The organism is Rhodococcus sp. Z6_132, from assembly GCF_058133635.1.
The window spans coordinates 282,457-339,405 of record NZ_JBYUNP010000003.1 but is presented as its reverse complement, the minus strand read 5'-3'; the positions used below and the strand labels follow the sequence as shown (position 1 = coordinate 339,405).

At 73.7% G+C, this 56,949-nt stretch carries 50 protein-coding genes, 1 tRNA gene and 1 pseudogene (2 of these 52 cut by a window edge); 20 read left to right on the top strand and 32 right to left on the bottom strand.

What is annotated here, in order from left to right; genetic code table 11:
- Window positions 1-519: the 5' end (the start) of a fatty acyl-AMP ligase gene (locus AC3YO9_RS14710; RefSeq protein WP_489983705.1), read on the bottom strand. It extends 1,113 nt beyond the left edge of the window; only the first 519 of its 1,632 coding nucleotides appear in the window; its start codon is at window positions 517-519; its stop codon lies off the left edge, out of view.
- A gap of 178 nt (window positions 520-697) precedes the next feature.
- Between AC3YO9_RS14710 and AC3YO9_RS14705 the strand changes: the two genes are divergently transcribed.
- On the top strand, window positions 698-2,272 hold the full coding sequence (locus AC3YO9_RS14705; protein ID WP_489984070.1) for a peptide chain release factor 3: 1,575 nt from the start codon (window positions 698-700) through the stop codon (window positions 2,270-2,272).
- A 5-nt stretch (window positions 2,273-2,277) separates the two neighbouring features.
- Window positions 2,278-3,306, top strand: a complete 1,029-nt coding sequence (locus tag AC3YO9_RS14700) for an AraC family transcriptional regulator (protein ID WP_489983704.1) — start codon at window positions 2,278-2,280, stop codon at window positions 3,304-3,306.
- A 76-nt stretch (window positions 3,307-3,382) separates the two neighbouring features.
- Here the strand turns inward: AC3YO9_RS14700 and AC3YO9_RS14695 are convergent, their stop codons facing one another.
- Window positions 3,383-5,557, bottom strand: a complete 2,175-nt coding sequence (locus tag AC3YO9_RS14695) for a 3-hydroxyacyl-CoA dehydrogenase NAD-binding domain-containing protein (protein WP_489983703.1) — start codon at window positions 5,555-5,557, stop codon at window positions 3,383-3,385.
- A gap of 6 nt (window positions 5,558-5,563) precedes the next feature.
- On the bottom strand, window positions 5,564-6,784 hold the full coding sequence (locus AC3YO9_RS14690; RefSeq protein ID WP_127782152.1) for an acetyl-CoA C-acetyltransferase: 1,221 nt from the start codon (window positions 6,782-6,784) through the stop codon (window positions 5,564-5,566).
- Between the two features lie 137 nt (window positions 6,785-6,921).
- On the opposite strand from AC3YO9_RS14690, the gene AC3YO9_RS14685 reads away from it, so the two are divergent.
- The 4 genes from AC3YO9_RS14685 (at window position 6,922) to AC3YO9_RS14670 (ending at window position 14,280) form a co-directional block, all read left to right on the top strand.
- The gene (locus tag AC3YO9_RS14685) at window positions 6,922-7,395 is read left to right on the top strand and encodes a DUF2599 domain-containing protein (RefSeq protein WP_489983702.1); all 474 of its coding nucleotides are present in this window, start codon (window positions 6,922-6,924) and stop codon (window positions 7,393-7,395) included.
- A 92-nt stretch (window positions 7,396-7,487) separates the two neighbouring features.
- The gene (locus AC3YO9_RS14680) at window positions 7,488-8,870 is read left to right on the top strand and encodes an FAD-binding oxidoreductase (protein WP_489983701.1); all 1,383 of its coding nucleotides are present in this window, start codon (window positions 7,488-7,490) and stop codon (window positions 8,868-8,870) included.
- A 32-nt stretch (window positions 8,871-8,902) separates the two neighbouring features.
- Window positions 8,903-11,023: an MMPL family transporter gene (locus AC3YO9_RS14675; RefSeq protein ID WP_489983700.1), complete on the top strand. Its 2,121-nt coding sequence runs from the start codon at window positions 8,903-8,905 to the stop codon at window positions 11,021-11,023.
- Window positions 11,024-11,025: 2 nt separating this feature from the next.
- Window positions 11,026-14,280, top strand: a complete 3,255-nt coding sequence (locus AC3YO9_RS14670; RefSeq protein WP_489983699.1) for an ATP-binding protein — start codon at window positions 11,026-11,028, stop codon at window positions 14,278-14,280.
- Between the two features lie 87 nt (window positions 14,281-14,367).
- Here AC3YO9_RS14670 and AC3YO9_RS14665 read toward each other — a convergent pair whose 3' ends face one another.
- The 10 genes from AC3YO9_RS14665 to metG form a co-directional block, all read right to left on the bottom strand.
- Window positions 14,368-16,671 (bottom strand): MMPL family transporter, encoded by a 2,304-nt coding sequence (locus tag AC3YO9_RS14665; protein ID WP_489983698.1) that lies wholly within the window; start codon window positions 16,669-16,671, stop codon window positions 14,368-14,370.
- Window positions 16,672-16,729: 58 nt separating this feature from the next.
- Window positions 16,730-17,314, bottom strand: coding sequence for a TetR family transcriptional regulator (locus AC3YO9_RS14660; RefSeq protein WP_489983697.1), 585 nt, complete (start codon window positions 17,312-17,314; stop codon window positions 16,730-16,732).
- Window positions 17,315-17,438: 124 nt separating this feature from the next.
- Entirely contained in the window at window positions 17,439-19,232 is a 1,794-nt protein-coding gene (locus tag AC3YO9_RS14655) for an ABC-F family ATP-binding cassette domain-containing protein (protein WP_489983696.1), read from the bottom strand.
- Complete coding sequence (locus AC3YO9_RS14650; RefSeq protein ID WP_489983695.1) at window positions 19,232-20,224, bottom strand: 4-(cytidine 5'-diphospho)-2-C-methyl-D-erythritol kinase; 993 nt, start codon at window positions 20,222-20,224, stop codon at window positions 19,232-19,234. The genes AC3YO9_RS14655 and AC3YO9_RS14650 overlap by 1 nt, the downstream gene beginning before the upstream one ends.
- A gap of 44 nt (window positions 20,225-20,268) precedes the next feature.
- Window positions 20,269-20,982, bottom strand: coding sequence for a nucleoside/nucleotide kinase family protein (locus tag AC3YO9_RS14645; protein ID WP_489984069.1), 714 nt, complete (start codon window positions 20,980-20,982; stop codon window positions 20,269-20,271).
- A gap of 5 nt (window positions 20,983-20,987) precedes the next feature.
- A complete protein-coding gene (pta, locus tag AC3YO9_RS14640; RefSeq protein WP_489983694.1) occupies window positions 20,988-23,090 on the bottom strand; it encodes a phosphate acetyltransferase in 2,103 nt (700 codons plus the stop codon).
- A gap of 117 nt (window positions 23,091-23,207) precedes the next feature.
- Window positions 23,208-24,071: a 16S rRNA (adenine(1518)-N(6)/adenine(1519)-N(6))-dimethyltransferase RsmA gene (gene rsmA / locus AC3YO9_RS14635; RefSeq protein WP_489984068.1), complete on the bottom strand. Its 864-nt coding sequence runs from the start codon at window positions 24,069-24,071 to the stop codon at window positions 23,208-23,210.
- Entirely contained in the window at window positions 24,068-25,270 is a 1,203-nt protein-coding gene (locus AC3YO9_RS14630; protein ID WP_489983693.1) for a resuscitation-promoting factor, read from the bottom strand. Before AC3YO9_RS14630 ends, rsmA begins: the two co-directional genes overlap by 4 nt.
- A 214-nt stretch (window positions 25,271-25,484) precedes the next feature.
- Complete coding sequence (locus tag AC3YO9_RS14625; RefSeq protein ID WP_489983692.1) at window positions 25,485-26,318, bottom strand: TatD family hydrolase; 834 nt, start codon at window positions 26,316-26,318, stop codon at window positions 25,485-25,487.
- The gene (gene metG, locus AC3YO9_RS14620) at window positions 26,315-28,165 is read right to left on the bottom strand and encodes a methionine--tRNA ligase (protein WP_489983691.1); all 1,851 of its coding nucleotides are present in this window, start codon (window positions 28,163-28,165) and stop codon (window positions 26,315-26,317) included. The genes AC3YO9_RS14625 and metG overlap by 4 nt, the downstream gene beginning before the upstream one ends.
- Before the next feature lie 144 nt (window positions 28,166-28,309).
- Here metG and pflB point away from each other — a divergent pair, with 144 nt between their 5' ends.
- From pflB to AC3YO9_RS14600, 4 genes are all read left to right on the top strand, one after another.
- The gene (gene pflB, locus AC3YO9_RS14615) at window positions 28,310-30,619 is read left to right on the top strand and encodes a formate C-acetyltransferase (protein WP_489983690.1); all 2,310 of its coding nucleotides are present in this window, start codon (window positions 28,310-28,312) and stop codon (window positions 30,617-30,619) included.
- Between the two features lie 8 nt (window positions 30,620-30,627).
- Window positions 30,628-31,410 carry a pyruvate formate-lyase-activating protein gene (gene pflA / locus AC3YO9_RS14610; RefSeq protein WP_489983689.1) on the top strand — a complete coding sequence of 261 codons (783 nt, stop codon included), beginning with the start codon at window positions 30,628-30,630 and terminating at the stop codon, window positions 31,408-31,410.
- Window positions 31,411-31,532: 122 nt separating this feature from the next.
- Complete coding sequence (locus AC3YO9_RS14605) at window positions 31,533-32,852, top strand: lipase family protein (protein ID WP_489983688.1); 1,320 nt, start codon at window positions 31,533-31,535, stop codon at window positions 32,850-32,852.
- A gap of 56 nt (window positions 32,853-32,908) precedes the next feature.
- Window positions 32,909-34,165 (top strand): aminodeoxychorismate synthase component I, encoded by a 1,257-nt coding sequence (locus tag AC3YO9_RS14600; protein WP_489983687.1) that lies wholly within the window; start codon window positions 32,909-32,911, stop codon window positions 34,163-34,165.
- Here AC3YO9_RS14600 and rsmI read toward each other — a convergent pair.
- A complete protein-coding gene (gene rsmI / locus AC3YO9_RS14595) occupies window positions 34,135-35,007 on the bottom strand; it encodes a 16S rRNA (cytidine(1402)-2'-O)-methyltransferase (protein WP_489983686.1) in 873 nt (290 codons plus the stop codon). The genes AC3YO9_RS14600 and rsmI overlap by 31 nt on opposite strands.
- A 56-nt stretch (window positions 35,008-35,063) precedes the next feature.
- On the opposite strand from rsmI, the pseudogene AC3YO9_RS14590 reads away from it, so the two are divergent.
- Window positions 35,064-36,571 (top strand): annotated as a pseudogene (locus AC3YO9_RS14590) (dolichyl-phosphate-mannose--protein mannosyltransferase); the annotation flags it as partial.
- A 7-nt stretch (window positions 36,572-36,578) separates the two neighbouring features.
- Here AC3YO9_RS14590 and AC3YO9_RS14585 read toward each other — a convergent pair.
- On the bottom strand, window positions 36,579-37,580 hold the full coding sequence (locus AC3YO9_RS14585; protein ID WP_489983685.1) for a P1 family peptidase: 1,002 nt from the start codon (window positions 37,578-37,580) through the stop codon (window positions 36,579-36,581).
- 119 nt (window positions 37,581-37,699) lie between these two features.
- Between AC3YO9_RS14585 and AC3YO9_RS14580 the strand changes: the two genes are divergently transcribed.
- Together AC3YO9_RS14580 and AC3YO9_RS14575 are read left to right on the top strand one after the other, a co-directional pair.
- Window positions 37,700-38,482: an alpha/beta fold hydrolase gene (locus AC3YO9_RS14580; RefSeq protein ID WP_127782136.1), complete on the top strand. Its 783-nt coding sequence runs from the start codon at window positions 37,700-37,702 to the stop codon at window positions 38,480-38,482.
- Between the two features lie 20 nt (window positions 38,483-38,502).
- On the top strand, window positions 38,503-39,204 hold the full coding sequence (locus AC3YO9_RS14575) for a PIG-L deacetylase family protein (protein ID WP_206518096.1): 702 nt from the start codon (window positions 38,503-38,505) through the stop codon (window positions 39,202-39,204).
- A gap of 24 nt (window positions 39,205-39,228) precedes the next feature.
- On the opposite strand, the gene AC3YO9_RS14570 is transcribed toward AC3YO9_RS14575, so the two are convergent.
- Window positions 39,229-39,456, bottom strand: a complete 228-nt coding sequence (locus tag AC3YO9_RS14570) for a DUF2277 domain-containing protein (RefSeq protein WP_489983684.1) — start codon at window positions 39,454-39,456, stop codon at window positions 39,229-39,231.
- Window positions 39,457-39,545: 89 nt separating this feature from the next.
- Between AC3YO9_RS14570 and AC3YO9_RS14565 the strand changes: the two genes are divergently transcribed.
- Together AC3YO9_RS14565 and AC3YO9_RS14560 are read left to right on the top strand one after the other, a co-directional pair.
- Window positions 39,546-40,184, top strand: a complete 639-nt coding sequence (locus tag AC3YO9_RS14565; RefSeq protein ID WP_489983683.1) for an HD domain-containing protein — start codon at window positions 39,546-39,548, stop codon at window positions 40,182-40,184.
- Window positions 40,185-40,216: 32 nt separating this feature from the next.
- Window positions 40,217-41,161, top strand: a complete 945-nt coding sequence (locus AC3YO9_RS14560; protein ID WP_489983682.1) for an NAD-dependent epimerase/dehydratase family protein — start codon at window positions 40,217-40,219, stop codon at window positions 41,159-41,161.
- 15 nt (window positions 41,162-41,176) lie between these two features.
- Here the strand turns inward: AC3YO9_RS14560 and AC3YO9_RS14555 are convergent, their stop codons facing one another.
- The 7 genes from AC3YO9_RS14555 to AC3YO9_RS14525 form a co-directional block, all read right to left on the bottom strand.
- Window positions 41,177-41,728 carry a TetR/AcrR family transcriptional regulator gene (locus AC3YO9_RS14555; protein WP_489983681.1) on the bottom strand — a complete coding sequence of 184 codons (552 nt, stop codon included), beginning with the start codon at window positions 41,726-41,728 and terminating at the stop codon, window positions 41,177-41,179.
- Entirely contained in the window at window positions 41,692-41,889 is a 198-nt protein-coding gene (locus AC3YO9_RS14550; RefSeq protein ID WP_164860568.1) for a DUF5708 family protein, read from the bottom strand. Before AC3YO9_RS14550 ends, AC3YO9_RS14555 begins: the two co-directional genes overlap by 37 nt.
- Window positions 41,890-42,051: 162 nt before the next feature.
- Window positions 42,052-42,124: transfer RNA gene (locus AC3YO9_RS14545), tRNA-Ala, on the bottom strand.
- A 30-nt stretch (window positions 42,125-42,154) separates the two neighbouring features.
- Window positions 42,155-42,955: a divisome protein SepX/GlpR gene (gene sepX, locus AC3YO9_RS14540; RefSeq protein WP_489983680.1), complete on the bottom strand. Its 801-nt coding sequence runs from the start codon at window positions 42,953-42,955 to the stop codon at window positions 42,155-42,157.
- A gap of 137 nt (window positions 42,956-43,092) precedes the next feature.
- Window positions 43,093-43,752 carry a GNAT family N-acetyltransferase gene (locus AC3YO9_RS14535; protein ID WP_489983679.1) on the bottom strand — a complete coding sequence of 220 codons (660 nt, stop codon included), beginning with the start codon at window positions 43,750-43,752 and terminating at the stop codon, window positions 43,093-43,095.
- A 10-nt stretch (window positions 43,753-43,762) separates the two neighbouring features.
- A complete protein-coding gene (gene glp / locus AC3YO9_RS14530; protein WP_127782130.1) occupies window positions 43,763-45,013 on the bottom strand; it encodes a molybdotransferase-like divisome protein Glp in 1,251 nt (416 codons plus the stop codon).
- Window positions 45,010-45,921 carry a UTP--glucose-1-phosphate uridylyltransferase gene (locus AC3YO9_RS14525; RefSeq protein WP_489983678.1) on the bottom strand — a complete coding sequence of 304 codons (912 nt, stop codon included), beginning with the start codon at window positions 45,919-45,921 and terminating at the stop codon, window positions 45,010-45,012. The genes glp and AC3YO9_RS14525 overlap by 4 nt, the downstream gene beginning before the upstream one ends.
- 50 nt (window positions 45,922-45,971) lie before the next feature.
- Here AC3YO9_RS14525 and AC3YO9_RS14520 point away from each other — a divergent pair, with 50 nt between their 5' ends.
- The 5 genes from AC3YO9_RS14520 (at window position 45,972) to mscL (ending at window position 48,847) form a co-directional block, all read left to right on the top strand.
- The gene (locus AC3YO9_RS14520) at window positions 45,972-46,589 is read left to right on the top strand and encodes a 5-formyltetrahydrofolate cyclo-ligase (RefSeq protein ID WP_489983677.1); all 618 of its coding nucleotides are present in this window, start codon (window positions 45,972-45,974) and stop codon (window positions 46,587-46,589) included.
- Between the two features lie 81 nt (window positions 46,590-46,670).
- The gene (locus AC3YO9_RS14515; RefSeq protein WP_489983676.1) at window positions 46,671-46,991 is read left to right on the top strand and encodes an FmdB family zinc ribbon protein; all 321 of its coding nucleotides are present in this window, start codon (window positions 46,671-46,673) and stop codon (window positions 46,989-46,991) included.
- Between the two features lie 35 nt (window positions 46,992-47,026).
- Entirely contained in the window at window positions 47,027-47,464 is a 438-nt protein-coding gene (locus AC3YO9_RS14510; protein WP_489983675.1) for a VOC family protein, read from the top strand.
- A 130-nt stretch (window positions 47,465-47,594) separates the two neighbouring features.
- Window positions 47,595-48,356: an SAF domain-containing protein gene (locus AC3YO9_RS14505; RefSeq protein ID WP_489983674.1), complete on the top strand. Its 762-nt coding sequence runs from the start codon at window positions 47,595-47,597 to the stop codon at window positions 48,354-48,356.
- A gap of 53 nt (window positions 48,357-48,409) precedes the next feature.
- Complete coding sequence (mscL, locus tag AC3YO9_RS14500) at window positions 48,410-48,847, top strand: large conductance mechanosensitive channel protein MscL (RefSeq protein WP_489983673.1); 438 nt, start codon at window positions 48,410-48,412, stop codon at window positions 48,845-48,847.
- An 18-nt stretch (window positions 48,848-48,865) separates the two neighbouring features.
- Here mscL and AC3YO9_RS14495 read toward each other — a convergent pair whose 3' ends face one another.
- From AC3YO9_RS14495 to AC3YO9_RS14455, 9 genes are all read right to left on the bottom strand, one after another.
- Window positions 48,866-49,066, bottom strand: coding sequence for a hypothetical protein (locus AC3YO9_RS14495; RefSeq protein ID WP_489983672.1), 201 nt, complete (start codon window positions 49,064-49,066; stop codon window positions 48,866-48,868).
- A gap of 2 nt (window positions 49,067-49,068) precedes the next feature.
- Window positions 49,069-49,566, bottom strand: a complete 498-nt coding sequence (locus tag AC3YO9_RS14490; protein WP_489984067.1) for a MogA/MoaB family molybdenum cofactor biosynthesis protein — start codon at window positions 49,564-49,566, stop codon at window positions 49,069-49,071.
- 74 nt (window positions 49,567-49,640) lie between these two features.
- Window positions 49,641-51,173 carry a S1C family serine protease gene (locus AC3YO9_RS14485; protein ID WP_489983671.1) on the bottom strand — a complete coding sequence of 511 codons (1,533 nt, stop codon included), beginning with the start codon at window positions 51,171-51,173 and terminating at the stop codon, window positions 49,641-49,643.
- A 144-nt stretch (window positions 51,174-51,317) separates the two neighbouring features.
- Window positions 51,318-52,316 (bottom strand): alpha/beta fold hydrolase, encoded by a 999-nt coding sequence (locus AC3YO9_RS14480; RefSeq protein WP_489983670.1) that lies wholly within the window; start codon window positions 52,314-52,316, stop codon window positions 51,318-51,320.
- A gap of 4 nt (window positions 52,317-52,320) precedes the next feature.
- On the bottom strand, window positions 52,321-53,862 hold the full coding sequence (locus tag AC3YO9_RS14475; RefSeq protein ID WP_127782120.1) for an FAD-binding protein: 1,542 nt from the start codon (window positions 53,860-53,862) through the stop codon (window positions 52,321-52,323).
- Between the two features lie 92 nt (window positions 53,863-53,954).
- On the bottom strand, window positions 53,955-55,337 hold the full coding sequence (locus tag AC3YO9_RS14470) for a HAMP domain-containing sensor histidine kinase (protein ID WP_489984066.1): 1,383 nt from the start codon (window positions 55,335-55,337) through the stop codon (window positions 53,955-53,957).
- 94 nt (window positions 55,338-55,431) lie between these two features.
- A complete protein-coding gene (locus AC3YO9_RS14465; RefSeq protein WP_489983669.1) occupies window positions 55,432-56,118 on the bottom strand; it encodes a response regulator transcription factor in 687 nt (228 codons plus the stop codon).
- 48 nt (window positions 56,119-56,166) lie between these two features.
- Window positions 56,167-56,766: a trimeric intracellular cation channel family protein gene (locus AC3YO9_RS14460; protein ID WP_127782118.1), complete on the bottom strand. Its 600-nt coding sequence runs from the start codon at window positions 56,764-56,766 to the stop codon at window positions 56,167-56,169.
- Between the two features lie 73 nt (window positions 56,767-56,839).
- Window positions 56,840-56,949: the 3' portion of a crotonase/enoyl-CoA hydratase family protein gene (locus AC3YO9_RS14455; protein ID WP_489983668.1), read on the bottom strand. 697 nt of this gene lie beyond the right edge of the window; only the last 110 of its 807 coding nucleotides appear in the window; its start codon lies off the right edge, out of view; it ends in the stop codon at window positions 56,840-56,842.

Genomic DNA, 56,949 nt, shown 5'->3' with positions numbered 1-56,949 from the left:
GGTGATCCGCACGCCCTTGGGGGTCCCGGTCGAGCCCGAGGTCAGCTGCAGCAGCGCCGTGGCGTCCTCGTCCACCTCGAGCGGGTCCGTGTCCGGGCCGGTGACCAGGTCAGCCATCTCCACCACGGCGACCTTGCGCTCCTCCAGCAGCGGCTTGATGGCGCCGAAGGGCTCGCCGAGCAGGACGACGCTGGCGCCGACCATGTCCAGCACCGTCATGGTCTCCTCGGCCCACACGCCCAGGTCGGTGCGCGGGGTGGGCTGGTGCAGCATGGTGACGCTGGCGCCACGCATCCACGCCGACTGGATCGCCGGGGCGATCTCCACCGACTCACCGGCCAGGATGGTGACTGCGTCACCGGGGCCCACCCCCGCGGCGGCCAGCGCACCGGCGCCCTTGCGGGCCAGCGCGTGGATCTCGCCCCAGCTGCGGCGCAGGGGTGCATCCGGCTCACCGGTGACCATCCCGTTCGGGGAGGTGGCAGCGGTGCGGTACAGGGTCTCGGTAAACGTACTCACGGGTAACACAATAGAGGGCGTTGCCCCAAACCTCTGCAGGGCTCGGCAGGAAACGCGGGCACCGGCCACATTTGCCGGAGCGATACCCTGGGGTGCTGACCACCCGAAAGGACCACTCGTGACCCAGACCCCCTCCGCACCGGCTTCCGAGGAGCGTCTCGCGAGCGACCGTGCCGGGATGGCAGTGGCCACCGAGGTCGCCCGCAGGCGCACGTTCGCCGTGATCAGCCACCCCGACGCCGGAAAGTCCACGCTCACCGAGGCTCTGGCGCTGCACGCCAAGGTGATCTCCGAGGCCGGTGCCATCCACGGCAAGGCCGGCCGCCGCTCCACCGTCTCCGACTGGATGGAGATGGAGAAGGCCCGCGGCATCTCGGTGACCTCCACCGCGCTGCAGTTCACCTACCGCGACACGGTGATCAACCTGGTCGACACCCCCGGCCACGCCGACTTCTCCGAGGACACCTACCGGGTGCTCACCGCCGTCGACGCCGCCGTCATGCTCATCGACGCCGCCAAGGGCCTGGAGCCGCAGACCCTCAAGCTGTTCCAGGTCTGTCGCCACCGCGGCATCCCGGTGATCACCGTCATCAACAAGTGGGACCGGCCGGGCCAGGCGCCGCTGGAGCTGATGGACGAGATCGAGGAGCGCATCGGCCTCAAGCCCACCCCGCTGCTGTGGCCGGTGGGCATCGCCGGCGACTTCCGCGGCCTGCTGGACCGCACCAACGGCTCCTACATCCGCTTCACCCGCACCGCCGGCGGCGCCAAGATCGCCCCCGAGGAGCTGATGGACGCCGAGGCGGCCGCGGCGCGCGAGGGCGTGGACTGGGACAACGCCGTGGAGGAGAGCGAGCTGCTGAGCATCAGCGGCGCCGACCACGACCAGGAGCAGTTCCTGGCCGGGCGCACCTCCCCGGTGATCTTCGGCTCGGCGATGCTCAACTTCGGCGTGCACCAGATCCTGGACGCGCTGGTCGACCTCGCTCCCCCGCCGGGTGACCGTCCCGACGTGGACGGTCACCCCCGCCCGGTGACGGCACCCTTCAGCGCGGTGGTGTTCAAGGTGCAGGCGGGCATGGACTCCGCGCACCGCGACCGGCTGGCCTACATCCGGGTGTGCTCGGGCACCTTCGAGCGGGGCATGGTGGTGACCAACGCCGCCACCGGCAAGCCGTTCACCACCAAGTACGCCCAGTCGGTGTTCGGCCGCGAGCGCTCCACGGTGGAGACCGCCTACCCCGGCGACGTGGTGGGCCTGGTCAACGCGCTCACCCTGCGCCCCGGCGACACCCTCTACACCGAGGAGCCGGTGCGCTACCCGCCGATGCCCAGCTTCGCGCCGGAGTTCTTCGCGGTGCTGCGGGCCGACAGCGCCGGCAAGTACAAGCAGTTCCGCCGCGCGGTGGACCAGCTGGACTCCGAGGGCGTGGTGCAGGTGCTGCGCAACGACCTCCGCGGCGACGCCTCCCCCGTGCTGGCGGCGGTGGGCCCCATGCAGTTCGAGGTGGTGGCCGCGCGGATGAAGGCCGAGTTCGACGTCGAGGCCAAGATGGAGAACCTGGGCTACTCGCTGGCCCGGCGCACCGACGCGGAGTCGGCCGACGAGCTCAACCGCCAGCGCGGCATCGAGGTGTTCACCCGCAGCGACGGGGTGCTGCTGGCACTGGTCAGCGACAAGTGGCGCCTGCAGTACATCCAGAAAGAGCACCCCGGGCTCACCCTGGAGCCGCTCGTGGCCGCCGCCGACTGACGGACGTGCCCAGCGCAGGGATCGGCAGCCACCACGTGCGGGCGGTGCTGCAGGGAGTGGTCGCGGACGAGCGGGCCGAGCTGCTCACCAGTGCCGGCATCGACGGCACCGGGCTCGACGGCACCGGGCTCGACGGCACCGGGCTCGACGGCGAAGGTGGCCCGCATGTGGTGTCCACCGAGCAGTTCGCCCGGCTGGTGCGCGGGGTGTGGGACCACCTGGACGACGAGCTGATGGGGCACTGGCCGGTGCCCAGCCGGCGCGGCACCTTCGCCACCATGGGGCTGCTGGCGGTGCACTGCCCCGACCTGCGCACCGCGCTGACCCGGGCCACCGCGTTCTACCACCTCTTTCCCGGTGGGCCGCGGTTTCGGCTGCAGGTGGGTGCAGAGCAGACCCGGCTGGAGCTGGCGCCCGGGCCCGGGGTGTTCCTCACCGAGTCGCTGCTGATGATCTGGCACCGCTTTGCCAGCTGGCTGGTGCGGGCGCCGATCGTGCCCCTGGCGGTGGAGCTGGCCTATCCCCCGCCGGCGCACCGCGGGGAGTACACCCAGCTGTTCGGGGCGCCGGTGGTCTTCGACCAGCCGTGCAGCGCGCTGGTGCTGGACACCGCAGACCTGCACACCTCGGTGCAGCGCGACGAGCGGGCGCTGGCCGGGTTCCTGCGCAGCTCTCCGGCCGACCTGCTGGCCCGCCGCGAGCACGGCACCAGCCGCGCCGCCGCGGTGCGCCGGGTGGTGGGTGAGGACCTGGCCGCCACCGGGCTGCTGCCCACGCTGCCGCACGTGGCCGCCCGGCTGGGCTACAGCCCGGCGTCGCTGCGCCGCCACCTCGCCGCCGAGCGCACCTCCTACTCGGCGGTGTGCGACGCGCTGCGCCGCGACCTGGCCACCGCCAGCATCACCGACGCCCACGAGCCGCTGGACGAGCTGGCCGTGCGGCTGGGCTTCTCCGAGGCCAGCGCCCTGCACCGGGCGTTCCGGCGGTGGACCGGGCACTCACCCGGCTCCTACCTGGCCGCGCAGCAGCGCTGAGCGGGCGGCCCCTGAACGAGCAGCACCGCCCCGCGACCAGGGGTCACGGGGCGGTGCTGGGTGCGCGGGGAGAGCTCTAGAACTGCTCGCCGGCCTCAGCCTTGGCGACCAGCAGCGCGGGCGGGGCGAACCGCTCGCCGAAGCGCTCGGCCAGCTCCTTGGCCCGCTCCACCGCCTGCGGCAGCCCGTAGCCGTTGAGGAACTGCAGCACGCCACCGGTCCAGGGGGCGTAGCCGATGCCGAAGATGCTGCCGATGTTGGCGTCGGCGACGGAGTCGATGACCCCCTCCTCCACGCAGCGCACCGACTCCAGGGCCTCCGCGAAGAGGAAGCGGTCCCGGATGTCCTGGCCGGTGAGCTCGGCGCCGCCGTCGGCCTTGCCGAAGTTCTCCGCCAGCCCGGGCCACAGGCGCTTGCCGCCGGACTCGGGGTAGTCGTAGAAGCCGGCGCCCTTGGCCTTGCCCGGGCGGTTGAACTCGTTGACCATCTTGTCGGTCACCGCGAAGCCCGGGTGGTCGGCGCTCATGCCGCTGCTGTCGCCGGTCTCGGCGATGTCGGCCAGGGTCTGCTTGCGGATGGCCAGCATCAGCGTCATGGACACCTCGTCGGACACCGCCAGCGGGCCCACCGGCATGCCGGCCTTGAGGGCCTCGGTCTCGATGCGCGCCGCGGGCACGCCCTCGCCCAGCAGGGCCTGGCCCTCGCTGGTGAAGGTGCCGAACACCCGGGAGGTGAAGAACCCGCGGGCGTCGTTGACCACGATGGGCGTCTTGCCCAGCGCGAGCACGGTGTCGAAGGCGAAGGCCAGCGTCTCGTCGCTGGTCTTCTCGCCGCGGATCAGCTCGACCAGCTGCATCTTGTGCACCGGGGAGAAGAAGTGCATGCCGACGAACTTGGCCGGGTCCGGCACCGCCGAGGCCAGCCCGGTGATGGGCAGGGTGGAGGTGTTGGAGGCGATGGTGGCCTCCGGCGCCGCAGCGGCGACCTTGTTGTGCACCTCGGCCTTGACCTTGCGGTCCTCGAACACAGCCTCGATCACCAGGTCACAGCCGGCCACCTGGGCGGCGTCGTCGACGGCGGTGACCAGGGCCAGGGTGGCGTCGCGCTTGTCCTGGGCCAGGCGGCCCTTGGCCACCTTGGCGTCCAGGATGTCGGCGCCGTGCTTCTTGCCGCGCTCGGCGGCCTCCAGGCTGGCGTCGACCAGGACGACCTCGATGCCCCGGGTGGAGGCGACGTGGGCGATGCCCGCACCCATCATGCCGGCGCCGATGACGCCGATCTTGGTGGGCGTGCGCTTGGCCGGGCCGTCGGGCCGCGAGCCGCCGCCGTTGATCTGGTTGAGCTGGAAGAAGAACGCGCTGATCATGTTCTTGGAGATCTGCCCGGCGGCGAGCTCGGCCAGGTAGGCCGTCTCCACCCGCAGGGCGGTGTCCACGTCGACGTTCATGCTCTCCACGGCGGCGGAGACGATCGCCTCGGGGGCGGGCTGGGTGCCGTGGGTCTTCTTGCGCAGCATGGCCGGGATGGCAGCCATCATCATGCCGGCGTCGCGCACGCTGCCGCCGGGGATCTGGTAGCCCTTGGCGTCGAAGGGCTGGGCGCTGGTGGGGTTGTCCTTGATCCAGGCCTTGGCCGCGGTGAGCAGCTCCTCCGGCGTCTCCACCAGCTCGTGCAGCAGGCCCGCCTGCTGGGCCTTCTCCGGGGTGAGCTGGCGGCCCTCGGTGAGCAGCGGCAGCGCCGCGGCCAGGCCGATGAGCCGGACGGTGCGGACCACGCCGCCGCCACCGGGCAGCAGGCCCAGGGTGACCTCGGGCAGGCCCAGCTTGATCTTGGGGTTGTTCACCGCGATGCGGCGGTGGCAGGACAGCGCGATCTCCCAGCCGCCACCGAGGGCGGCGCCGTTGATCGCGGCGACCACGGGCACGCCCATGGTCTCGATGGCCCGCAGGTGGCCCTTCATCTCGTTGCCGCCCGCGGCGAAGTCCTGGGCGGTCTCCGGCGTGACCTTGATGAGCTCGTTGAGGTCACCGCCGGCGAAGAAGGTCTTCTTGGCCGAGGTGATGACGATGCCGGTGACCTGCTCGCGCTCGGCGGTCAGCCGCTCGACGGTCTCCTTGAGCGAGCTGCGGAACACCGCGTCCATGGTGTTCGCGGAGCGGCCCGGGGCGTCCAGGGTGAGGGTGACGACACCGTCGGCGTCGCGGTCGTACTTGATGGCCGAGCTGTCAGTGTTCACAAATTCGCTGCTCATGGTCGGTCAGACCCTCTCGATGATGGTGGCGATGCCCATGCCGCCGCCGACGCAGAGCGTGGCGAGGCCGCGACGGAGCTGGCGGCGCTCCAGCTCGTCGGCGAGGGTCATCAGGATCATGGCGCCGGTGGCGCCCAGGGGGTGGCCCATCGCGATGGCGCCACCGAGCACGTTGACCTTGGCCGGGTCGAGGTCGAGGTCGCGCTGGAACTTCAGCACCACCGAGGCGAAGGCCTCGTTGATCTCGAACAGGTCGATGTCGTCGGCGGTGAGGCCGGCGCGCTGCAGTGCCTTGCGGGCGGCCGGGGCCGGTCCGGTGAGCATGATGGTGGGCTCGCTGCCGATGACGGCGGTGGCGACGATGCGCGCCCGCGGGGTCAGGCCCAGGTCGCGGCCGGCCTGCTCGTTGCCGATCAGCACCGCGGCGGCACCGTCGACGATGCCCGAGGAGTTGCCGCCGGTGTGCACGTGGTTGATGCGCTCCACCTGCGGGTAGCGGTCGATGGCCACGGTGTCGAAGCCGATGGCGCCCTGGTCGGCGAAGGCCGAGCGCAGCTTGCCCAGGATCTCCGGTGTGGTGCCGGGGCGGACGGTCTCGTCCCGGTCCAGCAGCAGGGTGCCGACGCGGTCGCGCACGGCCACCACGGAGCGGTCGAAGTGGCCCGCGGCCCAGCCGGCGGCGGCACGCTCGTGCGACTGCGCGGCGTAGGCGTCCACGTCGTGGCGGCTGAAGCCCTCGAGGGTGGCGATGAGGTCGGCGCCGATGCCCTGGGGCACGAAGTTCGCCTTGAGGTTGGTCTCCGGGTCGGCGAACCAGGCGCCACCGTCGGAGGCCATCGGGACGCGGGACATGGACTCCACGCCGCCGGCGACCACGAGGTCCTCGAAGCCGGAGGCGACCTTGGCGGCGGCCAGGTTCACGGCCTCCAGGCCGGAGGCGCAGAAGCGGTTGAGCTGCACGCCGGCGACGCTCTCGTCCCAGCCGGCGACCATGACGGCGGTGCGGGCGATGTCCGCGCCCTGCTCGTCCACCGGGGACACGACGCCGAGGACGACGTCGTCGACCCGGGAGGTGTCCAGGTCGTTGCGCTCGGCGAGCGCGGAGAGCACGCCCGCGGTGAGGGTGACGGGCTTGACGCCGTGCAGGGCGCCCTTCTTGCCCTTGCCGCGTGGGGTGCGCACGGCGTCGTAGATGAACGCCTGGGGAGCGCCGGACGAACCTGACATGGAGCCTCCAAAGAAGAGAACAAACGAGTCAGCAGTCGCGCTGACCGGCACGATGTTACTGCCCGGTAGCTAAGGATCCCCTGACCGCAGCGCTCGTCCTGGGTGGCCGCATCGCTCACTCCCCTACGCTCGCTGACGTGGCGCGCTGGCGGGTGGGACGGATGGGCCTCGCCGTGCTGGGGTGCGCGCTGGTGGGGTTCCCGCTGGTGGGGTGCGCCGCGCCTGACGTGTCCGCACCGGCCGTGCCGTCCTCGTCCGTGTCGTCCTCGTCCAGCGTCGCCCCCACCACCAGCCTCGTTGCCGCATCTCCGCCCTACGTCGAGCGCGTGCAGTGGGTGGACACCGCCAAGGGCCGCACGCTGCGCGTGTACCCCAGCGCCGCCGGTCGCAGCGCGGCCAGCACCGCCGCGCGCACCGCGGCCTGGGCCGAGGTGGTGGACGCGGCTCCGGCGGCCGACACCGCATCGATGCACGACCAGTTCCGCTGCCACTGGGAGCTCGCGCGGCTGTTCGAGCCGACCAAGCCCTCGTGGAACCTCGAGCAGTGGCGCCCCGACGTGGGCTACCGCGCCACCGTGGACGCCGAGTGCAACCCCGGCGGTCCGGAGTAGCGCCCGCTCCGTCTCCGGAGGAGCGACACTTGCGGACGGGCCGCTAGCCGGCTGCAAGTGCGCCGCAACCGCCGCGCCCCACCGTGGTGGACATGACCACCACCCACCCCCAGCCCCTGCCCCCCGACGCTGTCGCCGAGCTCCGCGGATCGGTCCGCGGCCGGCTGCGCTACCCGCACGACCCCGACTACGACCACCTCGTCACCGGCCACAACCGGGCGGTGACCCACCAGCCCCTGGTGGTGGTGGAGCCCGCCGAGCCCGCCGATGTCGCCGCCGCCGTCGCGGTGGCCACCCGCCACGGGCTCGCGGTCACCACTCAGACCACCGGCCACGGAATCACCGCCCCGGCGGTGGGCGGGCTGCTGCTGCTCACCCACCGGCTGGACACCGTCGACGTGGACCCCGTGGCCGGCACCGTCACCGTGGGCGCGGGCACCACCTGGGGCCCGGTGCTCGACGCCTGCGACGCCGTCGGGCTGGCCCCGGTGGGCGCCACCTACCCCACGGTCGGCGTCGTCGGCTTCACCCTGGGCGGCGGCATCGGCCCGCTGGCCCGCCCGCGCGGCTTCGCCGCCGACCACGTGCTCGCCATGCAGGTGGTCACCGCCGACGGCATGGTCCGCACCGTCGACGCCGCGCAGCACCCGGACCTGTTCTGGGCGCTGCGCGGCGGCAAGACCGGCCTGGGCGTGGTCACCGCGCTCACCCTGGCCCTGCAGCCCGCACCCCGCCTGCACGCGGGCACCGCCTGGCTGCCTGCCGAGCAGGTCACCGCCGGGCTGGCGGGCTACCTGGCGTGGACCCGCAGCGCGCCGGAGTCGGTGAGCTCCTCGGCCACCGTGCTGCACCTGCCCGACCTGCCCGCACTGCCCCCACCCCTGCGCGGCCAGCACGTGCTGCAGCTGCAGCTCTGCCACGACGGGACCCCCGAGACCGGCGCGCGGCTGGTGGAGCAGCTGCTGGCCGGACACACCCCGGTGCTGGCGACCTTCGGCGAGCACAGCTCCGCCACCCTGGCCGCCCAGCAGGCGGAGGGCGCCGATCCCATGCCGTCCTGGCAGCGCGGCCGCCTGCTGCACGGAGTGGACAGCGCCACGGCCCGAGACACCGTCGTGCAGGCCGTCACCGAGCCGATGCAGGACCCGGCCAGCCCGCTGATGGCGGTGGAGCTGCGCCACCTCGGCGGGGCGCTGCGCCACGAGCCGGCCGGCGGCAACGCGGTGGGCGGCCGGCAGGCGGAGTACCTGGTGAGCGTGCTGGGCGTGCCGGTGCCCGAGCTCTTCGCCACCGCCGTGCCCGCCGCCGCCGATGCGCTGCTGGCCGGGCTGGGCCGCTACGACTGCGGCACGCAGCTGAACTTCCACGGCCCCGTCGACGACGCGCACCCGCTCAGCGACGCCTGGCCACCGGCGGTGCACGCCCGGCTGACCGAGCTGCGCCACCGACTCGACCCCACCGGCACCTTCGCCTGATCCCCCGACCGCTCCCGGACAAGGACCTCATCATGAGCACGTTGCTGAGCAGGCTCGGACGGGCCTGCGCCCTGCACCCCTGGCGGACCGTCGCAGCCTGGGTGGTGGTGCTCGTCGCTGCCCTCGGGGCGGCCGCCCAGCTGGGCGCCGCCCCGCACGACAACTACGACACTCCCGGCACCGAGTCGACCGCGGCCACCGCCTTCCTGCGGGAGAGCTTCCCGCAGTCCGCCGGGGACGAGGCCCGCGTCGTCCTGCACCGCGCTGGGGCACCGCTGGAGGCCGCCACGGTCGAGCAGGTGCGCGAGCGCACCGCCACCCTCGACGGCGTCAGCACCGTGAGCCCGCGCTGGTCGGCCGACGGGCGCACCGCGCTGCTGGTGGTGCAGTACTCCATCCCGGTCACCGACTTCGCCGGCACCGAGGGGGTGGACGCGCTGCGCGCGGCCGCTGCGCCCGCCACCGACGCCGGGGTGCAGGTGGAGCTGGGTGGGCTGGTGGCCGAGGACGCCCAGGAAGGGGGCAGCTCCGCCGAGATGATCGGCCTGGCCGTCGCCGCGGTGGTGCTGCTGCTGGCCTTCGGCTCCGTGCTCGCCGCCGGGCTCCCCCTGCTGGTGGCCCTGTTCGGGCTGGGGGTGGGCTCGGCCGGCATCACCCTGCTGGCCGCGGTCACCGACATCAGCACCTCTGCCCCGTTCGTCGCCGCCATGGTGGGCATCGGGGTGGGCATCGACTACGCGCTGCTGCTGCTCACCCGGTTCACCGAGCACCTGCACGAGGGCCGGGCCCCGGTGGACGCGGCCGCCGACGCCAACGCCGAGGCGGGGACCTCCGTGGTGTTCGCCGGGGCCACGGTGCTGCTGTCGCTGCTGGGCCTGGGGCTCAGCGGGTTGCCGGTGTTCACCTCCTTCGGCTACGCCACCGGGCTGGTGGTGCTGTGCGTGGTGCTCACCGCCATCACCCTGGTCCCCGCGCTGTGCGGGGCGGCCGGACACCGGCTGCTGGGCCGGGCCGGGCGTCGCCGCGCCCGCGCCGGCACCACCCCGCTCTCGGCGCGCTGGGCCGTGCGGGTGAGCCGCCGCCCGGTGGCGTGGGGCCTGGCGGCGCTCACCCTGCTGCTGCTGCTGGCCGCGCCCGCGCTGGCCATGCGCACCTGGCCGCAGGACGCCGGCAGCGGGCTGGAATCCCAGACCACCCGGCGGGCCTACGACCTGGTGGAGGCGGGCTTCGGGCCCGGCGCCAACGGGCCGCTGGTGGTGGCCATCGACCTGCGCGACGGCCGGACCGAGCGGGTGACGCAGACCGTCACCGCGCTGCAGAGCACCCCCGGGATCGCCCAGGTGGCCCCGCCGGTGCTCAACCAGCCGGGCACCGCGGCGCTGGTGCAGGTGCAGCCGAGCACCAGCCCGCAGGACCCGGCCGCGGCGGCGCTCATCCGCCACCTGCGCGCGGACGTGCTGGAGCCGGGCGTGATGGTCACCGGCACCACCGCGGTGTTCGCCGACATCGCCGACAAGCTGGCGGTCCGGCTGTGGGTGGTGATCAGCTTCGTGGTGGCGGTGTCGGTGCTGGCGCTGGTGGTGGTGTTCCGCTCGGTGCCGATCGCGCTGAAGGCCGCCGCGCTGAACCTGCTGAGCGTCGGCGCCGCCTATGGAGTGCTCACCATGGTGTTCCAGTGGGGCTGGGGCGCCACCCTGCTCGGGCTGCCGCACGCCACGCCGGTGTCCACCTGGGTGCCGATCCTGCTGTTCACCGTGCTGTTCGGGCTGTCCATGGACTACGAGGTGTTCCTGGTCTCGCGCATCCGCCGGGAGTGGCTGCGCACCGGGGACGCGGCGGGCAGCGTGCACCGCGGCATCGGCGCCACCGGGCGGGTGATCACCTGCGCGGCGCTGATCATGGTGTCGGTGTTCCTGGCCTTCGCCACCGACACCGACCTCACCGTGAAGATGGTGGGCGTGGGCATGGCCACCGCCATCGCGGTGGACGCGACGGTGGTGCGGATGGTGCTGCTGCCGTCGGTGATGGTGCTGCTCGCCGAGCGGGCCTGGTGGCTGCCGGCCTGGCTGGACTCCCGGCTTCCCGGGCAGCGCAAGCCCCTGCGACCTGCGGAAAGGGCTCGATCGGAAGCGCCGACGACCGTACCCTCCTGAGGGTGGTGCGGGTCAGCATCTTCGGCACGGTGCGCGCCGAGCTCGACGGGATCCCCGTCGAGCTCGGCGGTCCGCGCCAGCGCGCGGTGCTGGGGCTGCTGGTGGCGGCGGGCCGCCGGGTGGTCTCCGCCGACCGCTTCCTGGACGACCTGTGGGCGGGCCACCCGCCGCCCAAGGCCAGCGGCGCCCTGCAGGCCTACATCTCCCACCTGCGCAAGCGGCTGGAGCCCGACCGGCCGCGGCGACGCCCGGCGGCGGTGATCGTCAGCGCCGCGCCGGGCTACCTGCTCGCGCTGCCCACCGAGTCGGTGGACGCCTGGCACTTCCAGGCGCTGCTGGCCCGCGCGGGCGAGGTCACCGACGCCCACCAGGTGACCGCCCTGGTGGAGGAGGCGCTGGCGCTGTGGACCGACGAGCCCTACGCCGCCTACCCGGACCAGCCGTGGGCCGCTGCGGAGGCGCGGCGCCTGGGCGAGCTGCGCGCGAGCGCGGTGGAGCTGCGGGCCACCGCGGGGCTGCAGCTGGGGCGCTCCGCGCAGCTGGTGGCCGCCGACCTCGCCCAGCACGTGCGGGTGCACCCGTTGCGCGAGCAGGCGGTGCACGCCCTGGCCACGGCCCTGTACCGGGCCGGACGGCAGGGTGAGGCGCTGGCCGAGCTGAGCTCGCTGCGCAGCCGGCTGGTGGCGGAGCTGGGCGTGGACCCCAGTCCCGCGGTGCGCGCGCTGGAGGCGGACATCCTCGCCCACGCCGAGCACCTGCAGGTACCCGTCCGGCCGGCCCCGCCCGCCGCCGCCCGCGTCGTCCCGCCGGCCCCGCCCGCGGCGGCGCGCCGCTCCGGGGCGGGCTTCGTCGGCCGGCACACCGAGCTGGCCCGGCTGCGGCGCGCGGCCGAGCAGGCGCGCGACCGGCTGGCGGTGGTGTGGGTGTGCGCCGAGGCCGGGTTCGGCAAGTCCGCGCTGGTGGAGCGGTTCTGCGACGAGTCAGCGGCGACGGCCACCGTGGTGCGGGGCCGCTGCGCCGAGGTGGACGGTGCGCCGGCCGGCTGGGCGTGGCGGGAGGTGCTGCGGTCGCTGGACGGCGCCGAGGCCAGCACCCCGTTCGAGCTGGCCTCGGCCCTCACCGGGGCGCTGGCCGGGCGCAGCGCCGGGGGGCCGGTGGTGGTGGCTGTGGACGACCTGCACCGCGCCGACGGGGAGACCCTGCAGATCTTTCGCCACCTCGCCCACCAGGGGCAACCCGGCGTGCTGCTGGTGGCCACCTTCCGCGGTGAGGAGGTCTCCGCCGAGCTGGGCGCCACCTTCGCCGCCGTCGCCGACCGCACCGTCGACCGCATCGAGCTGGGCGGGCTGGAACCGGCCCCGGCCCAGCGGCTGCTGCAGGAGCTGGTGGGCGAGGCGCTGCCCGCGGCGACGTGGCGGTCGCTGGTGGAGCGCTCCGCGGGCAGTCCGCTGTTCCTGCGCCAGCTGGGTCGGCTGGTGGCCGCCGAGGGCGCCGAGCAGGCCCTGCACGAGCTGCCCTCGGCCATCCGCGACCTGCTGCAGCGCCGCATCGCCCGGCTGCCCCCGGCCACGGTGGAGCTGTTGTCGCGGGCGGCGGTGCTGGGCCGCGACATCGACCTGGACCTGCTGCTGGAGGTGGAGGCCACCCAGCTGCCCCGCCCGGCGACCGCCACCGAGCTGGAGGAGCAGGTGGTCGACGGCCTGGACGCGGGCGTGGTGGCCGGGCTGCTGCAGGTGCCCGCCCCCGGCGAGGTGCGCTTCACCCACGCCCTGGTCCGCGACGCCCTCTACGAGCGGCTGGCTCCCATCCGCCGCAGCCGCCTGCACCAGTCGGTGCTCGCCCTGCTGGAGACCCGCCACCCCGACCGGGTGGAGGCCCTGGCCCACCACAGCGCCGCGGCCCTGGACGCCCGGGTGGCCGGGCGCGCCGTCGGGCACCTGGGCGCCGGGTGCGAGCGGGCGATGGAGCACGGGGCGTTCGACGAGGCGATCCGGCACGCCCGCGCCGCCCTGCAGGCCCACGAGCTGGCACGCACCCCGGCCCCCGCGCGCTTCGCGGTGCAGCGCCACCTGGTGCACGCCCTCGCCGCGCACGGCGAGCTGGCGCTGGCACGGCAGGAGCGGGCCCGGGCGGTGCAGTGGGCCCAGCAGCACGGCGGGCCCCGCGACGTGGCCCGGGCCCTGGTGTGGCAGGCGCCGACGGTGTGGACCATCCGTGAGCTGTCCCTGCTGGACGAGACCGTGGTGGCTCAGCTGGAGCGGGCCGTGGCCGTGGTCACCGAGCCCGGTCCGCTGCGGGTGGACCTGCTGGCCAGCCTGGCGCTGGAGACGGAGAGCACCCGGTTGTTCCGCCGGGCGGAGCAGTGCTCGGCCGAGGCGGTGGAGCTGGCCACCCGGCTGGGCGACCCGGTCCTGCTGTGCCGGGCGCTCAACGCCCGCTACCTGGTGGCCTTCCCACCACGGCCGGCCGGACAGCTGCGGGCGGTGGGCGAGCAGCTGCTGGCGGTGGCGCAGGAGGCGGGACTGCTGACCTACCAGGCGGTGGCCCACCACGTGCTGTTCGGCGCCGCGGCCGACGCCGGCGACCTGGAGCTGGCCGCCGAGCACGTGGCCCACGCGACGCGCTCGGGCAGCGCCGGACAGCTGCCGCTGCTGCTGGCGGTGGCCGCGATGTTCTCCGGAGCGGTCGCGCTGACCCGCGGCGACCTGGACGCGGCCAGGGACACCTACGCGGCGACGGCCCAGCAGCTGCGGGCCTCGGGGGATCCCAACGGGGTGGCGATGGACGTGGTGCTGCGCTTCACGGTGGCCCACGCCGCCGGGGACTGTGCCGACTTCGTCGAGGAGCTGACCAGCTGGCTGGAGCTGCGGCCGCGGGGGGTCAACGACATGGTGGTGACCGCGCTGCTGGACGCGGGCCGGCTCGAGCAGGCGCAGGCGGTGTGGAACCCGGCGCTACCGGTGCTGCACGACTACCTGTGGCTGTACTTCGCCGGGCTGCGGGCCGACAACGCTGCCCGCCTGGCCCACCCCGCGGCCTGCGCGGAGTGGTACGCCCAGCTGCTGCCGTGGGCCGGGCACCTCGCCGGCATCCAGGGCGGTGCGGCCACCCTGGGCCCGGTGGACCTGTACCTGGCCAAGCTGGCGGGGGCGCGGGGCGACGCTGCCGCCAGCGCGGGCCACGCCGCCGACGCGGTGGCCCTGGCCGACAAGCTCGGCGCCGCGCACTGGGCCCGCCAGGCGCGCGCCCTGCTCTGACCACCCCGGGGGGCGGGGCAGGGCCGCGACGCGGAACGGCCCCGCAACCCTCGAGAGGGTGCGGGGCCGTTCCGCCAGCGGAGCAGGTCAGGCGTTGACCGGCTCGCGCTCGTCATCGGTCTGCAGGTGCGGGCGGTCGAGCTTCTCGCCCTCCACGTCGATGTTGGGCAGGATCCGGTCGAGCCACCGGGGGATCCACCAGGCCTTCTCCCCGAGCAGGTACATCACCGCGGGGATGAGCATCATCCGCACCACGAAGGCGTCCAGGAAGACCGCCACCGCCAGCGCGAAGCCCATCGACCGGATGATCGGCTCGTCGATGAGCACGAACGCGCCGAACACCGCGATCATGATGACCGCCGCGGCGGCCACCACCCGGGCGCTGCTGCGGAAGCCGTCCACCACGGCCTCCCGCGGGGAGTAGCCGTGCACGTGCGCCTCCCGCATCCGGGTCACCAGGAACACCTGGTAGTCCATCGCCAGCCCGAACACCAGCCCGATGAGGAAGATCGGCATGAAGCTGATGATGGGCTGTCCCTCGACCAGGCCGAACGCGCCGTCCTGGAAGATCCAGACGGTGGCGCCCAGGGTGGCCAGCACCGACAGCACGAACCCGAGGGTGGCGGTCAGCGGCACCAGCAGGGAGCGGAACACCAGGGTGAGCAGGATGAACGCCAGGCCCACCACCACCGAGAGGTAGATCGGCAGGGCGTCGGCCAGCTGCTCGGAGACGTCCACCGCGATGGCGGTCATGCCGGTGACGCCGATGACGGTGCCGGTGCGCTGCTCCACTCCTGCCTGGCCCTCCCGCAGGTCGGTCAGCAGGTTCTCGGTCTCGGTGTCGGCCGCGCCCTTGGTCGGGGTGACCATGATCTGGGCACCGGTGCCCTCGGGGTTGCTGGCCACCAGCTGGGCGTTGGTGACGCCCGACTGCTCGCCGGCCCAGGTGGCGACCTGGGCGAAGGCGGCGGTGCGCTGGCCTGCGTCGTCGATGCCGCGACCGTCCACCACGATCAGCAGCGGAGCGTCGCGGCCGGGACCGAAGGCGTCGGCGATCAGGTCGGTGGCCTGCCGCTGGGTGGTGTCGGACGACGCGGTGGAGTCGCTGGGCAGGGCCAGGTGCAGGCCCTGCAGCGGAACGGCCAGGGCACCGAGCGCCACCACGCCGATCAGCAGCGCCGCGACGGGTGCCTTGCCGACGAGGCGCGCCCAGCGCACCCCGTTGTTGAGCACCGCGCCGTCGTCCTCGCGCTTGGGCTGGTACTTGCGCACCGTGCCGCCGAACGCCTTGGACTTGAGCATGCCGAGCAGGGCCGGCAGCAGGGTCAGCGCCAGCAGCACCGCCACGAACACCGCGGCCGCCGCGGCCACACCCATGGTGGTGAGGAACGGGATCCGCACCACCGACAGCGCGGCCAGCGCGATCAGCACCGTGAGGCCGGCGAACACCACGGCGGAGCCGGCGGTGCCCACCGCGATGCCGGTGGCGTGCCGGCGGTCGTCGGTGTGCTCGAGCTCGCTGCGGTAGCGGGCCAGGATGAACAGCGTGTAGTCGATGCCCACGGCCAGGCCGATCATGATGGCCAGCATCGGGGTGGTGGAGCCGACCTCGGTGAACGCGGTCATCGCGTAGATGCCGGCGGCGCTCAGGCCCACGCCCCACAGGGCGGTGATGATGGGCAGCCCGCCACCCACCAGGGAGCCGAAGGTGAGCACCAGCACGATGAGCGCCACGGCCACGCCGATCAGCTCGGAGGTCATGCTGATCTCGGTCATGCCGGTGGTGCCGGTGCCGTTGGCCTCCACGGTCAGCCCGCTGCCGGCGGCGGTGTCCAGCACCGAGAACAGCTCGTCGATGGTGGTCGGCTCGACGTCGGCCACGGTGGCCACGTCCAGGTCGAAGGAGATGGTGCCCACCCGACCGTCCGGCGACAGCGGGGACAGCGCCTGGGCGTTGGCCTGGGCCTGCTCCGGGGACAGCCCGGCCTGGCCGGCGGCGGCGACGATCTTCTCGGTCTGCGCCGCGGCGGCCTGCACCGGGTTGACCACCGGGGCCTCGGCCGGCACCTGCGGCAGGCCCTTGAGGTCGGCGACGAGGGCGTCCACGGCCTGGGCGTAGGTCGGCTCTGCCAGCTGGTGGCCGTCCGGTGCGGCGACGACGACCTTGACCGAGGCGGTGTCGAAGGCGTCCTTGGCCCCGGGGAACAGCTGGGACTGCAGGTCAGCTGCCTGCTCCGAGGGGATGCCCGGGATGGAGAAGGAGTCGCTCATGGGCTTGGACGACGTTGCGGCGAAGCCGGCGATGGCCACCATGGCGATGAGCCAGGCGACCAGGAAGAGCGGCCACCGCCGGTAGGCGGTCTGGCCGAGGCGGTAGAGCAGGGTAGCCATGCGGGTTCTCCTGAGGAGTCAGATTGGGCACCGGGTGGCCGGTGCCGACAGCGGCGGGTCAGCTCAGCAGCTCACGAGCCCCCCTCAGCGCCTTCTCGAAGGCTTCCACGAGCGTGCCGTCGTCCTGGGCCAGCCAGTTCTCCATCGCGGCGTCGAGGACGGCACCCACCAGGCGGACCGCGAGCACCGTCCGTGGGCCGTCGAAGGCGTCGCCGTCGCGGGCCCGGATCGCCGCCACTGTCTGGGCGCTCAGTGCGGCCATCCGCTCGTAGCACAGGGTCAGCAGGCGGGGGTTGCTGATGATCACCCGCTTCATCCGCTCTACCTGCGCGCGGGTGATGTCCAGCGGCCCGAGGATCTCGCCGCCGAGCAGCAGCAGGTCCTCCATCAGGTCGCTGCCGCGACGCTCGGAGAGGGTGACCAGGACGTCGCTGGTCAGCTCAGGGGCGGTGCCGAGGACCGCGTCGGCCTTGCCGGGGAAGTAGTTGAACAGGGTGCGGCGGGAGACCCCGGCGAGCTCGGCGAGGTCGTCCATGGTGAAGCCGTCGAAGCCACGCTCGTCGGTGAGCTGCTGGGCGCACATCCACACCCGGTACCCGGTCTGCGTGCGACGCCGCAGCACGGTCTTTGCACTCTGCCCCATAGAGTGCAGTCTTGCAGGCGTCCGTCTCGTTGCCCACGAAAACGACCGTGACGTGCATCTCCGTGGGCTTCGTCACTGGCGCCCGAGTCGGTTCAGTCGAGGGCAGGGTCCCTCGACTGCTGGTTCACTCGAAGGCGGCGGCGAGCTCCATCCACTTCTCCTCGGCGGCTTCCTTCTCCGCCTGCACGGCCTTGAGCTGCACCCCGAGGTCGGCGAGCCGGCCGGCGTCGGTGGTGGCCTCGGCCAGCTGGGCGTGCAGCGCACGCTCCTTCTCGTCCAGCTTGCTCACCGTGCGCTCCACCTTGCTCAGCTCCTTGCGGGCGGCGCGCAGCGTGGCGGCGTCGGGCCGGCTGCCACCGGCGCTGGTGGTGCCGCCGAGGTTGGCCGGCTGGCCGGGGTTGTCGCTGAGGTCGGCGGCCCGGCGCTCCAGGTACTCGTCGATGCCGCGCGGCAGGTTGGTCAGCTTGCCGTCGCCGAACAGCGCCCACACCGAGTCGCACACCCGCTCGGTGAGGTAGCGGTCGTGGCTGACCACCACCATGGTGCCCGGCCAGGAGTCCAGCAGGTCCTCCAGCTGCTGCAGCGTGTCGATGTCCAGGTCGTTGGTCGGCTCGTCCAGCAGCAGCACGTTGGGCTCGGCCATCAGCACCCGGGTGAGCTGCAGCCGGCGGCGCTCGCCACCGGAGAGGTCGCCCACCGGCACCCGCTGCCGCGCCGGGGCGAAGCCCAGCCGCTCGGCCAGCTGCGCGGCGGACATCTCCTTGTCGCCCAGGGTGACGTACTTGGCGACGTCCTCCACCGCGTCGAGCACCCGCATGTCCAGCGGCAGGTCGTCCAGCTCCTGGCGCAGCCAGCCCAGGTGCACGGTCTGGCCCTGGATGCGCTTGCCCGCGGTGGGCTCCACCTCGCCGCCGAGCATCCGCAGCAGGGTGGTCTTGCCGGAGCCGTTCACCCCGACCAGGCCGATGCGGTCGCCCGGGCCGAGCCGCCAGGTGAGGTCGTGGACCAGCTCACGGCCGTCCGGGGTCTGCACGTTGACGTGCTCGAGCTCGAGCACCACCTTGCCCAGACGTCGGGCGGCGAAGGAGGCCAGCGCCACCCGGTCGCGCGGGGGCGGCACGTCGGCGATGAGCGCCTCGGCCGACTCGATGCGGTACTTGGGCTTGGAGGTGCGGGCCGGGGCGCCGCGGCGCAGCCAGGCCAGCTCCTTGCGGGCCAGGTTCTGGCGGCGCTCCTCGGCGGCGTCAGCCTGGCGGGTGCGCTCGGCACGGGCGAACACCCAGTCGGCGTAGCCGCCCTCGTAGGTCTCCACCTTGCCGCCCACCACCTCCCAGGTACGGGTGGCCACGGTGTCCAGGAACCAGCGGTCGTGAGTGACGACGACGAGGCTGGAGCGGCGGCTCTTGAGGTGCTCGGCCAGCCACTGCACGCCCTCCACGTCGAGGTGGTTGGTGGGCTCGTCCAGCACCAGCAGGTCCAGGTCCTGCACCAGTGCGGCGGCCAGGGCGACCCGGCGGCGCTCGCCACCGGAGAGGCCGTCGATGGGGGTGTCCACGCCCAGGGCGTCCACCCCGATGCCGTGCAGCACGTTGCGGATGCGGGAGTCGCCGGCCCACTCGTGCTCGTCCACGCCGAGCGGGGCGAGCACCACCTGGCCGATGGTGGAGCCCGGGGGCAGCACGCCGCGCTGGGTGACCACGGCCTGGCGCAGGCCGCCGGTCTGGCTGACCCGGCCGGAGTCGGGCTGCTCGAGCCCGGTGAGCACCTCCAGCAGGGTGGTCTTGCCGCCCCCGTTGAGGCCGACGACGCCGATGCGCTCGCCGGAGGCCACGCCCAGGGACACCTTGTCCAGCAGCGGCTTGACGCCGTAGGTCTTGGACACCTGTTCCAGGTTGACCAGGTTCACGGGTTGGGCCATCAGCTGTGTGCTCCGGTGCTCGATCGAGTTCGTGGATCAGGGTTTCGGGGGCCGGCGGGGTTGGGGCCAGCCGGGTGTGCGGGCAGCACCCTGGCGCCGGCGACGGGCCCGGCGGCCACCCGCACGGTGCGGCACACGCCGGCTCCGGCGAGCTCGGCGCTCACCCGCACGGCGGCGTCGGCGTTGACGCAGAGGAAGGCGCAGGTGGGCCCGGAGCCGGAGACGATGCCGGCCAGGGCACCGGCCTCGGTGCCCGCGTGCAGGGTGCGGCGCAGGCTCGGGCGCAGCGAGAGCGCGGCGGCCTGCAGGTCGTTGGCCAGCAGCGGGGCCAGGGCCAGGGCGTCGCCGGCGGCCAGGGCGTGCATGAGCGGCTGCACGTCGCCCACCCGCGGCTGCGCGCCCGTCGCCCGCAGCCGGTCCAGCTCGGCGTACACCGCCGGGGTGCTCAGGCCCTCGTGGTCCAGCGCCAGCACCCAGTGGAAGGTGTTGCGGGCCAGCACCGGGAGCAGCTGCTCGCCGCGGCCGGTGCCCATCGCGGTGGCCCCGTGCAGGGCGAAGGGGACGTCGCTGCCCAGCTGGGCGGCCAGCGCGGTCAGCTCCTCGCGGCTGACGTCGCTGCCCCAGAGGGTGGCCAGGGCCAGCAGGGTGGCCGCGGCGTCAGCGCTGCCGCCGGCCATGCCCCCGGCCACCGGGATGCCCTTGGTGAGGGTGATCTCGGCCTCGGCCGGGTGGTGGGTGGTGCGGGCCAGCAGCTGGGCGGCCTGCCAGGCGAGGTTGCGCTTGTCGGTGGGCACCGCTCCTGCGCCCTCCCCCACCACGCGCACCGAGAGGGTGTCCGCGGGGGCCACCGACACGTCGTCCACCAGCGACAACGCCTGGAACACCGTGACCAGCTCGTGGTAGCCGTCCGCGCGCACGTCGCCCACGGCAAGGTGCAGGTTCACCTTGGCGGGAACCCGCACGGTGACGGGAGGAGGGACGACGGCAAGCACGGTGCACCAGCGTAATCGTTGCCGGAGCCACCCAGCGCCGCCCGCTACCCCGCAGGTGCCCGCCGGTGACCGGCGTCACCGTGCTGGCCGAGGTCGAGCGCCACCACCAGGTCCGCGCGGTACCGGGTGCGCGCCACCAGCGCGGCGTTGCGCTCGTCCACCTCCCGCACCCAGGCCTGCGCGGCCTCCGGGGTCTTGCCGTGGCGCACGTGCCGGGCCACCAGCGCGGCACGGCGCTGCTCGTCGTCGGCGTCGAGGAACCACACCTGGTCCAGCAGCGAGCGCACCCGCTCCCAGCCGTCGGCGCCGTGCAGCAGGTAGTTGCCCTCGGTCACCACCAGTCGGGCCGAGGGCAGCACGGCGATGGAGCCGGCCACCGGCTGCTCCAAGGTCCGCTCGAAGCTGGGCACGTACACCGCCTGCTCGTCGGCGGAGCGCAGCCGGCGCAGGACGGAGCGGTAGCCGCCCACGTCGAAGGTCTCCGGTGCGCCCTTGCGGTGCCGCAGGCCCATCCGCTCCAGCTGTGCGTCGGCCAGGTGGAAGCCGTCCATCGGCACTCCCACCACCAGCGGCTCCACCGGCTCGGTGTCCAGCACCACCTGCAGGGCGGTGACCAACGCCCCGGCGAGGGTGCTCTTGCCGGCCCCCGGCGGGCCGGTGATGCCCAGCACCGCCCGCCGCTGGCCCGCGTCCAGGCTGGCGCTCATCAGCTCCTCGGCGGCGGCCACCAGCTCCGGCAGCGGCGGGTGCACCGGCAGCGCGCTCACGGCCGGTCCTGCGCCTGCACCGCGGTGATGGCCACAGTGTTGATGACGTCCTCCACGGTGGCCCCGCGGGAGAGGTCGTTCACCGGTCTGCGCAGCCCCTGCAGCACCGGCCCGATGGCCACCGCACCGGCCGACTGCTGCACGGCCTTGTAGGTGTTGTTGCCGGTGTTGAGGTCCGGGAAGACGAACACCGTGGCGCGGCCGGCCACCTCGGAGCCGGGCAGCTTGGTGGCGGCCACCGAGGCGTTCACCGCGGCGTCGTACTGGATGGGGCCCTCCACCGGCAGGTCCGGGCGGCGCTCCCGCACCCGCGCGGTGGCCTCGCGCACCTTCTCCACCGCTGCGCCCGTGCCGGAGGCCCCGGTGGAGTACGACAGCATCGCCACCCGTGGGGTGATGCCGAAGCGGGCGGCGGTGTCGGCCGAGGCCACGGCGATGTCGGTGAGCTGGGCGGCGTCGGGGTCGGGGATCACCGCGCAGTCGCCGTAGACCAGCACCCGGTCGGGCAGGCACATGAGGAACACCGAGGAGGCGGTGGAGACCCCGGACGCGGTCTTGATGAACTCCAGCGCCGGGCGCAGCGTCTGCGCGGTGGTGTGCACCGCGCCGGAGACCATGCCGTCGGCGTGGCCCAGGTGCACCATCATGGTGGCGAAGTAGGAGACGTCGGTCATCACCTCCCGCGCCTGCTCCAGGTCCACGCCCCGGTGGGCCCGCAGCCGCGCGTACTCCGCGGCGTAGCGCTCCCGCTCGGGCGACGTCTCCGGGTCGAGCACCTCGATGCCGGTGAGGTCCACGCCCGCGGCCCCGGCCAGCTCGCCCACCTGGGCGGCGTTGCCCAGCAGCACCAGCTCGCACACCCCGCGGCGGCGGATGATCTCCGCGGCCCGCAGGATGCGCGGCTCGGTCCCCTCGGCCAGCACGATGCGGCGCCGCTGCGCGCTGGCCTGCTGCATCAGCTCGTAGCTGAAGCGCACCGGCGACATCCGCTCCGGCCGGGGCAGCGCCAGGCGCTCCACCAGCTCGGCGGCATCCACCCCGGCGTTCCACACCCCCAGCGCGGTGGCGATCTTGCGGGGGTTGCCCGGGGCCAGCTCGCCGTGCACCCCACCCACGGCGTGGGCGGCGGTGTAGGTGTCGGTGTCCAGGGCCAGCACCGGGAACGGAGCGGTGGGCAGCAGCGCCAGCACGCTGTCGGCCAGCGGGATGCCGCCGGTGAGCAGCACGGCGGCGGGCACCGGCTGCTGGGCGGACAGCGCCATCGCCACGGTGGCCACCACCACGTCGGCCCGGTCGCCCGGGGTGATCACCAGGGCGCCGTCGGTGAGCAGCGGCAGGACGTGCTCCACCGTCATCGCCGCCACCCGCACCGAGCGGACGTCGCGGTCGAGGTTGGTGCTGCCGCCGATGCGCCGGGCACCCACCGCGGTGGCCACCTCGGCCACGCTGGGGCGGTCGAGCTCGTCGGTCTCGGGCAGCACGTAGACCGGGCGCCCGGACGCGCCGCGGTGCACCGTGGCGCGGGTCTGCTCCACCAGCTCCACCGGCACCCGGTTGACCAGCACCGCGGCCAGCGCGCAGCCGGCGGCCAGCACCTCCTTGCGGGCCAGGTCCACCGACTGCACCAGCGCCGCGGTGTCCTGGCCGGCGCCGCTGACCACGGCCACCACCATGGCGCCCAGGTGGTTGGCCAGCTCGGTGTTCAGGTCCAGCTCGTCGCCCAGGCGCCGGCCGTCGCCGTAGTCGGAGCCGTCCACGATGACCACGTCGGCGCGCGCGGCCAGGTCGCTGTAGGCGGCGACGCAGCGGCGGAACAGCTCGTCGCGCTCCCCGGCCGCCAGCAGCGCCCGGGCCTTGGCGCGCGGCACCCCGCCGCGGGCCAGCTCGGCGGGCACGCCCATGGCGTCGCGGACCAGCACCACCAGCGGGTCGGTGTCCGGGTCCTGCTCGTGGCCGTCCACCGAAGGGCGCGGCTCGGCGAGGGGGCGCAGGAACGCCACCGTGTCGGTGCTGCTGCGCATCAGGGCCAGCAGCCCCACCGACACCAGCGACTTGCCGGTCCCGGCGGTCGCGGCCACCACGTACACCCCTCGGGCCACCGGCCACCCCCGTCAGCTCGTCGCTACCTGCTCACCTGAGGGTCTCACCCCGCGGCACGCACGGCCACGCCCACCGTTGCCGGCGTTGCACGCCCTTGTTGCTGAGCGTTGCCGCGCTCAGCCCTGCTGGGCCAGCGCCACGAACGCGGCCACGTCGAGCTGCTCACCACGGGTGCTGGGGTCGATGCCCGCCGCGCGCAGCCGCCGCTCGGCCTCCACCGGCGAGCCGGCCCACCCGGCCAGCGCGGCCCGCAGCGTCTTGCGCCGCTGGGCGAACGCGGCGTCGACCACCCGGAACACCTGCTTGCGGGTCTGCTCGTCGGTGGGCCACGGCGCCTGCTCGTGCCGGTCCACCCGCACCAGCCCGGAGTCCACCCCCGGCACGGGCCAGAACACCCCGCGCGGAACCGCGCCGGCGCGGGCGACGCGGCCGTGGAAGGACGCCTTGACGCTGGGCACGCCGTAGGTGCGGCTGCCCGGCGGCGCGGCCAGCCGGTCGGCCACCTCGGCCTGCACCATCACCAGGGCGCTGCGCAGGCTGGGCAGCTCGGCGAACAGGTGCAGCAGCACCGGCACCGCCACGTTGTAGGGCAGGTTGGCCACCAGCGCGGTGGGTGCCGCGGGCAGGTCGGCCGCGCGCACCCGCAGGGCGTCGGCGCCGATCACGGTGAGCTTGTCGGCCAGGCCCGGCGCGCGCTCGGCGGCGGTGCGCGGCAGCCGCGCCGCCAGCACCGGGTCGATCTCCACGGCCACCACCGCGGCAGCGGGCTCCAGCAGCCCCAGTGTGAGCGAGCCCAGGCCGGGGCCCACCTCCAGCACCACGTCGTCGGCGCCCACCCCGGCGCTGGTGACGATGCGGCGCACGGTGTTGGCGTCGTGCACGAAGTTCTGACCCAGGGTCTTGGTGGGCCGCACCCCCAGCTCGGCCGCCAAGGTGCGCACCTCGACCGGGCCGAGCAGGGCGGCGCGTTCCTCGCTCAGCGCAGACCCAGCTTGCTCGAGCACGACGGCCACGGGGAGAACCCGCGGCCGGCGGCGACCTTGGAGGCCACGGCGATCTGCTGCTCCCGGGTGGCCTGGTGCGGCAGCGGGGCGTACGCGCCGCCGCCGTTGCTCAACCAGGTGCCGCGGTCGAACTGCACGCCGCCGTAGTAGCCGTTGCCGGTGTTGATGGACCAGTTGCCGCCGGCCTCGCACTGGGCCAGGCGGTCCCACACCGCGCCGTTGGCCACGGCGGGGGCCGGGGCGCCGCCGGACTTGACCACCGCGGCGACCGGAGCGGGTGCAGCAGCAGGGGCGGGGGCCGGGGCGGGCGGCGGTGGGGCGATCTTGGTGCCGACGCGGGTGACGCCGGGCACCGGCGGGGCGGTGACGGCCGCGGCGACCTGCTCGCGCGCGGTCTCCACGCCGTTGGTGGTGGTGACGCGGAAGGTGACGGTCTGCGCGCCGTCCACCGGCTTGGTCTGCACGGCGGTGCGGCCGGTCTCCAGCGTCGGGTCGTCCACCTTCTGCACCGGCGCCGGCAGCGGCTGCTGGGCGATGACCTCGGTGGTGCGCACCCGGGTGATGTCCACCCGCATGCCGTCGGTGAGCGGGGCGGCCAGGTCGGCCGAGGCGGCGTCGCGCTCCACCAGCGCCAGGTTGCGCTCGGCCAGCAGCTCACCCACGGTGGCCGCGGTGGTGCGCACCTGGTGCAGGGCGCCGGCGTCGGCCACGGTGACGGTGCGGGGGTTGGCCACGCTCAGGGTGGCGCCCTCCAGGGGCAGCCGGGTGGCGCGGGAGGCGGACAGCTGCACGTCCCCGCCGGTCAGGCGCAGCTCGGCCAGCGCCTCGTCCACGGTGAGCGCGGTGGTCCACATCGACCGGGTCTGTCCGTCCACGGTGAGCTCCACGTGGCGGCCGCGGCGCAGCACCACGGTGTCGCCGTCGGTCACGGCCGAGTCGGCCGCGGGAGCCAGGGCGTCGTGCTCACCGACGCCGAGGCCGGCCGCCTTGAGCACACCCTCGACGTTGCTGGACATGGTGGAGACTGTCCGCTCCTCGCCGTCGACCTGCACGGTGACGGTCTTCTCCATGGCGATGGCGGTGCCGGCGCCGGCCCCGACGGTCAGCACCAGGGCGGCGACGACGGAGCGGGCGAGTCCTGCTCGGCTGAGGGTCACACGGTCGAGCAGGGGCACGCGGGTCGTCCTGACGTCGGAGCGTCCGGGCAGGGGCGTGCGGTGGCACGAGACCGGAGAGGGACCCAGAGCTGCTGCCGCACCGGAACTTCCCCATCCCGGCTAGTCGATCACGGCACGGTAACGGGCCGGTGTCTGTCTGGGCAAGAACAGGTCTCAACTCATGACGTGTGTCACTAGGACGTGCGGGCGGTCCTCGCGGCCGCGGCGCTGCTCACAGCCCGTAGACCCGCCGAGCGGTGGCGGTGGTCGACGCGGCCAGCTCGGCGGGGTCGTCGCCGCGCAGCTCGGCCAGGGCCCGCACGGTGTAGGGCAGGCAGTAAGACTCGTTGGCGGCGCCGCGGTAGGGGTGCGGGGTGAGGAAGGGGGCGTCGGTCTCCACCGTGAGCTGCTCGGCGGGCACCAGCAGCGCCGCCTCCCGCAGCGCGTGGGCGTTGCGGAAGCTGACCGTGCCGGACAGGCTGATGACGTAGCCGGCGTCCACCGCCTCGCGGGCCACCGCGGCGTCGCCGGAGAAGCAGTGGAAGATCACCCGCTCCGGAGCGCCCTCCTCGCGCAGCACCCGGAGCACGTCGGCGTGCGCCTCGCGGTCGTGGATCATCACCGGCTTGCCCACCCGCTTGGCCAGGTCGATGTGCCAGCGGAAGGCCTCCTCCTGGGTGGCGAGGTCGGCGCAGCCCTCCAGCTTGCCCGGCCAGTAGTGGTCCAGCCCGGTCTCCCCCACTGCCACCGTGCGCGGATGCCGGGCCAGCTCCTCCAGGTCCTTGCGGGCGGCCTCGTCCAGGGCGTTGGCCCGGGTGGGGTGCAGCGCGGTGGCCGCCCACACCCGCTCGTCCCACTCCGCGGCCCGGGTCACCCAGTGCGCCGAGGCCAGGTCGTCGGCGACGGTGACCACCCGGCCCACCCCGGCGGCGGCGGCGCGGTCCACGATGGCGCGCACGTCCTCGGCGGTGCTCGCCCCGCACGCGTCCAGGTGGGTGTGCGCGTCCAGCAGCGGGCTCAGCGGCTCCGGCGCCGGGGGTGGGCCGGAGCGGGATCGCTTGCTCACGGGTTGACCGGCGCCCACTCCGGGCCGGTCTCGCCCAGCTTGGGGTCAAGCTTGGTGAACAGCGGGGTGGGCTTGTGCAGCTCGGTGCCCGCGGCGATCTCGGTGCGGCCCCAGCGCGCCTGCTCGCTGGCGTAGTCGCCCATGATCACCGGGTAGGAGTGCCCGGCCTCCGGCAGACCCACCCCCACCAGCGGCTCGGCGAAGCCAGGCAGCACGTCGTCGGTCACCTCGTGGATCTGCGGCTGCGCCGCCCAGGTGCCGCTGCCGCCCAGGGCGGTGTGCACCTGCTGGGCGGAGTGCGGCAGGAACGGGGTGAGCAGCGCGTTGGCGTCGGAGACCACCTGCAGCGCGGTGTGCAGCACGGTGGCCTGGCGCTCGCGGTCCTCCTCGGTGCCGGACTTGCCGAGCTTCCACGGCTCCATGTCGGAGATGTAGCGGTTGGCCAGCGTCACCACCCGCATGGCCTCGCCGGCAGCCTGCTTGAACCGGCTGCGCTGCAGCAGCGCGCCCACGGTGTCGAAGGCGCCCTCGGCGGCGCGGAGCAGCTCCACGTCGGCCTCGCTGCGGGTACCCGGCTTGGGGATGGCACCGAAGTTCTTGTGCGCCATGGACACCGAGCGGTTGACCAGGTTGCCCCACTCGTTGGCCAGCTCGAAGTTGGTGCGCCGGACGAACTCGTCCCAGGTGAAGTCGGTGTCCTGGTTCTCCGGGCCGGCCACCGAGATGAAGTAGCGCAGCGCGTCCGGGCCGTACTCGGCCAGGAAGTCGCGGACGTAGATGACGGTGCCGCGGCTGGTGGAGAACTTGGAGCCGCTCATGGTGAGGAACTCGCTGCTGACCACCTCGGTGGGCAGGTTCAGCCGGCCCAGCTCACCGGGGCTGCCGCCCTTGGCGCCCTTGCCGTCGTAGCCCAGCAGCTCGGCCGGCCAGATCTGGCTGTGGAAGGTGATGTTGTCCTTGCCCATGAAGTAGTAGCTCAGCGCCTGCGGGTCGCACCACCACTCCTGCCAGGCGTCGGGGTTGCCGGTGCGGTGCGCCCACTCGATGCTGGCCGAGAGGTAGCCGATGACGGCGTCGAACCAGACGTAGAGCTTCTTGTCGCCGCGGTCGGCCCAGCCCTCCAGCGGGATGGGCACGCCCCAGTCGATGTCCCGGCTCATGGCCCGGGGGCGCAGGTCGGCGATGAGGTTGAGGCTGAAGCGCAGCACGTTGGGGCGCCAGTCGGTGCGGCCCTTGAGCCAGTCGGCCAAGGCGTCGGCCAGCGCCGGCAGGTCCAGGAAGAAGTGCTCGGTCTCCACGAACTTCGGGGTCTCGCCGTTGATCTTGCTGCGCGGGTTGATCAGGTCGGCCGGGTCGAGCTGGTTGCCGCAGTTGTCGCACTGGTCCCCGCGCGCGCCGTCGTAGCCGCACAGCGGGCAGGTGCCCTCCACGTAGCGGTCGGGCAGGGTGCGTCCGGTGGACGGGCTGATGGCGCCGGTGGTGGTCCTGGGCACCAGGTAGCCGTTGCGGTGCAGCGTGCGGAACAGCTCCTGCACCACCGCGTAGTGGTTGCGCGTGGTGGTGCGGGTGAACAGGTCGTAGGACAGGCCCAGGTCGGCCAGGTCCTTGTTGATCACCCGGTTGTAGCGGTCGGCCAGCTCCCGGGTGCTCACCCCCTCCTTCTCCGCCTGCACCAGGATCGGCGTGCCGTGCTCGTCGGTGCCGGAGACCATCAGCACCTTGTTGCCCGCCATGCGCTGGTACCGGGCGAAGACGTCGGAGGGAACGCCGAACCCCGAGACGTGCCCGATGTGACGGGGACCGTTCGCGTAGGGCCAGGCGACGGCGGTGAGCACGGTGTTGGACATGGTTGCCAGCCTAACGAGGGCGCACCTGGGCCGACGCAGCCGCCGGGGGTGCGCCCGGCGCGGGAAGCGTCGGCGCTCGACAGGTGTTGAACCAGGCAAGGCCGGGCCGGTTCCAGCGACCCACGTTCCGGGCCGGCTCCCCCAGTGACCAGACGGGAAGGAGCTGGAGTGACCACCGACGTCCGCGAGCGCCGCGCACCCGCGCCACAGGATCCCGTGCAGAACAACCGGGACCCCTGGCGCGGCTTCCGCAGGGGCGACTGGTGCGACACCATCGCCGTGCGCGACTTCATCACCGCCAACTACACCCCCTACACCGGTGGCCCGGAGTTCCTCGAGGGACCGACCGAGCGCACCCGCAGGGTGTGGGACAGGCTCACCGCGATGTTCCCCGCCGAGCGCGAGCGCGGGGTGCACGACATCGACACCCACGTGCCGGGCTCCATCACCAGCCACGGCCCCGGCTACATCGACCGCGACCACGAGCTGATCGTGGGGCTGCAGACCGACGCCCCGCTCAAGCGCGCGATGATCCCCAACGGCGGCTGGCGGATGGTGCAGAGCTCGCTGGACGCCTACGGCTACGAGGCCGACCCCCAGGTGCGGGAGATCTTCACCAAGTACCGCAAGACCCACAACGACGGGGTGTTCGACGCCTACACCCCGCAGATCCGCGCGGCCCGCAAGAACAAGATCATCACCGGGCTGCCGGACGCCTACGGGCGCGGCCGGATCATCGGTGACTACCGCCGCGTCGCGCTGTACGGGGTGCAGCGGCTGGTGGAGGTCAAGCAGGCCGACCTGCACGCCCACGACGACCTGCCCGCCACCGAGGACGTCATCCGCACCCGCGAGGAGCTGGCCGAGCAGGTCCGGGCCCTGCACGACCTGCAGACCATGGCCGCCGCCTACGGCCACGACATCTCCCGGCCGGCGGCCACCGCCCGGGAGGCCGTGCAGTGGCTGTACTTCGGCTACCTCGCCGCCACCAAGGAGCAGAACGGCGCGGCCATGTCGCTGGGGCGCACCAGCACCTTCCTGGACGTGTACCTGCAGCGCGACCTCGACGCCGGCGAGCTCACCGAGGCACAGGCGCAGGAGCTGATCGACGACTTCGTCATCAAGCTGCGGATCATCCGCTTCCTGCGCACCCCCGCCTACGACGAGCTGTTCTCCGGCGACCCCACCTGGGTGACGGAGAGCCTCGGCGGCATCGGGCTGGACGGGCGGCCGCTGGTCACCCGCACCTCCTTCCGGTACCTGCAGACGCTGTACAACCTGGGTCCCGCCCCGGAGCCGAACATGACGGTGCTCTGGTCCCCGGCGCTGCCGGCAGGCTTCAAGAGGTTCTGCGCCCAGGTCTCGCTGGACACCAGCGCCATCCAGTACGAGTCCGACGAGCTGATGCGCCCGCGCTGGGGAGACGACACCGCCATCGCCTGCTGCGTCTCGCCGATGACCGTCGGCCGGTCGATGCAGTTCTTCGGCGCCCGGGTGAACCTGGCCAAGACGCTGCTCTACGCCATCAACGGCGGCCGCGACGAGCTCACCGGCGCCCAGGTGGCGCCACCGGCACCGGCCGTGACGGGTGAGCGGCTGGACTACGACGACGTCCGCGCCAAGCTCGACGCCATGATGGACTGGTTGGCCCGGACCTACGTGGACGCCCTCAACGTCATCCACTACATGCACGACAAGTACGCCTACGAGGCGCTGGAGATGGCGCTGCACGACTCCTTCGTGCACCGCACCATGGGCTGCGGCATCGCCGGGCTGTCGGTGGCGGCCGACTCGCTCTCCGCCATCAAGCACGCCGACGTGCGGCCGGTGCGCGACGCGCGGGGGCTGGTGGTCGACTACGTGACCACCGGGGAGTTCCCCACCTACGGCAACGACGACGACCGCGCCGACGCCCTGGCGGTGGACCTGGTGGAGACGTTCATGGCCAAGGTGCGCCAGCAGAAGACCTACCGCGACGCCGAGCACACCCAGTCGGTGCTCACCATCACCAGCAACGTGGTCTACGGCAAGAACACCGGCAACACCCCGGACGGTCGCCGCGCCGGCGAGCCGTTCGCGCCGGGGGCCAACCCGATGAACGGCCGCGACCGGCACGGGCTGGTGGCCGCCGCCCTCAGCGTGGCCAAGCTGCCGTTCGACTCCGCCCGCGACGGGATCTCCCTGACCGAGACCGTGACCCCCACCGGCCTGGGACGCACCCGCGGCGAGCAGGTGGACAACCTGGTCGGCGTGCTGGACGGCTTCGTCGCGTCCTCGGGCTTCCACATGAACGTCAACGTGCTGGACCGCGCCACGCTGGAGGACGCGATGGAGCACCCGGAGAAGTACCCGCAGCTGACCATCCGAGTCTCCGGCTACGCGGTCAGCTTCGTCCGGCTGACCCGCGAGCAGCAGCTCGATGTCATCAACCGCACCTTCCACCAGGGCTTGTGAGGGGCTGGGTGACCACCGCACCTGTGCTGCTGCCGGACCCGGTGCTGCCCGACCACGCCGATGAGCTCACCGGCGCCGTGCACTCCTGGGACATCTCCACCGGGGTGGACGGCCCCGGCACCCGGTTCGTGCTGTTCGTGGCCGGCTGCCCGCTGGCCTGCGCCTACTGCCACAACCCGGACACGCAGATGATGCGCAGCGGCACCCGGCACACGGTGGCGGAGACGATGGCCCGCATCGCCCGCTACCGGACGTTCCTCACCACCGCCGGGGGTGGGGTGACCATCTCCGGCGGGGAGCCGCTGCTGCAGCCCGCCTACACCGAGGCGGTGCTGCAGCGGTGCACCGAGCTGGGGCTGCACACCGCGCTGGACACCTCCGGCGCGCTGGGTGCGCGGGCCAGCGACGCCCTGCTCGACGCCACCGACCTGGTGCTGCTGGACGTCAAGGCCATCGACCCCGCGCTCTACACCGACCTGACCACCGGGCAGCTGGAGCCGACGCTGCGCTTCGCCGAGCGCCTGGCCGCCCGGGGCCAGCACGTGTGGGTGCGCTTCGTCCTGGTGCCCGGGGTGAACGACGCGCCCGAGCACGTGCGGAAGCTGGCGTCCTACGTGGCCTCGCTGGGCAACGTGGAGCGGGTGGACGTGCTCGGCTACCACCTGCTCGGCCGGGAGAAGTACGCCGCGCTGGGCAAGCCCGACCGGCTCGCCGGAGTGCCGGCCGCCACTGCGGCACAGGTGGACTCGGCGCGACAGCGCTTCGCCGACGCGGGGCTGCACGCGCCGTGACCGCTCCGCCGCGCTTTGGCTACAGGTGTGCACCGACGCTGGGCTAGAGTCCGTGGTGCTCGTCACACACAGACAGTCCTCTGTGGCCTCGTGGGCGCTGGGGGCTTCACGATTGGACTCTCATGCGACACCGACGCCGGCTGTTCCAGCTCCCCGTCCTCACCATGGCGGCCGTGGCGCTGACCGCCACCGCCACCGCCGTGCCCGCGCAGGCCGCACCGGCGCCCGCGCCCACCCAGGCAGTCCCGACCGCCCCCACCGCCTGCGCTCCCACCGCGGACTTCTACACCCCGCCGGCGGGGCTGCCCGCCGGCAACGGTGACCTGATCCGCTGCGAGAGCTCGGCGGTGATCACCGACCCGCTCACCCGGGGCACCCTGCCCGCCGCGGCCACCCGGATCATGTACCGCAGCAACGACACCCAGAACCGGGCGATCGCCGTCACCGGCACCGTCTTCTCGCCCACCGCCGCCTGGACCGGCGCCGGCGAGCGACCGCTGGTCACCTACGCGGTGGGCACCATCGGCCAGGGCGATCAGTGCGCGCCGTCGGTGCTGTTCAACCAGGGCCTGCAGTACGAGCTGCTGTTCATCAGCCAGATGCTGGACAAGGGCGTGGCGGTGGTCGTCACCGACTACGAGGGCCTGGGCACGCCCGGCGTGCACACCTACGTGGACCGGGTCTCGCAGGCGCACACCGTGCTCGACGCCGCCCGTGCCGCCCAGCGCACCCCCGGCTCCGGAGTGTCGGCCAGCGCCCCCATCGGCATCTACGGCTACTCCCAGGGCGGCGCCGGATCGGCCTCGGCCGCAGAGATGGCCCCCAGCTACGCCCCCGAGCTGAACCTCAAGGGCGCCGCCGCCGGGGACGCCCCCGCCGACCTGTCCACCGTGGCACCGGCGATCGACGGCAGCACGCTGTCCGGCCTGATCGGCTACTCCATCAACGGCCTGTCCAAGGTCTACCCCGAGCTGGTGCCCGAGCTGGACAGGCTGCTCAACGAGCAGGGCAAGCGGCTGCTGGCCGAGACGCAGAACCAGTGCGTGGGCGAGACCACGCTGCGCTACGCGTTCCAGCAGACCAGCAGCTTCACCGTGAGCGGGCAGCCGGTCGGGTCGTTCCTGGACCAGGAGCCGTTCGTCTCCGCGGTGGCCGCCCAGCGCCTCGGTCGGCTGACCCCCACGGCGCCGGTCTACCTCTTCCAGGGCGCCAACGACGACGTGATCCCCGCGCCGCAGGCCCGTCAGCTGGCGACGGACTGGTGCGCCCTGGGCGCCACCGTGCAGTACAACGAGCTGGCCATCCCGCCGGTCTTCCCGGGCACCGGCATCGGCCACGTGCTGCCGGCGGTGCTGGGTGCCGGCGACGCGCTGCGCTGGCTCTACGAGCGCGTCACCGAGGCCACCCCTGCAGCCACCTCGACGTGCGCCGGGCAGGGCTGAGCGCCTGAGCAGCCCCCGGAGCCGGTCTGAGCGACCGGCTCGGGGAGGCTGTGCGGGTGCACGTGCAACGGCTGGGCGGCGGGGCGTCCCCCCAGGCGGTGCTGCGCGGGCTGCACCGCCGAGCGCAGCGGCTGGGCGTGCCCGGCCCGGCCGCGCTCACCGGCCAGTGGTTCGGCTCCGCGGCGGTGCTGGCGCCCAGCGTGGACGTCACCCCCTGCGACCCGTCCGCCGCCTTCCCCCCGGCTGGGCCCACGCCGGGCCCCGCCGGCGCGATCGGTGGGGGTTGGATCGGCTACCTCGCCTACCCCGACGCCGCGGGCGCCGCGCTCGCGCCCGCGGCGGGCGGCTGGACCAGCTGCGTGCTGCGGCTGGACACCGGCGGCACCTGGTGGTTCGAGAGCCTCACCGGCGAGTCCTGCCCGGCTGAGCTGGCCGCGGTGGTCCGTGCCGGCGCCCCGGAGCAGGCCTGGGCGGTGCGCTGGCAGGCCCCCGACGCCGCCGCCCACCAACAGCGCGTCCGCCAGTGCCGGGCAGCCATCGCCGAGGGCGAGGTGTACCAGGCCTGCGTGTGCACCCGCTTCACCGGCGCGCTGGCCGGCGAGGCGGTGCAGCTGTTCACCGCCGGGGTGCACGCGCAGGACCCGGCGCGGGCGGCCTACCTCGCCGGCGACTGGGGCGCGGTCGTCTCCTTCTCCCCCGAGCTGTTCCTGGCCCGCCACGACCGCGTGGTCAGCTCCAGCCCCATCAAGGGCACGCTGCCCGCGCACCGCAGCGCCACCGACCTGCGCGCCTCGGCCAAGGACGTGGCGGAGAACGTGATGATCGTGGACCTGGTGCGCAACGACCTGGGTCGCGTCTGCCGCCCGGGCAGCATCACCGTCCCCGACCTGCTCGCCGTGCACCCCGCGCCCGGGGTCTGGCACCTGGTCTCCACCGTGCGCGGCGAGCTGCGCCCGGACGTCACCGACGCCGAGCTGCTGGCGGCCACCTTCCCGCCCGCCTCGGTCACCGGCACCCCCAAGGGCCGGGCCCGGCAGCTGCTGGCCGGCTGGGAGGACGGCGCCCGGGGGATCTACTGCGGCACCGTCGGCATGGTCTCGCCGGTGGCCGGCCTCGAGCTCAACGTGGCCATCCGCACCGTGGCGGTGGCCGCCGACGGTGCGGTGGAGCTGGGCGTGGGCGGGGGCATCACCATCGACTCCGACCCGGCGGCGGAGTGGCAGGAGTGCCTGGACAAGGCCGCCGCCACCACCGGGCTGAGCCCCTCCACGCCGCTGGCGCCTCAGTCGCGGGCGGCCAGCACCGCCTCGTAGAGCTCCCGCTTGGAGCCGCCGTTGCGCTCGGTCACCTGCGCGCAGGCGTCCTTCAGCCGCAGCCCGGTGTCCACCAGCTCGTCCACCATCGCCACCAGCTGCTCCATCGCGGGTGGGCCGGCGGGCGCGGCGCCGGCGAGCACCACGGTGATCTCCCCGCGCACCCCCTCCGCCGCCCACTCGGCCAGCTCGCCGAGGGTGCCGCGGCGCACCTCCTCGTAGGTCTTGGTCAGCTCCCGGCACACCGCGGCGCGGCGGTCGGCGCCGAGCACCGCCACCGCGTCAGCGAGGCAGTCGGCCAGCCGGTGCGGGGCCTCGAAGAACACGCACGCCCGTTCCTCCGCGCGCAGCTGGGCCAGCCAGGTGCGCCGGGCGCTGGACTTGCGCGGGGGGAAGCCGTCGAAGCAGAACCGCTCGCACGGGATGGCGGACAGCGCCAGCGCCGTGGTCACCGCCGAGGGCCCGGGCAGGCAGGTGACCGGCAGGTCCTCCGCCACGCAGGCCGCCACCAGCCGGTAGCCGGGGTCGCTCACCGACGGCATGCCCGCGTCGGTCACCAGCAGCACCGTGCGCCCGGCCGCGACCTCGGCCACCAGGGCCGGGGCCTTGGCCGTCTCCACCGCGTCGTAGAAGCTCACCACCCGCCCGGCGATGCGCACGTCCAGCGCCGAGGCCAGCTGCTTGGTGCGGCGGGTGTCCTCGGCGGCCACCACGTCGGCGGTGGCCAGGGCCTCGCGCAGCCGGGCCGAGGCGTCACCGGCCTGGCCCATCGGGGTGGCGGCGAGCACCAGGCGGCCGGGCGCGCGTTCAGCGGAGGTGCTCGAGGGGCCTTCGGTGGTCACCGGTAGAGCCTACGATTGCCGGGTGACCCTGCTGGCCGACGCGGTACCCGACCGAGCGCGCACCAGCCCCCTCCGCCCCTCCTGGCGGGACGACCCGCCCTCCGACCGGCTGCGCGGCTGGGTGGTCACCCTGGTGCTCACCGCCATCGCCGCGTTCACCCGCTTCTACCGGCTGGGCAGCCCCACCGACGGCGGCACCCCCATCTTCGACGAGAAGCACTACGTGCCGCAGGCCCACCAGGCGCTCACCAACGGCGGGCTGGAGGACAACCCCGGCTACGAGCTGGTGGTGCACCCCCCGGTGGCCAAGCAGCTGATCGCCGCCGGGGAGTGGATCTTCGGCTACAACGCGGTGGGCTGGCGGTTCGCCTCCGCCGTGGCCGGGGTGGTGCTGGTGCTGCTGGTCGTCCGCATCGTGCGGCGGATGACCCGCTCCACGCTGCTGGGCGGGGTGGCCGGGATCCTGCTCATCTGCGACGGCATGTCGTTCGTGTCCTCGCGGGTGGGGATGCTGGACATCTTCCTGGCCCTGTTCGTGGTGGCCGCCCTGGGCTGCCTGGTGGTCGACCGCGACCAGGTGCGCGCCCGGATGCGCACGGTGGTGGAGCAGGGACGCATCGGCGACTCCCCGTGGGGGCCGCGCCTGGGCGTGCGCTGGTGGCGCCTGGGCGCCGGGGTGATGCTCGGCATCTCCTGCGGCACCAAGTGGAACGGCGCCTTCTTCATCGTGTTCTACGGCCTGCTCTGCGTGGGCATGGACGTCGCCGCCCGGCGCAGCGCCGGCGTGCAGCGCCCGTGGGTGGGCACCCTGGTGCGCGACGTCGGCCCGGCGCTCTACGCCCTGGTCGCCATCCCGCTGCTGGTCTACCTGGCCACCTGGTGGGCGTGGTTCGGCAGCGAGACCGGCATCGACCGCTGGGTGGTGGGGCAGAAGGTCGGCACCGGCGGCCCGTTCGGCTTCGTGCCCGACGCGCTGCGCGCGCTCTGGTACTACAGCGGCCACGTGCTCAGCTTCCACTCCAACCTGGTGACCCCGGCGGGCAGCCCGCACCCCTACGAGTCCAAGCCGTGGACGTGGCCGATGGGGCTGCGGCCGATGCTCTACGCCTACTCCGCGGGCCCGGACGTCAGCGGCTGCGGCGCGGCCAGCTGCGTGTCCGCGGTGATGCTGGTGGGCACCCCGGCCCTGTGGTGGCTGGCGCTGCCGGTGCTGGCCTGGTCGCTGTGGCGGGCGGTGTTCGGCCGCGACTGGCGCTACACCGTGGTGCTGGTGGGCTACGGCGCGGCGTTCCTGCCCTGGTTCACCAACCTGGACCGGCAGATGTACTTCTTCTACGCCATGGCGATGGCGCCGTTCCTGGTCATGGCCGTCACGCTGGTGCTCGGCGACGTCCTCGGCCGGGCCCGCGCCGGCCTGGAGCGCCGCCGCACCGGGCTGCTGGTGGTGTGCCTGTACGTGGGCCTGGTGGTGGCCAACTTCGCGTGGCTCTACCCCATCCTCACCGGGGTGCCCATCACCGAGTCGCACTGGCAGAACGAGCTCTGGCTGCCCAGCTGGCGCTAGCGCAGCGCTACAGCCGCCAGGGCTCCCAGCTGCCGGCCGGGGTGCGCACCGCGGTGGCCGCGGCCACCCCGTCCAGCACGGCCAGCCGCACCGCCTCGGCGGCGGCGGCCTGCAGCGCCACCAGCGCCTGCACCCGCTGCACCCTGCTCTCCCCCGGCAGCGGCACCGCCCCGGTGGCCAGGGCGAAGATGGTGTCGCCGTCGCTCATCGTGTGCGCCACGTCCAGGGCGCGGGCCAGCCCGTCGTGGGCGGCGGTGGCGGTGCGCGAGGCCTCCGCCGGGTCGAGGGCGGCGTCGGTGGCCACCACGGCCAGGGTGGTGTTCAGCGCCTGCGTGGCCAGGGGGTGGATCGCCGTGCCCTCGCCCGCCGCCGGCGGCTGCCCCACGGCCGGGCTGCCTGCCGCGTTCACCACGGCGATCGCGCCCACCACCGCTCCCCCGGCCTCGGGCCCCAGCGTCACCGAGGCGGTGCCCACCCCGCCCTTGGCGCTGCCCCGGGCGATGAGCGCCCCGGTGCCCGCACCCACGCAGCCGCGCACCACGGGGGCGTGGTCTTCGGTGGCCGCGGCGGCAGCTGCGGCGGCGTGACCCATCTCGGCGTCCGGGCGGGCGGTGAACTCCCCGCCCCGGCCCAGGTCGAACAGCGCCGCCGCCGGCACGATGGGCACCACCTGGTGCGGCTGCGGCCCCACCGGGAAGCCCCGGCCGTGCTCCTCGCACCAGCGCTGGACCCCGTGCGCGGTCACCAGGCCGTACGCGCTGCCACCGGTGAGCACCACGGCGTCGGCGGTGGGCACCAGCGTCCGCGGGTCCAGCGCGTCGGTCTCGTGCGTGCCGGGCCCACCGCCGCGCACGTCCACCCCGGCCACCGTGCCCGGCGGCGGCAGCACCACGGTCACCCCGGTCAGCCAGCCGTCCCCGGTGCGCTGGGCGTGACCCACCCGCACCCCGGTGACGTCGGTGATGCCCGTGCTGGTCGTGCTGGCCTTGTCTGCAGGGCTGTCGGTCATGTCGGGAAACTACCGCCCAGCACCCCGCGGGCTGTTCGTGTCGCGGGGCGTCACGGCCCTCCCTAGCCTGGTCGGCACGGGAGCAGCTGTGACACGTCGGACCAGTCGGAGGCCAGTCGATGAACGTTTCTCGCACGGGCACGGGGGCGCCGGTGGTGCTGGTGCACGGCCTCGGGTCGAGCCTGGGGACTTGGGACCGCATCGTCGGCCCGCTGGCCGAGGAGCGCGAGGTCATCGCCGTCGACCTGCCCGGCTTCGGCAAGACCCCGCCACTGCTGGGCGAGGTCTCCGTGGCCACCCTCACCGACGCCCTGGCCGACTTCCTGCGGGAGGAGGGCCTGGCGGAGGCCGCGCTGGTTGGCAGCTCGTTGGGGGCGCGGATGGTGCTGGAGCTGGCCCGCCGCGGGCACCAGGGCACCGTGGTGGCGCTGGACCCGGGCGGCTTCTGGAACGCCCAGCAGGCCCGCTTCCTCAAGGGCAGCCTCATCGCCTCCATCGGCCTGGTCCGCCGCATCCAGCCGGCGCTGCCCCGGCTGAGCACCAGCGCCGCCGGCCGCAGCGTGCTGCTGGCCCAGTTCGCCGCGGCGCCGTGGAAGCTGCCTGCCGAGCTGGTGCTGCAGGAGCTGCAGGGCTTCACCGCGGAGGCCTCCCCGTCCCTGGACGAGGCGCTGCACGCCCTCGCCGAGGGGCCGCTGCAGGCGGGCGCCGACCCGAGCGTCCCGCACGGCACGGTGGTGCTGGGCTGGGGCCGGCAGGACCGGGTGACGCTGCCCAGCCAGGCCGCCGTCGCCGCCGAGCGCTTCCCGTCGGCCACGCTGCACTGGTTCGACCGCTGCGGGCACTTCCCCCACTGGGACAGCCCCGAGGAGACCACCCGGCTGATCCTGCAGAGCACCAGCTGAGACGCACGGAGGGCTCCGCCATGAGTGCTGCCAACCGGGGCATGGTCGACCTGCCCGAGATGCCGCTGGACTGGCACCGGGCGCTGGCCATCGCCGCCCACCCCGACGACCTGGAGTACGGCGCCGCCGGCGCGGTGGCCACCTGGGTGCAGGCCGGCAAGGAGGTGGTCTACCTGCTGGTCACCCGGGGCGAGGCGGGCATGGACAGCCTGGACCCGGAGGTCACCGGCCCGTTGCGGGAGGCCGAGCAGCGCGCCGCCGCCGCGCAGGTCGGCGTGCACACCGTGGAGTTCCTGGAGGGCTACAGCGACGGCGTGGTGGAGTACGGAATCGCGCTGCGCCACGACCTCGCCGCTCGCATCCGCCACTACCAGCCCGACCTGGTGCTCACCGGCAGCCACCGCGACACCTGGCCCTCGGGCGGGTGGAACTTCGCCGACCACCGTGCGGTCGGGCTGGCCACCATGGACGCCGTCGCCGACGCGGGCAACCGGTGGATCTTCCGCGACGCCGGCGAGCCGTGGAGCCCGCGGCTGGTGGCGGTGGTCGGCTCTCCGCGTCCCACCCATTGCCTGGACGTCTCCGCCACCACCGAGCTGGCGGTGGCCTCGCTGGCCGAGCACCGCGCCTACCTGGCCGAGCTGGGCCTGGACGCCCGCGGTGTGCTGGCGCAGGTGATGCCCAACCCCAACGTCGCCGCCTTCGAGATCTTCGGCGCCTAGCCGGGAGCACCACCCGGCCGGCGGTCAGGACTTGGCGGCGGTGGTGGCGCCCCGCACGTGCAGGTCGCCCAGGAGCTCCTGGGTGGCCGCGGTGACGGCGTCCACGGCGCGGTCGAACACCTCGGCGTTCACCTTGGCCGGGGAGCGCATGCCGCTGATCTTGCGGACGTACTGCAGGGCGGCGGCCCGCACGTCATCGTCCGTGACATCCTCGGCGTAGGGCGGGCGGAGCGTCTTGATGCTGCGGCACATGTGGCCAGCGTAGGGACGCACGCGCCGCTTGCCCACCCCCTGACCAGGGCATTCAACACTGGTGCCCACCCACCACCGAAGGGAAGCTGATGGCTGAGCAGATCGCGGGAGTCACCGTTCCGGACACCCAGCTGGTGGCGGAGGCGACCGAGCTGGTGCGCACCGCCACGTCCGACCTGCTCTACCACCACTCCCGGCGGGTGTTCCTCTTCGGCAGCCTGCAGGGCGAGCGCCGGGGCCTGCGTCCAGACCCGGAGCTGCTCTACGTCGGCGCCATGTTCCACGACCTGGGCCTCACCGACACCTACCGCAGCGCCGACCAGCGCTTCGAGGTGGACGGCGCCGACGAGGCTCGCCGCTTCCTCACCGCCCACGGCCTGGACAGCGACGCCGTGCGCCGGGTGTGGACGGCCATCGCGCTGCACACCACCCCGGGCATCCCCGAGCACCTGGAGCCGGAGGTGGCGCTGGTGACGGCGGGCGTGGAGACCGACGTGCTGGGCATCGGCTTCCACGACCTGGACGCGGCGCAGCTGGAGGCCGTCACCGCCGCGCACCCGCGCCCGGACTTCAAGCGGCAGATCCTGCAGGCCTTCACCAACGGCTTCGCCGACCGGCCCGACACCACGTTCGGCACCGTCAACGCCGACGTGCTGGCACACTTCGTCCCCGGGTTCGTCCGCACCGACTTCGTCGAGGTGATCGAGGCCAACCCCTGGCCCGAGTAGGAGCCGGGGTCCACCGGAACGGGGAGGTCGACGTGCGGGTACTGGTCGCGGGAGCCACGGGCGTGCTGGGCACCCCGCTGCTGCCCCAGCTGACGGCGGCGGGCCACGAGGTGCTCGCCCTGGCCCGCCCGAGCAGCCGGGTGCAGGCACTGGGGGCGCGCAGCGGGGTCACCGTGGTTCCGGCCGACGCCCTGGACCGCGAGGGGCTGACCCGTGCGGTGCGCGACGTCGCCCCGGACGCGGTGGTGCACCTGCTGACGGCCATCCCCGCCGAGATCGACCCGCGCCGGATGGGCCAGGCCTTCGCCACCACCAACCGGCTGCGCACCGAGGGCACCCACACCCTGCTCGACGCCGCCGACACCGCGGGCGTGCAGCGGGTTGTCGCCCAGAGCATCGCCTTCGGCTACGACCCCCGCGGCGCGGGGCTAGCCACCGAGGACACCGCGCTCTGGCCGCGACCGGCACGTCAGTTCGCCAGCGTGCTCGCCGCGGTGCAGGAGCTCGAGCAGCGCACCGCGCAGTCCGGTGGGCTGGTGCTGCGCCTGGGGCACCTCTACGGGCCCGGCTCGGCCTTCGGCCTGAACGGTTCGTTCACCAGCCAGGTGCGCGCCCGCAGCCTGCCCATCGTGGGCAGCGGTGATGCGGTGTTCTCCTTCATCCACGCCCGCGACGCCGCAGCCGCGGTGGTGGCCGCGCTGGACAGCCAGGTGACCGGGGCGCTGAACATCGTCGACGACGACCCCGCGGCGACGCGGGAGTGGATCCCCGAGCTGGCCCAGGTGCTCGGCGCCCCGGAGCCGCGGCACATCCCGGCGCTGGTGGCCCGGCTGGCGGTCGGCGCCTGGGGCGTGGCCTTCATGACGGCGCTGCGCGGGGCCGACAACAGCCGCGCCAAGGAGCTGCTGGGCTGGCAGCCCGGGTACTCGTCCTGGCGCGAGGGCTTTGCCGCGGAGCTGTCTGCCGACGACCGCTAGCCGGTGGCCACTGGCTCAGGCTGACCCGAGGCCCGCGACGAACGGCACGATGGTGCGCTCGACCAGCGCTCGCCGATCGGGGTGGGGCAGCACGAGGCACTGGACGGTGACTCCGTCGATGAGCGCGAGGAGCGTCGAGGCCTGCTCGTCAGTGAGTCCGTGGTCGGCGAACCAGGAACGGAGCTCGCGATCGAGCTGGGCCGAGACCGCCGCCAGCTCGGGGTCGACAGCCGAAAGGGCGGCGTAGGCGAGCCACACGCGAGCGCGGCGCTCGCGTCGGTCGTCCAGGGGCAGCCACTGCTGCACGACGTCCATCAGCGTGGTGGCACCGGAGGCCATCACGTCGGCGAGGAACTGCTCGCCCGCGTGATCGAAGCCGGCGCGCACCAGCTCGCTCTTGGTCCGGTAGTAGTACTGCACCTGCGCCGGTGACACCCCCGCCGCTGCGGCGACGCTGCGGACGCTCAGCGCTCCAGCTCCGTGCTCGGCCAGCACGGTCAGCACGGCGTCGAGCAGGCGGGTGACGGCCATCAGTCGTGCGGCCGCCGCGACTGGATCCTCGACCACCCGGTCACCGCGAGCTCGATCGCGCCGAGCACCGCGATCACCAGACCGGCCTGACGCAGACCCACGACCGGGGTCTCGACGTCGCGGAAGACGAAGAACATCGTCAGCCCCCCAATGACCATGACTGCACCGACGACCAGCTCCCAGCCCTGCTTGCTCATGCCCGCTCCTCATCTCTGTACGACTGTATTGTACGAATGTACAGTGATGAGCGGCTGCGGTCCAGGGTGTGCTGATGGCTTTGACGCGGGCCGGAAAAGCAAAAGGCCCGAACCCCGGCCAACATGTCTGTCGGCGAGAATTCGAGCCTTGTGCATTCCCGGTGGAGCTGAGGGGATTCGAACCCCTGGCCTCCTCGATGCGAACGAGGCGCGCTACCAACTGCGCCACAGCCCCGGGTACTGCGAGCGAAACTCTAGCAGCCCGCTACTGACCCGACGCACGCGGTAGCTCGTACGGGCGGTCGTCCAGCTCGTCGAAGGCGGGGTCCTCGTCGTCGATCTCCAGGACCACGGCCCCCGGGCGACGCAGGCGCTGCGGGACCACGCCGAACTCGTCGTCCTCGGTGGAGTGCACGCCCAGGCGGGCGCGGCCCATGCGGGCCATCCGGCGCTCGCGGACGTTCTCCTCGATGCGCACCTGGCGGCGCAGGTAGGCCAGGTAGCCGACCAGGCCCAGGTCGATCAGCACGTGCACGGTCCACAGGCTGCTGAACGCGACACCGGCCAGGACGGCGGTGAGGACTGCGGCGATGAGCAGGCCGAGCACCACGCGCTGGCGGAAGGAGTAGCGGGCCATCCGGGCCACCGCGTCGGCCTCCGGGTCGTAGCCGCCGCGGCCGGTGCGCCGGGGCGCCTCGAGCTCACGGTGCTCGTCCTGCTCGTACTGCTCGTGCTCGTCCAGCCCGCCCAGGGGCGCGTGGTCAGCCTCGTCCGTCCTGGTGATGGCCAGCACCTGGGTCGGGTGGTCGTGCATCGAGTCGTCCGCTGCTGTCTTGTCCACCACTGTCTCCTCGTGCTCGGGCTGGCGCCAGTCCGGGTTGCTGCGGTGTCCCGCGGCCGGTCCGGGTCGTCGTAGCTTGATGCCGCTGCCGCCCCGGTGCAGCACGCGTGCCGCGAGGGCTCCGTCTCCGGTGCGGCGCACCTCCTGCCGGTACTTGGCCACCATGGGGACCAGCACCGCCAGCCATGCCGCGACGAGACCGACAAAGATCAGCGAGCTCGGCACGGCAACCACCCCCGGGAGCTAAACGACATCAGTGTAAGCACGGTAGTCAGGTGCACCCCGCGGGCGCGACAGGCGCGCCGGGTGTCGCGAGACACGCCGCGCCGTGTCGCACGACACGCCGTGCAGCAGCGGCGTTTTCAGCTCCACTGGGCGCGGCCGGAGTGCACCAGCGCCGCGGTGAACCCACCCACCTGCTCCTCGGCGGTCAGCGCCACCAGCACGTGGTCGCGCCACTCCCCGTCCACGTCGAGGTATCGGCGCAGCAGGCCCTCCTCGCGGAAGCCCACCCGCGCCAGCACCGACCGGCTGGCGGTGTTCTCCGGACGGACGGTGGCCTCCACGCGGTGCAGCCCCACCGGGCCGAAGCAGTGGTCCAGGGTGAGCGCCAGGGCCGCGGTGGCCACTCCCCCGCCGGTGAGCGGGGTGGCCACCCAGTAGCCCACCCAGGCCGACAGGAGCGCACCCCGCACCACGTTGCCCACGGTGATCTGCCCGGCCAGCTCGCCGTCCACCTCGATGGCGAAGGGCAGCAGCGTGCCGTGCCGGGCCGAGCCCCGCATGGCCGAGCACACCAGCGGCCAGCTGGACACGCTGTTGCGGGCGCGCCACGGACCGACGCCGGTGGGCTCCCACGGCAGCAGCTGCGCCTCGTCCCGGGTGCGGACGTGGCTCCAGGCGGCGGCGTCGCGCAGCCGGATGGGCCGCACCCGCACCTGCCCGGCCCGCACCCGCACCGGACCGAGCCGAGCGGGCCACCCGGGATGGCGGTCGCTGGTGCGTCGGTCGCGCACGCTCACCGCCGGGTGCCTAGGCCCGCTGGGCCAGGAACGCGACCTTGACCTCGTCGCCGGTGCGCACCTCGGTGACGTCGGGATCCACCAGCACCAGGCAGTTGGCCTCGGCGAGGGTGGCCAGCAGGTGCGAGGACGACCCCGGGGCGCCGCCGAGGGCCTGCACCAGGTAGTCCCCGGTGGCCTCGTCGCGCATCAGCTGCCCGCGGAGGTACCCGCGGCGCCCGGCGATGGAGGTCACCGGGGCCACGGTGCGGGCCATGACGATCCGGCGCATCGGGTTGCGCTTGCCCAGCGCCACGCGGACCAGTGGCCGCACCATCACCTCGAACACCACCAGGGCGCTGACGGGGTTGGCGGGCAGCAGGAAGGTGGGGACCTTCTCGTCGCCCAGGCGGCCGAAGCCCTGCACGGAGCCGGGGTGCATGGCCACCCGGTCCACCGTCACCTCGCCCAGGTCGGCGAGCACCTCGCGGACCTGCTCGGAGGCGTTGCCGCCCACGGCGCCGGAGATCACCACGATCTCGGAGCGGATGAGCTGGCCCTCCACCACGTCGCGCAGCTTGCGGGGGTCGCCGGTGGCGATGCCCACCCGGGTGACGGTGGCGCCGGCGTCGCGGGCCGCCGCGGCCAGCGCGTAGGAGTTCACGTCGTAGACCTGCCCGGAGCCGGGCGAGCGGTCGATGTCCACCAGCTCACCGCCCACCGAGATCACGGCCAGCCGCGGGCGCGGGTGCACCAGCACCTTGTTCTTGCCCACGGCGGCCAGCAGACCCACCTGCGCGGCGCCGATCACCGTGCCCGAGCGCACCGCCACGTCGCCGGGCTGGACGTCGTCACCGATGTGGCGCACGAAGTCGCCGGAGCGCACGGGCTTCTTCACGGTGAGCCGGGCGGCGTTGCCGTCGGTCCAGCTCAGCGGCAGCACCGCGTCGGCCAGGGTGGGCAGCGGGGCGCCGGTGTCCACCCGCACGGCCTGGCGGGGCTGCAGCCGGGTGGGCTGGCGCGAGCCGGCGTTGACCTCGCCGACCACCGGGAGGGTGACCGGGGTGGCCCCGACCTCCTTGGGGTCCTTGGGCAGCTGCACGTCGATGCTGCGCACCGCGTAACCGTCGATGGCGGCCTGGTCGAAGCCGGGCAGCGGGTTCTCCGCCACCACTTCCTCGGCGCACAGCAGCCCCTGGGCCTCCGAGATCGCCACTCGCACCGGCCGCGGGCGCACCGCGGACTCCAGCACGCGAGCGCGCTGCTCGTCGACAGACTTCACGACGGGCTGCCCTGCGCGAGCCGCTCCTGCAGGTACTCCCGCAGCCCGGGGCCGTAGGTGTCGTCCTGCAGCCCGTAGTCCACGGCCGCGCGCAGGTAGCCACCCGGGTTGCCCAGGTCGTGGCGGCCGCCGCGGTGCACCACCACGTGCACGGGGTGACCCTCCTCGATGAGCAGCGCGATGGCGTCGGTGAGCTGCAGCTCGCCGCCGGAGCCGGGGGTGATGCGGCGCAGCGCGTCGAACACCGCGCGGTCGAGCAGGTAGCGCCCGGCCGCGGCCAGGGTGGACGGAGCGTCCTCGGGGGCAGGCTTCTCCACCATGCCGACCACGCGCTGCACGTCCGGTCCGTCCCCGCTGTCCTCCACGGTGAACACGCCGTAGGCGGACACCTGGTCCTCGGGCACGTCGAAGGCGCAGAGCACGGTGCCGCCGTGACGGGCGCGGACGTCGGCCATCACGGTGAGCACGCCGTTGGGCAGCACCAGGTCGTCGGGCAGCAGCACGGCCACGGCCTGGTCGTCGTCGGTGAGCTCGTCCTCGGCGCAGCCGACCGCGTGGCCCAGCCCCAGGGCCTCCTCCTGCAGGACCGACGACACCTCCAGCAGCGACGGCGCGCGCAGCACCTTCTCCAGCTGGGCGGTCTTGCCGCGCTCGCGCAGCGTCTCCTCCAGCTCGGGGTCGGGGTGGAAGTAGTCGACCACGCTCTCCTTGCCCGGCGAGCTCACGATCAGCAGGCGCGTGGCCCCGGCCTCGGCCGCCTCGGAGGCCACCAGCTCGATCCCCGGCGTGTCCACCACCGGCAGCAGCTCTTTGGGTACAGCCTTGGTGGCGGGAAGGAATCGGGTGCCGAGCCCAGCCGCCGGGACGATGGCCGTCCTGAACTGGGGTGGCTTAGCAGCGCTGCTCATGGCGCTCACCTTATCGGCGTGCGCGGCCAACCCCCGGCAATGATGGTCGGATGAGTGGGAACGACGACGTGACAGCCGCTTCGACGGCACCAGATCTCGACAAGTCCGCTTGGCGCACAAGGGTGCTGGCCGCGCGGCGCGCGCTCGACGGGCGGGTCCGCGACACCGAGGCAGGCCTGCTCAGCCGGCACGTGCTGACGGTCGCCGACGGCTGTGCCGTGCTCGCCGCCTACGTGCCGGTGGGCACCGAGCCCGGCTCCCTGGCGATGCTCGACGCCGTGCGGGCCCAGGGCACCCGGGTGCTGCTTCCGCTGACCGGCGCGGCCGGGGACCCGCTGGACTGGGCGGAGTACGAGGGCGCCGACCGGCTGGTGCCGGCCGCCCACCGCCTGCGGGAGCCGGCCGCGCCCGCGTTGGGCCCGCACGCGATCGCTCAGGCCGAGGTGGTGCTGCTGCCGGCGCTGGCCGTGGACCGGGCCGGCACCCGGCTGGGGCGGGGAGCCGGCTGCTACGACCGCTCGCTGCCCCTGGCCAGCCCGAGCGCCCGGCTGGTGGCCGTGGTGCGGGCGGCGGAGGTGGTGGCGCGGCTGCCGCGCGAGCAGCACGACATCCCCGTCAGCACGGCCCTCACACCTGCGGGACTGATTCGCCTGGGCAACGCGTTGTAACATGCGTGTTGGCACTCCGGCTGTGGGAGTGCCAGCGGCGTACCCCGCACCGCCACAGCAGACCTTTCGCGGAGGACCTACGTGCCCACCTACTCCTACGCCTGCACCGAGTGCGGCCACCGCTTCGACGCTGTGCAGTCGTTCACCGATGCCAACCTCACCGAGTGCCCGCAGTGCACCGGCAAGCTCCGCAAGCTCTTCAACTCCGTGGGTATCGTGTTCAAGGGCAGCGGCTTCTACCGCACCGACAGCCGCGCGGGTGCCGTCCCCAGCGGGGAGAAGGCCACCTCCTCCTCGGCGTCCACCGACAGCAGCACCGCCTCGACCCCGTCGAGCACCACCACCAGCAAGAGCGACTCGGCCACCAGCAAGCCGGCCAGCACCACACCCAGCGCCAGCTGACCCCTCACCCAGCTCCCGGCGGGAGGCGAGACGACATGGCTCGCGACATGCAGATCACCTACGACTGCGCTGACCCGGCCGGGTTGGCCGCGTTCTGGGCCGAGGCGCTCGGCTACCGGCTGCAGGACCCGCCGGGCGACTTCACCTCGTGGGGGCAGGCGCTGGAGGCGTGGGGCGTGCCCGCCGAGCACCGCAACGACGCCTCCGCGGTGGTCGACCCCGACGGTGCCGGTCCGCGGCTGTTCTTCCAGCGGGTGCCCGAGCCCAAGCAGGCCAAGAACCGGGTGCACCTGGACGTGCGCGCTGCCCCCGGGCTGGAGGGCGAGGAGCGGATGGCGGCCCTGGAGGCCGAGGCCGAGCGGCTCACCGCGCTCGGGGCCCGCCGGCTGCAGCGCCACGAGCCTGCTCCCCCGATGAACGCCGGCCACCTGGTGCTGGCCGACCCCGAGGGCAACGAGTTCTGCCTCGACTGACGGGCCTTTCTCGCGGCCTGTCCACAGCCGGCCGCCGCCCTGCACAGCGCGGTGGCACCGGCCCCGGCCTCGGCCACCCCGCACCTAGCGTGCCGGTGAGCGCCTGCGTGGGCGCAGGGACGAGGCAGCCATGGCCAACCACACCAGCGGTCGCCGCCGCCCCGCGGCCCGCAGGCCCGCCCCGGCGACCCGCGGGCCCGCCCCGGTGACACGGGCCGAGGCCCGGGCGCCGCGGCGGCGGCTGCGCGCGAGCAACCTGGCGCCGCTGTGGCGGGAGCGGCTGGCCGAGCTGAGCAGACCCGGCTGGGCGCGCACCGCCGCCGTCCGGCGCGTGGTGGCCGCCCTGCTGGTGCTGCTGGCCGGGGTGCTGGCGCTGCGGGGCGACCCGGGCACCGCCGGCACCGCGGTGCTGGTGGCCACCCGGGACCTGCCACCGGGTCACGTGCTGGGCGACGCGGACCTGCAGGTGGTGCACCGCCCGGCCCAGCAGCTGCCCACCGGTGCCCTGGCGCTGGCCAGCGACGCCACTGGGCGCGCCCTGGCGGCCGCGGTGCGCAGCGGGGAGCAGCTCACCGACGTGCGGCTGCTGGGACCGGCCCTGGCGGTCGCCGCCACCGGCGACGCCGCCACCACCGCGGTGCCCCTCCGGCTGCCCGACGCCGACGTGGCCGACCTGCTGCACCCCGGCGACACCGTGGACGTCCTGGGCCTCGGCGGCACCCGGGGCGCGGTGACGGTGGTGGCCACCGACGCCACGGTGCTCAGCGTGCCGCCGGCCGATCCCAAGCGCCGCTCCGAGGGCCGGCTGGTGGTGCTGGCCCTGCCGGCCGAGCAGGCGGGGGCGGTCGCGGCGGCTTCCCTTTCCGAGTCGCTCACCATTACATTCCACTGACCGCGAGGCACGTCCACCGGCCGCGGGACCTGTTGCCACAGTGAGGGAGAGCAGTGCTCAAGGGGTTCAAGGACTTCATCATGAAGGGCAACGTCATCGACCTGTCGGTGGCTGTGGTGATCGGCGCTGCCTTCTCCGCCATCGTCACCTCCTTCACCACGCACCTGATCAACCCGTTCATCGCGGCGGTGGGCGGCGCCAACGCCAACGGGCTGGGCTTTCAGCTGGTGGCGGGCAACCCCAAGACGGTGGTGGACGTCGGGGCGGTGATCACCGCGGGCATCAACTTCCTCATCGTCGCCGCCGTCGTCTACTTCCTGCTGGTGGTGCCCATGCACCGGCTGCAGGAGCGCCGCCAGAAGGGCGTGGAGGCGGGGCCGGACAAGCCGACCGACGTCGCGCTGCTCACCGAGATCCGGGACCTGCTCGCCGCACAGCAGCACGCCACCGAGGCCGAGCCACAGACCCGGGCCGCCGCCGGCACCCCCTAGAGCGAGCGGAGCAGCCGCTCAGCCGTGGTGCGGCGGCACGTTGCGGCGCAGCTCCTCGTCGTTGCCACCGGCCGAGCTCTCCGCGGCCGGGCCGCGCTCGTCGCGAGTGGTCTCCGGCAGCACGTCACCGAAGATGCGCTGCCGCCGTTCCCGGGCCCGGCGCCGCTCCGCCGCCGCCTCGTCGGCGGGGGCGGAGCGGTCGGGGCGAGCGTCAGCCACGCTCAGGCGTCGAGACCGGAGAGCTCGGAGATGACGTGCCCGACCAGCGGGGTGAGCGTGGCCATCCCGTCGCGCACGGCGGAGCGGGAGCCAGCGAGGTTGACCACCAGGGTGCTGCCGGAGACGCCGACGAGCCCGCGGGACAGGCAAGCGTCCACCGAGCCGGCGGCCAGGCCGGACGCGCGCAGCGCCTCGGCGATGCCGGGGATGGAGCGGTCCAGCACGCCGGAGGTCGCGTCCGGGGTGACGTCGCGCGGGGAGACGCCGGTGCCACCGACGGTGACCACCAGGTCCACCCCGCCGATCACCGCGGTGTTCAGCGCGTTGCGGATCTCCACCGGGTCGGCGGCCACCGCCACGGTGGCGTCCACGTGGAAGCCGGCCTCGCTCAGCAGCTCGGAGACCAACGGGCCGTTGGGGTCCGGCTCGTCCCGGCTGGCGGTCCGATCGTTGACGATGACCACCAGTGCGCGTCCCAGGCGGGAGTCCTCCATGTCCATGAGGCTCACCGTAGTGCCCTCCTCGACAAGCGCCGGGACGAGGTCGAGCGTGACCGTGGTGCCGGTGCGCATGGTCAGTTCCCCGCCTTCACGGTGTTGCCCTGCAGGGTCACCTGGGTGGTGCTGGTGTCGCCGCTGGGGCTCTTGATCGTCAAGGTCACCGTGTCGCCCGGGCGGTGCGAGCGGATGGCGGCCACCAGGGTGTCGCCGTCGGGGATCACGCGGTCGTCGACCTTGGTCACCACCGAGCCGGCGGCGATGCCGGCCTTCTCCGCAGCGCCGCCGGGCGAGACGGCGGCCACGGCCGCGCCCTGCAGCGACGTGCTGGCCGACGAGCGGGAGCTGGTGCCGGCCGAGGCGTCGGTGACGCTGACGCCCAGCACCGCCTGGGTGGCGGTGCCGCTGCCGATCAGCTCCTGCGCGATGCGCATGGCCTGGTCCACCGGAATGGCGAAGCCCAGGCCGATGGAGCCGGACTGGCTGCTGGAGGAGCTGCCGCCCAGGGAGGCGATGGCGGAGTTGACGCCGACCAGCTCGCCGTTCATGTTCACCAGCGCACCGCCGGAGTTGCCGGGGTTGATGGCGGCGTCGGTCTGCACGGCGTCGAGCACCGAGCTCTGCCCGCTGGCCTCGCCGCTGGCCCGCACCGGGCGGTTCAGCGCGCTGACGATGCCGGAGGTCACCGTGCTGGCCAGCCCCAGCGGGGAGCCGACCGCCACCACGTCCTGGCCCACCGCGAGGTTGGACGAGCTGCCCAGGCTGATGGGGGTGAGGTTGGTCTGGTTGGCCATCTTGATGACGGCGATGTCCGAGGACGGGTCGCGGCCCACGATGGAGGCGGCCTCGATGGTGCCGTCCTTGAGCACCACTCGCAGCTGACCGGATCCGCCCGCGGCCGCGGCGATCACGTGGTTGTTGGTGAGGATCAGCCCGTCGGCGGAGAGCACCACGCCCGAGCCCTCGCCGCCCTGGGTGCCGCTGGCGACCTCGATCTGCACCACGCTGGGGACCACCTTGGCGGCGACCTCCTGCACCGAGCCGGGGGCGGCGGCCGCGGGCTGGGCCTTGACCGTCTCGCTGCCGCCCAGGGCGGTGACGGTGGTGTTGCTCGAGCCGCTGTCCAGGTTGGCACCGACCGCGCCGCCCACCCCGCCGGCCAGCAGGGCCAGGGCCAGTGCGCCGGCCACCAGCTTGCCGGTGCGCTTGCGGGGTGCCTCGGTGGGGGCCGAGCCCGGGTGCTGCTGCTGCGCGCCGGCATAGGGGTAGCCGGGCGGGTACACCGGGTACTGGTGGGTGGGCGAGTCGCCCTGGGGTCGGCCGTAGAAGCCGCCCGAGCCGGGCTGGGCCGGGCCCCGGCCGTAGGGGTCGTAACCGGAGGCGCCGTGACTCGAGCCGGAGGCGACGTCACTCGAGCCGGAGGCGGCCTGTCCCGAGCCGGCGTCACCGGAGCCGCCCTGGCCCTGCCGCGACCACCAGGAGTCCGGCACCGCGCCGGGCTGCGGCTGGGCGCCGGACTGGCGGCCGCCGGTCTCCTCGGGCCCACCGTCGCCGGAGGAGCCAGCAGGGGTGGGCTGCTCGTGCGGGAAGCGCTCGTTGCCATCGGTCATGTCACCACTGTGCCGCGCCTGGCTGAGAAGCCGCTGAGATGCACCCGGGGGTTGGCCGGGAGTGTGGTGAACAAGACGCCTGAGCCCGGCCACCGGGGTGGCGGAACCCGCTGACCAGCAGCGAGACCGGTCAGCGCGGGGCCGTCAGCGGCCGTGCGCCTCGTCCAGGAAGGCCACGTAGGCCTCGCTCACCTCGTCCGGGCACTCCATGTTCAGCATGTGCCCGGCCCCGTCGATCATCCGCTTGCCCCGGACGTCGGCGTGGTGGTCGGACAGCTTGTTCACCGGGTCGCGTCCGTGCCACACGGCCAGGTCGATGTCGTTCTCCGAGCCGATGAAGTAGAACGGCACCGTGCTCGGGCCGGTGTAGGACTTGCGGTGCTCCCACACGTCGTCGAGGGCCAGGTACCAGCCGATGCCGCCGGCGAAGCCGCTGCGGGCGTAGTCGGCCACGTAGGTCTCCAGCTCCCACTCCGACATCCACGACCACGGCAGCGGCGGGGGCTGCGGGAGCGCCTCCCGATAGGAGGTGCCCGGCGGGTGCTGCCACACCTGGGTGAAGTCGGCCGTGCCGGAGAGCGCGTGGAAGATCTTGGCCAGGATCTCCCGCGGGTGCGCGGCGTAGTCCTGCGCGGCCGCCTCGGGCTGGTCCAGGTAGTAGGACATGTGGTTGAACCGCTTGGCGCCGCGCTTGCGCTCGATCACCGACGGGGCCACCGACCCCACCGAGATGAACGGGTTCTGCAGCCCGATCACCGCGCGCATCCGCTCGGGGTGGTGGTAGGCCAGGTCGTAGGCGGCCATGCCGCCGAAGTCCAGGCCGGAGAACACCGCCTGCTCCTCGCCCAGGTGGTCCAGCAGCCCGACGAGGTCACCCACGACGGCGTCCACGCCGTAGCCGGAGCCGTCCGTGGGAGCGCTGGTCTGGCCCATCCCCCGCAGGTCCGGCGCCACCACCCGGTAGCCGGCGTCGGCGATCACCCCGATCTGGTGGCGCCAGCTGAACGAGGTGTGCGGAAAGCCGTGCAGCAGCACGACCAGTGGACCCTGCCCCTGCTCGACGTAGTGCACGTCGAGGCCGTTGATCCGGGCGTAGTGGTGCTCCCAGCCCAGCGGGGACACCGGAGCAGCGGCAGGGTCCATGGCGTCAGCCCTGCCGGTTCTGCTTGACGTCCAGCGCGGCGAGGTGGGCGAACACCATGCTGGCGCCGATGGGGTTGCCACCGCCGGGGTACACCGTGCCGGTGACCGCGGCCATGGAGTTGCCCGCCGCGTACAGGCCGGGGATCACCGCGCCCTCCTTGTCCAGCACGCGGGCGGCGGTGTCGGTGCGCATGCCGCCCTTGGTGCCCAGGTCGGACAGGCCGAAGGCCGCGGCGTGGAACGGGCCCTGCTCGATGGGCACCAGCGGCGAGGCGCCGCCGGAGAAGGCCCGGTCGTAGGGCTCGTCACCGCGGTGGAAGTCCTCGTCCGACACGGCCGAGACGAAGCCGTTGAACCGGGTGACGGTGGCCACCAGGTTCTCCGCCGGCACACCGATCTGCTCGGCCAGCTCCTCCAGGGTGTCGGCGGTCTTCCACAGCCCCGCCGCCACGTAGTCCTTGGGGTCGCCCATGGGCTGCATGGACGCCACCACCGGTGGCTTCTCGCCCTCGCGGTCGTCGTAGACCATCCAGTACGGCAGGGTCACGGTGCCGGCGGTCATCGCGTCGATCACCTCGCGGCCCAGGCGGTCGTAGGGCAGCGACTCGTTGACGAAGCGCTCGCCGTTGTCGTTGACGAAGATGCCGCCGGTGAACCACAGCGAGAACGCGGAGCGACCGTCCGGGTGGGTCACGCCGGGCGACCACCACGCCTCGCTCATCAGGTCCACGTCGGCGCCGATGGCGATGCCCGCCGCGATCGCCTTGCCCTGGTTGCCGTCCGGGCCCATGGTGTCGCGGGCGGTGCCGGGCACGCCGTACTTGGCGCGCATCTCGTCGTTGCCCTCGAAGCCGCCGGAGGCCACGATCACGCCGCCGCGGGCGCGGATGGCCCGGCGCTCGCCGTTGTGCTCCACGATGGCGCCGACCACGGCGCCGTCCTCCACCACCAGCTCGTCCACCGTGGTGGAGGTGTAGGTGGTGGCGTTGTCCATGCCGTCCATCGCCCACAGGAAGCGGCCGATCAGCGACTGCCCACCGGTGAGGGTGGGGTCCAGCGGCGCACCGGCGCGCTCGACGGCCAGCGTCGGGCGCAGGTCGTCGCGCACCGCGCCGATCTTCTCCGCCTTCATCGGCTTGGGGATGATCTGGCGGCCCTGGGCGTGCGCCTTGGGGGCGGAGCCGAAGTAGTCGGCCCACGGCAGCACCGCGAACGCGAAGTGCTCGTCGTCGCTGGCCAGGTAGTCCACCAGCGGGGCGCCGTTGTCCAGGAACGCGTCCTGCAGCTCCACCGGGGTGCGGTCGCCGACCACGGCGCGGAAGTAGGTGCGGACGTCGTCCATGCTGTCCTGCACCCCGGCCTCCTCGAGGACCTTGTTGCAGGGCAGCCACATGCCCGCGCCGGAGTAGGCGGTGGTGCCACCGAACTTGTCCGTCGCCTCCACCATGATGGTGTCCAGCCCCTCACGGGCTGCGGTGTAGGCACCGGTGACGCCACCGCCGCCGGACCCGACCACCAGGACGTCGCACTCTTCACTCCACTGCATGCTGCACCTCTCCACAGAAATGTGTGATCTGAACCATAGTGGCTGGTGGGCCGGGGTTTCGGGCAGCGAGTTCCAGTGACCGGGAGCGGGCCTCAGGCGTCGGTCAGCGGCCGCGGGGAGCCGGGCAGCCGCAGCCGCACCCGGGCCCCGCCGCGGTCGGACTCCTCGGCCCACACCGCGCCCTGGTGGCGCAGCGCCACCTGCTTGACGATGGCCAGGCCCAGCCCCGAGCCGGGCATCGACCGCGAGCCGGTGGAGCGGTAGAAGCGCTCGAAGACCAGGGCCCGGTCCTCCGGTGCGATGCCGGTGCCGGCGTCGCTGACGACCACCTCGACGTGGTTGGGGTCCACCTGGGTCATCACCACCTCCACCCGCTCCCCGGCCGGGCTCCACTTGGCCGCGTTGTCCAGCACGTTGAGCACCGCCCGCTCCAGCGCGGTGGGGTCGCCCACCAGGTACCAGGGCTGCAGCCAGGCGGTGAAGGTGATCTCGCTGCGCCGCCGGCGCGCCCGCTCCAGGGCCTCCTCCACCACCTCGGCCAGGTTCAGCGGCAGCTGCACCACCTGCGGGGCGTCCTCGCGGGCCAGCTCCACCAGGTCGCCCACCAGGGTGGACAGCTCCTCCAGCTGGGCCACCACGTCGGCGTGCAGCTCGGCCCGGTCGGTCTCCCCCAGCTGCGGCGCGCCGGGGGCGCTGGAGGCCATCAGCAGCTCCATGTTGGTGCGCAGCGAGGTGAGCGGGGTGCGCAGCTCGTGGCCGGCGTCGGCCACCAGGCGGCGCTGGCGGTCCCGGGACTCCTCCAGCGACAGCAGCATGGCGTTGAAGCTGCGGGTGAGGCTGGCCAGCTCGTCGTCGCCGGTCACCGGGATGGGGGTGAGCTCGTCGGTGCGGGCCACCCGCTGGGCGGCCTCGTTGAGCCGGGCCACCGGACGCAGCCCGGCCCGGCCCACGGCGGCGCCGGCCACGACGGCGACCAGGATGCCCGCGCCGCCCACGGTGAACAGCACCACCGCCAGGTTGTGCAGCACCAGGCGGGTGGGGGCCAGCGACTGGGCCAGCACCAGGGTGGTGCCGTTGGGGGCCCGCTGGGCCAGCACCCGGTAGTCCTCGGTGGTGCGCAGCGACTCCACCGAGACCCCCATGGCCACGTCCAGCTCCGGCTTGCCCACCGGGGCGCCGCGGCCGGAGTAGGCCACCGCGCCGCTGGGCAGGATCACGGACACCCGCACCCCGGAGGAGAACAGCGTGGCGATCTGCAGGTTCTCCTGCGAGATGGACTCCAGCAGGTTGCTGTTGAGCACGGTGGTGGCCCGGTTGCGCAGCTGGTTGTCCACGTCGTCGTAGAGGGCGTTGGACACCACGAAGTAGGCGGAGGTGGCCATCAGCGCCACGGCCACGGCCACCACCACCGCGGCGAGCATGGTCACCCGGGCGCGCAGGGACATCGACCGGGTCAGCGGCATGGGCGCGCGCATCTTGTGCGGCCCGGTGCTGCTGGTCGGCGCCTCCGGCGGGTGCGGGCCGGACGGCTGGGTCTGCTCCGGGTGGGCCGTCACCGGCGGCTGCCCGTCACGGCGGTCCCTCGCGCAGCACGTAGCCCACCCCGCGCACGGTGTGGATCAGGCGGGGCTCGCCCTCGGCCTCGGTCTTGCGGCGCAGGTAGCCGATGTAGACCTCCAGCGCGTTGCCGGAGGTGGGGAAGTCGTAGCCCCACACCTCCTCCAGGATGCGGCCGCGGGTGAGCACCCGGCGGGCGTTGGTCAGCAGCAGCTCCAGCAGCGAGTACTCGGTGCGGGTGAGGCTGATCAGCCGGTCGCCGCGGCGCACCTCCATGGTCACCGGGTCCATGGTGAGGTCGGCGAAGCTGAGCACCTCCGAGGCGGGGTCGGCGCTGGGGGTGGCGCGGCGCAGCAGGGCGCGCAGCCGGGCCAGCAGCTCCTCCAGGGCGAAGGGCTTGGGCAGGTAGTCGTCGGCGCCGGCGTCCAGGCCGGCCACCCGCTCGGAGACGGTGTCGCGGGCGGTGAGCACCAGGATGGGCAGGTCGACGCCGGAGCTGCGCAGCCGCCGGCACACCTCCAGCCCGTCCATCCGCGGCATCATCACGTCCAGCACCAGCGCGTCGGGCTTGGTGGCCTCCAGCGCCTCCAGCGCGGCCACGCCGTCGCCGGCCAGGTCGACGGTGTAGCCGTTGAAGGTCAGCGAGCGGCGCAGCGACTCGCGGACGGCCCTGTCGTCGTCCACCACCAAGATGTGCATGCGTCCCAGTGTGGCCGCTGCCCCTGAGACCCGTCTGAGAGAGGCGCCCTACCGCGGGACCGGCGCGTTCCAGTGCCGCCACATGGCCAGCAGCCGCAGCCCGGTGGCCAGCACGGAGCCGAGCAGCGCGGCCAGGCCCTGCGGCACCCCGGCGGCGTCGGCGGCCACCAGCACGGTGGCCCCGGCCAGCGCAGCCACGGCGTAGATCTCCCGGCGCAGCACGATGGGCACCTCGTTGAGCAGCACGTCGCGCAGGGCGCCGCCGCCGATGGCCGTGGTCATCCCGATGACGCAGGCCGCCACCACGCCGGCGTCGTGGCTCAGCGCGGTGGCCGCGCCGTAGGTGCTGAACAGCCCCATGCCCAGGGCGTCCAGGATCAGCACCGACCGCCGCAGCCGGGAGACCCGGGGGTGGAAGCGGAAGACCAGCAGCGACACCACCACCGGCGTCACCAGGTAGCGCCAGTCCACCAGCGAGGTGGGCGGGTTGATGCCCAGCAGCACGTCGCGCAGCACTCCCCCGCCCAGCGCGGTGGTGGCCCCGAGCACCACGATCCCGAAGACGTCCAGGCGCGCCCGCACTCCCGCCAGCGCCCCGGAGGCCGCGAAGGCGGTGATCCCGATGAGGTCGAGGACGACGAGCAGCACAGCTCATTGTCTCCACAACGCGCGGTGGCCGGTGACCTGCCTGGTCACCGGCCCCGCGGACGCAGCTGTGTTGCTACTTGCCCTGCCAGCTGGGCGTGCGCTTCTCCATGAAGGCGCCGATGCCCTCCATGACGTCGGCGGAGGTGGAGACCTTGGCCATCTCCTCGTCGTTGAGCTTCCAGG

What these genes read in the sequence shown, in the direction of transcription:
- AC3YO9_RS14470 (WP_489984066.1), bottom strand. Translation starts at nt 55,337, where the DNA reads ATGCGCGCGCCCATGCCGCTGACCCGGTCGATGTCCCTGCGCGCCCGG.
- AC3YO9_RS14565 (WP_489983683.1), top strand. Translation starts at nt 39,546, where the DNA reads ATGGCTGAGCAGATCGCGGGAGTCACCGTTCCGGACACCCAGCTGGTG.
- AC3YO9_RS14585 (WP_489983685.1), bottom strand. Translation starts at nt 37,580, where the DNA reads ATGACCGACAGCCCTGCAGACAAGGCCAGCACGACCAGCACGGGCATC.
- AC3YO9_RS14485 (WP_489983671.1), bottom strand. Translation starts at nt 51,173, where the DNA reads ATGACCGATGGCAACGAGCGCTTCCCGCACGAGCAGCCCACCCCTGCT.
- AC3YO9_RS14665 (WP_489983698.1), bottom strand. Translation starts at nt 16,671, where the DNA reads ATGGCTACCCTGCTCTACCGCCTCGGCCAGACCGCCTACCGGCGGTGG.
- AC3YO9_RS14575 (WP_206518096.1), top strand. Translation starts at nt 38,503, where the DNA reads ATGAGTGCTGCCAACCGGGGCATGGTCGACCTGCCCGAGATGCCGCTG.
- AC3YO9_RS14660 (WP_489983697.1), bottom strand. Translation starts at nt 17,314, where the DNA reads ATGGGGCAGAGTGCAAAGACCGTGCTGCGGCGTCGCACGCAGACCGGG.
- AC3YO9_RS14520 (WP_489983677.1), top strand. Translation starts at nt 45,972, where the DNA reads ATGAGTGGGAACGACGACGTGACAGCCGCTTCGACGGCACCAGATCTC.
- AC3YO9_RS14490 (WP_489984067.1), bottom strand. Translation starts at nt 49,566, where the DNA reads ATGGACATGGAGGACTCCCGCCTGGGACGCGCACTGGTGGTCATCGTC.
- AC3YO9_RS14605 (WP_489983688.1), top strand. Translation starts at nt 31,533, where the DNA reads ATGCGACACCGACGCCGGCTGTTCCAGCTCCCCGTCCTCACCATGGCG.
- AC3YO9_RS14465 (WP_489983669.1), bottom strand. Translation starts at nt 56,118, where the DNA reads ATGCACATCTTGGTGGTGGACGACGACAGGGCCGTCCGCGAGTCGCTG.
- AC3YO9_RS14475 (WP_127782120.1), bottom strand. Translation starts at nt 53,862, where the DNA reads ATGCAGTGGAGTGAAGAGTGCGACGTCCTGGTGGTCGGGTCCGGCGGC.
- AC3YO9_RS14690 (WP_127782152.1), bottom strand. Translation starts at nt 6,784, where the DNA reads ATGTCAGGTTCGTCCGGCGCTCCCCAGGCGTTCATCTACGACGCCGTG.
- metG (WP_489983691.1), bottom strand. Translation starts at nt 28,165, where the DNA reads ATGTCCAACACCGTGCTCACCGCCGTCGCCTGGCCCTACGCGAACGGT.
- AC3YO9_RS14570 (WP_489983684.1), bottom strand. Translation starts at nt 39,456, where the DNA reads ATGTGCCGCAGCATCAAGACGCTCCGCCCGCCCTACGCCGAGGATGTC.
- AC3YO9_RS14680 (WP_489983701.1), top strand. Translation starts at nt 7,488, where the DNA reads ATGACCACCACCCACCCCCAGCCCCTGCCCCCCGACGCTGTCGCCGAG.
- AC3YO9_RS14510 (WP_489983675.1), top strand. Translation starts at nt 47,027, where the DNA reads ATGGCTCGCGACATGCAGATCACCTACGACTGCGCTGACCCGGCCGGG.
- AC3YO9_RS14480 (WP_489983670.1), bottom strand. Translation starts at nt 52,316, where the DNA reads ATGGACCCTGCCGCTGCTCCGGTGTCCCCGCTGGGCTGGGAGCACCAC.
- AC3YO9_RS14580 (WP_127782136.1), top strand. Translation starts at nt 37,700, where the DNA reads ATGAACGTTTCTCGCACGGGCACGGGGGCGCCGGTGGTGCTGGTGCAC.
- AC3YO9_RS14655 (WP_489983696.1), bottom strand. Translation starts at nt 19,232, where the DNA reads ATGGCCCAACCCGTGAACCTGGTCAACCTGGAACAGGTGTCCAAGACC.
- AC3YO9_RS14695 (WP_489983703.1), bottom strand. Translation starts at nt 5,557, where the DNA reads ATGAGCAGCGAATTTGTGAACACTGACAGCTCGGCCATCAAGTACGAC.
- AC3YO9_RS14505 (WP_489983674.1), top strand. Translation starts at nt 47,595, where the DNA reads ATGGCCAACCACACCAGCGGTCGCCGCCGCCCCGCGGCCCGCAGGCCC.
- AC3YO9_RS14705 (WP_489984070.1), top strand. Translation starts at nt 698, where the DNA reads ATGGCAGTGGCCACCGAGGTCGCCCGCAGGCGCACGTTCGCCGTGATC.
- AC3YO9_RS14550 (WP_164860568.1), bottom strand. Translation starts at nt 41,889, where the DNA reads ATGAGCAAGCAGGGCTGGGAGCTGGTCGTCGGTGCAGTCATGGTCATT.
- AC3YO9_RS14675 (WP_489983700.1), top strand. Translation starts at nt 8,903, where the DNA reads ATGAGCACGTTGCTGAGCAGGCTCGGACGGGCCTGCGCCCTGCACCCC.
- AC3YO9_RS14525 (WP_489983678.1), bottom strand. Translation starts at nt 45,921, where the DNA reads ATGAGCAGCGCTGCTAAGCCACCCCAGTTCAGGACGGCCATCGTCCCG.